The following is a 55623-nucleotide window of genomic DNA, read 5'->3' as shown; positions in this document are numbered from 1 at the left end:
CATCGTCGTTGGGGAACGACCGTCCCCGAACGGAACCTGTGTCGCCGGTCTCGTCCCGGGTTGTCCATCCATCCCATCACGGATTACGTTGGATAGGGAGTGCCGGCCAGCAAACGCGCTCCCGCTCTGCGCAAAAACCGCCGCATGAACGGGCAGGCTCCAGCTATCCGCAAAACCTGGAGGGACCGTGCCACGGGACAGCAAGAAGGCGACCGGGTTCCTGCCCCGGCTCAAGGACCTACCTGGGGACGCACTGGCCGGGCTCGTCAACGCCGTGGTCAGCGTCCCCTCCGGCATGGCCACCGCTGTCATGGCCGGGGTCAACCCCGTCTACGGTCTCTACGCCACCACCGTCGCCCCGACCGTGGGCGGGTTTTTTGCGAGTTCCCAGCTCATGCAGATAGCCACCACGGGCGCCTCTGCCCTCGCCGCGGGCCAGGCGGTGGCCGCTTTTCCCGAGGAACAGCGCGGTCCGGCGCTGTTCCTCCTCGTCGGCATGGCCGGATTGTTCCTCGTGGTCTTCGGCCTGCTCGGTGCCGGCAAACTGGTTCGCTACGTCTCCTACCCGGTCATGACCGCCTTCCTCTCCGGCGTGGCCGCGGTACTGGTAATGGACCAGGCCGCGCAGTTCGCCGGCTACACGTCCGAAGCCAACACCAGTCTGGGCAAGTTTGTTGACCTGCTCCTGCACATCGGGGAGTTCAGCTGGAGCGCCGTGCTGATAGGAGGCATCGCCCTGGTCATCATGATCTTGCTGGGGCGCACACCCTGGGCGAACGCCGCCTCCTTGTTTGCGCTCGTCATCCCCGGTCTCATCGCCTTCTGGTGGCAACCCGAAGGTGTCGAGATCGTCCAGGACGTCAGCGACATACCCTCCGGCCTTCCGCCGTTCGCGGTCCCGGACCTCACCCTGTTCACCCCAAGCCTGGCGATCTCGGCGTTCGCCGTGGCCGTGGTCATCGCCCTTCAGGGCGCGGGCGTGAGCCAGGGCGTCCGGAACCCTGACGGCTCGCGCGCCAACAGTTCCCGGGACATGCTGGCCCAGGGACTGGGCAACACGGCCGCCAGCTTTTTCAACGGCATGCCCTCCGGTGCGTCGGTGAGCCAGAGTGCGTTGAACACCCAGATCGGGGCCCGCAGCCGTTTCGCCATGGTGTTCCATGGACTGGCCATGCTGGCCATCATCCTGGTCGCCTCAAACCTGGTGGGCCAGGTCCCGATGACCGTGCTCGCCGCAATCATGATGGTCGCGGGCTTTCAGGCCATAAAGTTCAGCGACCTGCGCTCCATCTGGCGAGTCGCCGGGACCGCAAGATGGGCCATGGTCATCACCTTCCTCGCCACCCTCCTGACCTCAATTCCGGTGGCTGTGGGACTGGGCGTGGTGCTGACCCTGGTGCTGTTCATTTACCGGGCCGGGCAGCTGACCGAGGTGTATGAACTGGTCCGCGAGGACGACGGGAAGATCCACGTCAAGGACGCCCCGTCTCAATTGCGCTCGGGTCAGGTCACGGTTTTGGACGTCTACGGCCCTCTCTACTTCGCCGCTGCCCGCACGCTTCGGGAACGGCTTCCCGCACCGGACTCCGCCGAGGACGCCGCCGTCGTACTGCGTATCCGCGGCAACAGCCAAGTCGGCGCCACCTTCATCGACGAGATCGACAGCTACGCCCATGAACTCAGCCAGCACGGCGGGCGGCTCTACCTCTGCGGCATGACCCCTGACCTCGCCGAAAAAATTCAGCGCGCCGAGCGGCTGGCCCTCAACGACGAAGTCGTTCTGGTCCCGGGCGGCGAGATCCTCGGCTCCTCCCTCCAGGACGCAGTACGGCAGGCCCGGTCCTGGCTCGACAATCGCGGTGAGGATGAGGACCCGTCGGCCTAGCCCGGACTGCCCGGCCGGGGCTTTCGTGCTAGCTGTCTTCGCCGGTGCGGGAACCGAGCTGCTCGTCCAGGCGCAGCAGGCCGGGCCCGTCGTCGTTGACCAGCTTGACCCGGCCGATAATCTCGCCGACCGTGGCTTCTTCTTCCAACTGCTCGTCGATGAACCAGTTGAGCAGCGGGATGGAGTCGATGTCGCCCTCCTGCTGCGCGAGCCGGTACAGGTCGCGGATCGACTCGGAGACCTTCCTCTCGTGTGCCAACGAGGCTTCGAACGCCTGCAGTACGGTCGCGGCGAAAATTGTCGGAGCCGTGATCGCCTGGATCTTGGGGTGGGCGCCGCGGTCCATCATGTGCTCGATGAACTTGTTCGCGTGGACCACCTCTTCCTCGGCCTGGGCGCGGAACCAGCCGGCAATCCCGGGCAGGTCGATGGCATCCATTTCGATGGCCAGCTGGCGGTAGACCACGGAGGCCTGGAGTTCCAGCGTGACCTGGTCGTTAAACGCTTCTGCGAGTTTTCCTGTGAGTCCCATGGCTCCAGATTATGCGCAGGCTTGTATCCCCGCCAGCAAGGTAAGGCAAGCCAAGATTAGGGCAGCCTGTGCTACCCGTCCCCTGGCCTGTCGGTGGCGTGGAGCGGCACGGCAGGCTTCGCCAGCCCTTCAATCACCACGGCGCGGGGCAGCTTGGCCAGCTCCTCCGGCTTGAGCAGCAGTTTGCTGGACCGGTTGCCGCCGCCCATCACCACGCGTTCCTGGTCCATCACGGCGGCGTCGATGTAGATGGGGTGGCCGGAGGTTCCGATGGCGGTCACTCCCCCGATCTCCATGCCGGTCACGGCTTGGGTGGTCTCCGCGTCGGCGAAGGACGCGCGCTTCACGCCCAGGAGTTCACGGACCGTCTTGTTCACGTCCAGCCGGGCGGTCCCCAGCACCACGCACACCGCGTACCTGGCCGGTTCCACCTTCTTCGACGCCACCAGAATGGTGTTGGCCGACTGCTCCAGGGCGAAGCCGTAGTGTGCGCAAAAGGCCGCCGTGTCCGCCAGGTCCGGGTCGCAGTCGAGGACCTCATAAACGAGGCCGTGCCCGGCGAGCGCTGCCTCGACGGCGGGCAGCAGTTTGGCTAAGCTCACTGCGCCCCGGTTGCCTCAACAGTCTTCGTGACGGCGGCCAGGATGGCTTCGCCGAGCTCGGCCGGTTTGGTGAACTGCGGCCAGTGCCCCGTGGGCAGGTGCACGTACTCGACATCCCGGGTCCTGGCCAGTTCGATCACCTGGGGTGCGCCGGCGTCGATCCAGCCCTGCAGCTGTTCAGGCGTGAACTCGCACGTGATCACCGTGACCGGAACGTTGAAACGCCGCTCGTCGGACAGGTGCTGCGGATCGGAGGCCACGCCCCTCGGTTGCGGGATAGCCCGGGCACGGAAGGCGGCGCGGAGCCCCTCGTCGAGGTCCACCAGGTCTTCTTCCTCGAAGAGGCTCCAGTCCGGCAGCGGTACCTCGTCGCCTTCGGCGGGTAGTTCGTCATTGATCACGCCGCCTTCGCCCAGCGGGCCGCTGTCCACGTAGACGGCACGGGCGATCCTGTCCGGGCGCTGGTCTACTACGCCGTGGATGATGGCTCCGCCGCCGGAATGGCCCACCAAGACCACCGGCCCGTCCAAACCGTCCACCGCTTTGACGGTCGCGTCGATGTGGTCGCGCAGGCCGATCCCCGCCCGCGGGGCATCCGGCGCTTCCAGCCCGGGCAGCGTTAACGGGTGTACCCGGTGCCCGGCGGCGGCCAACGGTGGGGTAACCTCCGCCCACGACGACGCGTCCAGCCAGAATCCGGGTACCAGGATGATGTCCATGTCACGTGACTCTAGTGCCCGACCGTGACCCGGAACACCCTTGCGGCGAAATTCAGGACAACCACGGTCCTTTAGGTGGTTCCGGAGGAGAGCAGCGGCCGGGTCCACCGGCCGAAGCGCCATAGGCTGGCTTCGACGATCTTATTGGCCCCGACCCGGAGGACCGTATGGGAATCATGAACGACCTGCTGGGGCCGGCAGCCGTCGAGCAACTGCAAAGGTCCTTGGCCGCAGCCGGTGGCCAAACTGCGTGGCCGGCGCTCCAGGAAGCAGGTGTTGGGCTCGGGCCGCTGGCCCTGCGCGCCCGCGCCGACTCGCTGGCGAAAGCGCTCCTCGCCGACCTGGCTGCCGGCTACGAGCGGGTCGCAGCCCTGATCCGCGCGGCGCTGGCCGACGGCGCCTTCACCGGCTGGATGCTCTGGCCGGTCGGCGAGGCGGCCGTAACCCGCGCCTTGGAAGACGGGAGCCAGCGGGCCTTCGACGATGCTTTGGCCCTGCTCGCGGAACTGACGCCGCGGATGAGCAGCGAGTTCGCCATCCGCCGGCTGTTGATCCAGGACCTGGACCGGGCGCTGGGAATCATCCGGGCCTGGACGGCCCACCCGGATGAACAGGTGCGGCGGCTGGCCAGCGAAGGCACGCGGCCGTACCTGCCGTGGGCCGTCCGGGTACCCGGCATCATCGCCCGGCCGGCGGCGACCCTGCCGATCCTCGACGAGCTGTTCCAGGACGACAGCGATGCCGTCCGCCGCTCGGTGGCCAACCACCTGAACGACGTCTCGCGCCACGCCCCCGACGAAGTGGTGGCCACCGCCGCACGGTGGACCGCTGCGCCGGGTGTCCACACGGCCTGGGTGGTACGGCACGGGCTGCGCACGCTGGTGAAGAAGGCCCACCCCGGCGCCCTCGCAGCGCTTGGTTTCACAGCCGACGCCGTCACGGTGGCCGTCCCGCAACTTGACCGGAACATTGTCCACCTGCCCGGGGAGCTCGGCTTCGCCGTCGAGATCCGGAACGAAACGGATACCCCGGCCCGCGTGGCAGTGGACTATGTGGTCCACTACGTCAAGGCCAACGGTTCGCTGGCCCCAAAGGTCTTCAAGCTGGCGGTCGCTGACCTCGCGCCGGGCGAGGCCCGGCAGTTCCGCAAAGCGCACGCCTTCCGCCACATGACCACGCGCGTGCATTACCCGGGCCGACACCTCGTCCAAGTGCAAGCCAACGGAACTTTGTCGCCCGAGGCGGGCTTCGACGTCGTGCTCTGACACGTGCACCTGGAAACGTTGGGAGTTCGCTCTCGGCGTGGTGCGCCCGCATCTAGCCTGGATGGCAGGCACCATCCGGTAATCTTGCCCCAACCTTTGTCCGGGGGGGCCCGATGACGGCGCACCCGGAGGCTCCGACCCGTCCCACAAGGAAAAAGTGGAATGAAGTTCGACTTGCCCTTGCCGCAGACCACGTGCAGCGCGGCGCGCATCCGTCCCGGCGGACTCATCCAGCAGACAGGACTCCTATGAACCCGTTGGCCGAGCAGGAACGCAAGCTGCAGGTTTCGCACCACGACGCCGGCGACATCGGCGCGTTGGCCGCCGACATCGTCACTGACCTCGTGGAGGAGTTGCCCCACGCCGTCATCGGGCTGGCCACCGGGTCATCGCCGCTGCCGCTGTATGAGTCCTTGGCGCGGCGCCGCCTGGATCTGTCCGGCGTCCGCTGGTTCGCGCTGGACGAATACGTGGGACTCCCGTCCGGGCACCCTGAGAGCTACGCCCAGGTGATTGACCGGGAAGTGATCCGGCCGCTGGGCCTGGACCGGGCCTCGGTCCTGCTGCCGGACGCCGACCGGGCGGACGTGGACCGGGCCGCAGCGGACTATGAAGCGGCCATCGCAGCGGCGGGCGGAATCGACCTGCAGATCCTGGGCATCGGCCACAACGGCCACCTTGCCTTTAACGAGCCCGGCTCGGCCCTGGATTCCCGTACCCGGGTCGAGGAGCTGACGATGAGGACGCGCCGGGCCAATGCGCGGTTCTTCCCGTCGCTCGACGACGTCCCCACACGCTGCATCACGCAGGGCCTGGGCACCATCCTGGATGCCAGGCGCCTGCTGTTGTTGGTGCAGGGCCGGGACAAGGCCGACATCCTCCACCGTGCGCTGACCGGGCCCGTCCACCCCGACTGCCCGGCCTCGGTGCTCCAGCTGCATCCGGACGTCACCGTGCTCACGGATGTCGAGGCGGGCTCGCGGTTTCCCGCCGGATAGACCTCGTCTCCGCCATGACACACCAAAGCGCGGGCAGCCCTGACGGCTCCCCCGTCCCGTTCCGCGAAGCGGGGCGTGCTCCGCTGCCGGGCGGCCGGATGATCCTCAGGGGCAGAATCCACACCGGCGAGGGTGAACTGCGGGACGGAGCCGTGGCGGTGTCCGGCACCGAAATCAGCTACGCGGGCCCGGCGGAGACCCTGCCGCCCGGCGAAGCGGACACCGTCGTCGACGTCCCTGCCGGCCAGAGGGTGATCCCCGGGTTGGTTGATCTGCACTGTCACGGCGCCTTCGGCGTCGACTTCCCCACCGCCCACGAAGCGGACGCACGCCGCGCGGCGGCGCGCATCCATGCTTCGGGCACCACCACCCTGCTGGCGAGCCTGGTGACCGCGCCGCCCCAGGATCTGCTCGGCGGACTCGACGTCCTTGCGCGTATAGCCGCCGACGGCGAGGTAGCCGGCATCCACGCGGAGGGGCCGTTCCTGTCACCTGCCCGATGCGGCGCGCAGGACCCGCGATGGCTGCTGGAACCGGACCTCGGCCTGGCACGCGAGATGCTCGCGGGCGGTCGCGGCTTCCTGCGCACCATGACGTACGCGCCCGAGCTGGCCGGCGCCGACGAACTGGTGGAACTGCTCGCCGGCCACGGCGTTGTCCCCTCGCTGGGCCACACGGCGGCGGAGACCGCGGTCGCGGCCGCCTCCCTGCGCCACGCGCGGGGTGCCCTCGCCCGGCGGTTCGGTGAGGGGTCACCGGTGCCCACGGTGACGCATTTGTTCAACGGAATGGAACCGCTGCACCACCGCTCCCCCGGCGCCGTGAGCGCCTGCCTCCGGGCCGCCCGCGCCGGCGAGGCCGTCGTGGAGCTCATCGCGGACAACACCCACCTGCACGCCGACCTCGTCGTGACCATGTTCGAGCTGCTGGGTGCCGACAACATCGCCTTGGTCACCGACTCGATGGCAGCAGCCGGCCTGAGCGACGGCGTGTACCCTCTGGGCCGGGCGGAGGTGCGCGTGCAATCGGGAGTGGCCCGCCTGGGATCCGGAGCCATCGCCGGTGGCACCGCCAGCATGATGGACCTGCTGCGGAACGCCCTCGAGGCGGGAGTCCCGTTCGACCAGGCCCTCCGGTCGGCCACGGTGGTCCCGACCCGGATTATGGGCCTGGCCGACAGCGTGGGAACCCTGGCTCGCGGCAAGTTCGCCGACCTCGTGATCATCGATGAAGCCCTCGCAATCACCGGCGTCATGCGCCGGGGCCGGTGGCTGGCCCGGCACTGAGCGCGAGCCGGACCGCCGCCGGGATGGAATACCAGCCTGCCGGCCACGTTGTGACTGGTATGCAGCGTGCCTCCATCCCCGTCTCCATTCTGGACCGCGCCAACGCCCGTGAGGGCACCTTGGCGTCGGCCGCCCTGGGCGCCACCATCCGCCGGGCACGGCATGCCGAGCAGCTGGGCTACCACCGGTTCTGGGTGGCCGAGCACCACGGTGTGCCGGGGATCGCCGGTTCAGCTCCGACGGTGCTGATGGCCGCGGTGGCTGCGCAGACGGAATGGATCCGTGTCGGCTCCGGCGGAGTGATGCTGCCCAACCACCAACCGCTGGTGGTGGCCGAACAAGCCGCCACCCTGCAGGCGCTCTTTCCCGGCCGGATCGATCTCGGGGTCGGACGCTCGGTCGGATTTACGCCGGCAGTACGGTCGGCGCTGCGGCAGGACAAGGACGCCGCGGACCGCTTCGGCGAGGACCTGGCGGAACTGATGGCCTACCTCGACGGTAGCGCCGCCGTCACTGCCCGCCCGTACGACGGCGGGGCGACGCCGCTTTTCGTGCTGGCTACCGGCAAGGGGGTGGACATCGCCGCCAAGGCGGGCCTCGCCGTCGTGGTTGGCGGTCCTGCCTTTACCGGGAGCAATCCGGAACCGGCCCGGGGAGTTCTGGGGCGCTACCGGAAGAATTTTCGGCCCTCGGCCTGGTGCCCCGAGCCGTACGTGATCGTCTCCGCGACCGTGGCCGTTGCTGAAACCGCCGAAAGGGCGCGGGAGGTGCTGCTGCCCGAGGCCTGGGCAATGGCGCAGTCCCGCACCCGCGGGGAGTTCCCGCCGCTCGCGCCCGCCGACTCCATCCGGTCAGCTCCAATGTCCTCCAGGCAGGAGCGCCTGGTGGCCGAGTCCCTTGCCGCTGCGGTGCACGGAACGGCGGACCAGGTGGGCCAGCGGCTCGGGCGCTTGCTGGAGGTGACCGGTGCCGACGAACTCTTGGTCACCACCAACACCTTCGACACGGACGCCCTCGCCGACACCGACCGGCGGCTTGCCTCGCTCCTCGGCCTGGGATGACCGCGTGGGTGAGCCACCTGGCGGCGGCCGGGGTGTGGGTCAGGCCTTAGCCAGGGATTCGACTTCGATGCGGACGACGTCGAGGAATTTCTGGAAGCCCGGTCCTTCCACTGGAAAATGTCCGCATCCCTCGAGCTCAACCAGTCGATGGTTTCCGGCAAGCCGGCTAAGGTACCGGCTGCTGATCCCCGTGGGGGTCCACCGATCCTCACCCGGATGGACCAGCAGGACCGGCGGTCCGCCATACGACTCGGGCGGCACGGCGGGGCCGGCCTCCAGGAACGACCGGAACCAACCCAACGGCATCGAACCTCCCCCGCCGCGCGAATCGCGCAGGACCTGGGCGGATAGTTCCGGGTCGTTGGAAATCTTCCGCATCGGGGCGACCCACCGCAGCGGAAGGGGTATCCGCTGAACCGGCCCGCTGACGAACCTAAGAGAGGACGCCGCAAGACGGGCCATCCACGGGGCACGCACGATGGCCGCTCGAACGTCAGGGTCGGTGGCGGCGAGCAGGCACGTCACGATGACCCGGTCACCCCTGCCGCTCAAAGCGGCCGCATCCAGCGCCAGCATGCCGCCCATACTGGCGCCCAGGAGCAGTAGCGGCCGCTGGTCAGCGATGCGCGCCGCGAGGTCCGCCAGAAGCCGCTGCCAATCCTGGTACCAAATGCGCGCGCTTCCGCGGGGACGCGTACGCCCATAGCCCGGAAGGTCAACGAGCGTTACGAGGGCTCCAAGGCGCGACAGATGTGCGGCAAAGGGCCACATGGCCGCAGCGTTCCCTCCCCCGCCGTGCACCAGAAGCATCCGCACCGGAGCTTCGAGGGAGCCGACGTGTTCAACGTGTACGTCCCACCCGCGCCAGGTCCAGGTTTCTGCGAGGCGCCCGACCGACGGGTCGATAGGACGCACGTAGGGCTCGTACCTGCGGTCCGCCGATGTGAACCTCACGCCCTGATCCTTCCCGACGCCGCTCATTTACGGCTGCGCGCTAAACCCGGGCCCGGGCGGAGGGCTTCAGCGGGTGTAGGGGTCAGGGACAGGTAGTCGATTCCGGGCAGCGCCTCGCGTAGTCCGGCAACCAGGCGTCGCCGGAGATAGTTGTAACCGTCGACGGTCATGGCCGGGTCCACCAGAAGCGTGGCGGAGACATTGAGCCGATGGCCATTCCAGCGAAGCCGCACCTCCGACAGTCCCTTGACTTCGCTCTCAGCCAGCAGGATCTGTTCGGCACGATCGACGAGTTCAGGTTCCACGCCGTCCAGCAGGCGGCGGCCGATGTCCCGGGCGGTGCCCCAGAGCAGGACAATGATCGCAGCGGTGATGACCAGGCCAACGATGGGGTCGGCCAGCGGGAAACCAAGCCAGACCCCAATCACGCCCAAAACCACGGCCAGGGAGGTGAACCCGTCCGTGCGGGCGTGGATGCCGTCGGCAACCAGGGCCGCCGAGCCGATGCTCCGCCCGACCCTGATCCGGTAGATCGCCACCAACTCGTTGCCCGCAAAACCGACGAGTCCTGCCGCGAGGACCCAGCCCAGGTTCTGCAGGGGCTGCGGGTTCAGCAGCCGGTCGATGGACTGCCAGCCGGCGCCCAGGGCCGAAAGCGCGATCATGGCCACGATGAACAGACCGGCAAGGTCCTCGGCCCGCCCGAAGCCAAACGTATAGCGGCGGGTGGGCTGCCGCGTCCCCAGGATGAAGGCGATCCATAGCGGGATGGCGGTCAGCGCATCGGAAAAATTATGAATCGTATCGGCCAGCAGGGCGACCGAGCCGCTGATGACCACGACCACCAGCTGCAGCACTGCTGTGGCGCCGAGCGCTGCCAGGCTCAGCTTTACCGCGCGGATGCCCTTTGCACTGGATTCCAGTGCATCGTCGATGGAGTCGGCGGTGTCGTGGCTGTGCGGGACAAAAAGCCCGTGGAGGAACCCTTTCAGCCCCGTCGGATGATCGTGGTCGTGGCTGTGCCCGTGGTCGTCCCCGGCCTCCCCGGTTGCAGAGTGTCCGGCCTGCGGATGCACGGTCATGATGCCTGCGCCCGGGGGTTGCTGTGGTGTGCCGGAAGACCGCCCAGGGAATGCTCGGCTTGAAAGACGGCGTCGGCAACCAGCTGCCGGGCATGTTCGTTCTCCAGCCGGTAGTACACCTTGGTGCCCTCCTGCCGCGTCGCCACGATGCGTCCCAGCCGCAGTTTCGCCAGATGCTGCGAGACCGCGGCCGGCGACTTTCCCACCGTCTCAGCCAGTTCGTTCACCGGCAGCTCGGTATCCCGCAGAGCCAGGATGATGCGCACGCGTGTGGCGTCTGCCAGCATCGCAAAGACCTCAACAGCCAGCTCAACATAATGGCTGTCCACCTCGAGGCTGCAACCCTTCTTATCTGCATTCATACGCAGATAATTGCACACGCCGGCCGGGGCGGCAATGGTTTCCAGGCGGGAGAGCGGTTAGAGGCTGGCAAGCAGGTCCTGCATTTCCTGGATCTCGCCTTTCTGGTCCTCGATGATGGTCTGTGCCAGTTCCGTGGCCCGCGGGTTGGAACCCTGTTCGACTTCCTGCCCGGCCATCTTCACGGCACCCTCATGGTGGGCGATCATCTGGGTCAGAAACAACCTGGCTGCCTCGAGACCCTGCGCGGACTCCAGCCGCGCCAGATCCTCCTCGGACATCATTCCCTCCATGGCACCCATGCCGGCCTCCCCGGGTTCCGCACCGTGCATGTCGTGGCCTTCCATGCCGCCGGCCCCGGCGGTTTCCGAGGGCATCCCGGCCTGTTCTCCCCAGGCTTCAAGCATGGCCATCATTCGGTCGATTTCCGGGCCCTGTGCTTCCTTGATACGGATCGCCAGCTCGCTGATCCGCGCGTCCAGGCCCTCCTTGGAGAGCATGATGTCGCTCATCTCCACGGCCTGCCGATGATGCGGGATCATCATCTGCGCGAACATCGTGTCGGCGTCGTTGTGCTCGGTGCCGGTTTCCGCGCCGGTCTGAGGCGCTGCCCCAGTGGTCGCGGCGGTAGGCACAGGGGCGGTCTGGCTGCCGGGGTCTCCGGTTGCACAGCCGGCGAGCGCGAGGACGGCGGCGAGGGCGGCAGCGGACAGGATCGGGTTTTGCTTCATGATTTAGTTCCTTCGAAATAGCTTTTTGCTCGTGCAGCTGTGGCCTCGCGCGTGCTACTGGATGCGTTCCGGGTCCAGGTCAATCCGCCGCAACAGCTGGGCGTTGAGGGCGACCACGATGGTTGAAACGGACATCAGGATCGCCGCGACAGCCGGGGAGATCGCGACGCCGGCGAAGGCCAGCACACCGGCGGCCAGCGGCACGGCGATGACGTTGTAGCCGGTGGCCCAGATCAGGTTCTGGATCATCTTGCGGTAGCTGGCCCGGGACAGGTCAATCATCGACAGCACCGACCGGGGATCGTTTCCCGCCAAGACGACGCCGGCAGATTCCATCGCGACGTCGGTGCCGGCTCCGATGGCGATGCCGACTTCGGAGCGGGCCAGGGCAGGTGAGTCGTTGACGCCGTCTCCGACCATTGCCACTTTCAGGCCGCGTTGCTGCAGTTCGGTGACCTTCTTGTCCTTGTCCTGCGGCAGGACCTCGGCGAATACCTCGTCGATGCCCAGGTCGCGGCCCACGGTGTTGGCGACCTGGCGGGCGTCGCCGGTGATCATGGCGACCTTAAGCCCACGCTCCTGCAATGCCCTGACCGCCGCCCGAGACTCGGGACGGACCTTGTCTTCCAGGGCCAGCGCCCCGATAATCTTTCCGTCGCGCACCACGTGCAGCACGCCGGCGCCCCGATCCATCCAGGCCGAGGTTTCGTGGGCCAGGTCCCCGGCCTCCGTAAGTTTCGACTCGCGGAGCATGTTTGGTCCGCCCACGGAGACGTCGGCGCCGTTCACCATGGCGCGCACGCCCCGGCCGGTGCTGGACGTGAAATCGCGGCCGGTCAGACCCAGTCGGGCCGCCTCAGGGTGCCCGGCGGCGGCGCGCACGATGGCGCGGGCCACGGGGTGTTCACTGTCGGATTCGGCGGCGGCCGCCCAAGCCAGCAACTCACCTTCAGTCACGCCCTCCACAGGGGCGACGGCGGTAACCGCGTGTTCACCTTCGGTCAGCGTGCCGGTCTTGTCGAACAGGACGACGTCGATGGTGCGCATCCGCTCCAGCGCGATGCGGTTCTTGATCAGCACGCCGGAGCGCGCGGCCCGTTCGGTGGAGATTGCGATGACCAGCGGGATGGCCAGGCCCAGCGCATGCGGGCAGGCGATGACCAGGACGGTCACGGTGCGGACGACGGCCTCACCGGGACTTCCGAGCAGCAGCCATGCCCCGAAGGTGATGATGCCGGCCAGCAGCGCAAAGTAGAACAGCAGGGCCGCAGCCCGGTCCGCCAGGGCCTGTGCCCGGGACGACGATGCCTGGGCCTCGGCCACGAGGCGCTGGATGCCGGCCAGCGCCGTGTCGGAGCCGACGGCAGTGATCTGCACTCGCACCGAGTTGTCCGTGGCGACCGTACCGGCGACCACCGTATCGCCGGTCGCCCGGCCGACGGCTTTGGATTCGCCGGTGATCATCGATTCATCGAACTCGGCCGCGCCGTCGATGATCTGCCCGTCCGCCGGCACGCGGGCACCGGAGCGCACCAGCACGATATCGCCGGTGGCCAGCGAACCGACCGGCACGGTTCGGACACTTCCATCGCTGTTGACCACGTCCGCTTCATCCGGCAGCAGGGCAGCCAGTGCATCGAGCGCGCCCTGCGCGGAACCCAGCGCCCGCATCTCCATCCAGTGGCCCAACAGCATGATCACGATCAGCAGCGCCAGTTCCCACCAGAAGTCCAGATGGAACCCGCCGATGCCAAGGGTCGTGATCCAGGAGGCGGCGAAGGCGACGGTGATGGCCATCCCGATCAGCAGCATCATGCCCGGCTGCCGGGACCGCAGTTCCTTCACCGCGCCCTTCAGGAAGGGGGTGCCGCCATAGAAGAAAATGATGGTGCCAAGTACCGGCGGGATCCACGCCGCCCCGGGGAACTCCGGGACGGCATACCCCAGGAGCATGGCAAACATCGGGCTGAAGAACACCACCGGGACCGAAAGGACCAGGGAGAGCCAGAACTTGTTCTTGAACATCGCCGTGCTGTGCCCGGCATGCTGGCCGTGCGTATGGACGGCGTGTTCCTCGTCCACCGCCGAATGTGCGTGCCCGTCCGGCATGGCCTGCCCGTGCGTTTCGTGGTCGGCCATCATCGGGCCCGGGCCCTGATGGCGGTGCTCCGGGCCAAGGCCTTGGGTGTGCTGGCCGGAATTGTCGAGGTGCTGCGAATGCTCGCTTTTCATGGCTCTTCTTTCGCGGGCGCCCCTACCTTTGGAGGCGGGGCGGCCCTTCGCGGGAAACCCTGATCTTCAGGAGGCAATAAGTTCATAGCCGGCGTCGGCGATGGCCGACCGGACGGCGGAGTCGCTGACCGGCGATACGGCCAGAAGGGTGACGGTGGAAATGCCGCCGGGAACGAGGGCGACCTGCACGTCGCTCACGCCGTCGAGAGCGCCCAGCGCGTCCGTGACGCTGGAGGCGCAGTGTCCGCAGGTCATTCCTGCAACCCGGTACTCTGCCTGAACGGCCGGCAACATCGACGAAGCCTTCGGCTCGCGGCGCTCGGTTCGTTCTCCGGAGGCGCCGGTCGGGGCGCAGCACGTGCACCCTTGTGCGGACTTGGCGGTCAGGGACAGTTCCCGGTCAAGGGACTCGGCCATAATATTCTCCTCACATCATTGGTGCTGGCTGCGGGAAGTGGGAACGCCAGACCATGTGGAATGACGCTCCGCCGCCGAAGCCGGTGAGGACCTTCACTGCGTTGAAGCCCTGGCGGGCCCGCGACGCTTGTTTCCGGTGATTCCGAAGTTATACCCCCGGGGGGTATAAGTCAAGGGGGATGGCAGGAGCTAGGGTTTGCTTTTGCGGCTGTGGCCACAATTCCAGCGTAAGGGCTACGGTTCATAAGAAGCGGCTGGCGGCCGTCATCCCGCAACCGGACGACAGGAGCAGATCATGACCCACATCAGCTCGATGCTGGATACCTACCCCAAGGACCTCGGCGGCGTGGACCGCCAGAAGCTGGCGGAGTGCATTGCCGCCTGCTTCGAATGCGCGCAGACGTGCACCGCGTGCGCCGACGCGTGCCTCTCAGAGGACATGGTTGCCGACCTCACCAAGTGCATCCGCACCAATCTGGACTGCGCCGACATCTGCGCAGCCACCGGCCGTGTCCTCTCGCGCCACACCGGCTACGACGCCAACGTCACCAGGGCGGCCCTGGAGGCCTGCCGGATTTCCTGCAAGGCCTGCGCCGACGAATGCGGGCAGCACACGGAGATGCACGAGCACTGCAAGGTTTGCGCCGAGGCTTGCCGCCGGTGTGAACGCGCCTGCGACGAACTGTTAGCGTCGCTGGGACGCGACGCCTCCGATTAAGCAGGCACCGCCTCCCGCATTTCCTTCACCGCCGGCGACCGCACCCTTCCCGCCACGGGCCCAAGGCCCCGGGACCTGCCCTGCTACGAGCCGATCTTCAGGCCGTTCCAGCCGCCGACACCTACAGTGATTCGCTTCTGGATCTTTTTCGAGTTGACCGGGTAGAAGTGCAGGTTGCCCTTCTTGTCGCGGGCGAGGATGCCGGACCGGCCAGCGGTCACATGGTCCTCGGCAGTGGACAGGTGCGTCATCGCGTTCCAACCGGACTTGGCGATCACCTTCCGGGTCTCGCTGATGAGCTGGCCTTTGCCGTTGGAGCGGTAGAGCTTCAGCTGCCCGGCCGCGGTGCGGGCGACCAGGTCCATCTTCTTGTCCGCGTCGAAGTCCAGGGCCATCACGTCCATGCTCTTCCAGTTGCCGGAGCTAAGCAGCTTCCGCTGCTCGGGCTTTGTGCCGGCCGGGTTCGCGTAGGAGTACAGCTTGCCGTCACGGTTCTTGGCGATGATGCCCGGGTGTTTGTCGGCGGTCCTCCACTTGGTGACGATGATGGTGTTGTGCTGCCATCCGCTCGCGCCCAAGGTGGAGCGTTTGAAGCCGCCGTTCTTCTGCCCGTAGTCGACGGTGAGCCGGCCGTCCTGCCAGTTGGCGATCAGGTCCTGGATGCCGTCGGCGTTCCAGTCGGCAATCTCCACGGCTCGCGACGCTCCCCATCCGGCGGAAACGTAGGAGCGCTTGTTCAGGTCCCTCCCCTTGGCGGACGGGTATATGTAGAGCTTGCCCGCGGAGTCCACGGCTGCGACGTCGCCGGACTTGGCCTTGGCCGGCGCGACGGCGGCCGGCATGGCCTTCAGGTCGTTGGCGAGTAGCTTCGGCATGTCATAGGTGTAGTGCGTGACACCCGGGAGGATGGTCATCTTCGTGTGGGTGAATCCAAGGCTCTTGTATTTTTTCTCCGCGCTCTTGGCGGTGCCCAGGGCTGACCAGGTCTTCAGGCTGGTGCCGCCGCGTCCGTCGCGGCTGCCGCAGATCCAGTGCAGCTTCATCTTTCTCACTGCAGCGGGAGCAGCGGTCTCCATGCCCGTGTATCCGCCGCCGCCGACGATGGTGGCCCCGCCGCCCTTTATCCACTCCTGGCGGTCTGCGAGGAGCTCATAGGTGATGAACTCGGCTCCGCCGGAGTAGCCGTGAAACCAGATGCGGCGGGCGTCCAGCGTGTATTTGGCAATCAAGGTACCGGCCAGCGCCCGAAAGTAGTCACCGTTGCGGTCGGCATCCTCCCACCAGGTGATGCCGCCCTTCTTGTCCGGGGTGATGACGGGAACCATGATCATGTTCTTCTTGGCTGCCTCGGCCGCCATCTTCTTCATGATGGACCCGTTGGGATGGTGGACGTAGGACTGTGCCGGATAGGAGTAGTCGCCGTGGAAGACAAATAGGACGCCGACCGGCTTCTTCGTGTCGATGCCGTTGGCGTAGACGTGGTATTTGCTGCTGACACCGTTGGGAGCGGTGTAGGTCTGGTAGGTCGCGCTGCGCGGTGCCGCGGCCTGGGCCGGTGTGCTGACACCCAGAGCTGATGCGAGCATAGTCGTTCCGAGGATTGCTGCCAGGAGCGCGCGGATGAGGGCCTTCATCGAACTGGATCCGTTCATAGTGCTGCCGCACTGCGCGAATGCGGGCACGGGTGCTAAGGGATGCAATCGGACGTGAGGGCGCATCCGTAAGCAATCGCGGGAAAAACGCGCCAGTCCCGGCCCGCTAAACCGCCTTGGCCGGACGTCCCGGAGGAGATGCTCCTCTGAGGGCTCATCCTGGTCCTTGGGCGCGGCGCGGCGAGCAGGCAGAGGCTCGGTGCCTTCCAAGAAACAGCCATCACCGGCCCTACGGCGGCGGCTCGCGCGCCGATGGGCGCAGCGGCGCCACCGTAGCTCCTACCCCGCTGCAGCTTGGGCATTCGACCGGGCAATAATGTAATCCGGACAGGAGCCACAGAAGCCCGCCCCGGCAACGGAAGGAAACAGGCCCGACCCATGGCCGCGAAGAAGAAGTTCCCCGCCGCGCCGATCCACGGCCCCTACGGGCAGATGGAGAAGTGGCTGAAGGCCGCCGGCGCGGCTGCGCTGCTCGGGGAGGCAGCATACTCGCCGGTGCTCAGCGAGCAGTCGTTCGAGCCCGGGGAGGCCGAGCTGCGCGAGCTGTGGCCCGAGGGGGTTTGGATCAGCTGGCTCGGCGGACCCGCCGTCGCTCCGCTGCCGGTTTGGCCGCGCCGGGCCGACGGCAAGGCGCTGGCCCATGTGGCCGCCATCCATCTCGGCGACGTGGACGCGACCGTGGATGCCGAAGGCAAGGCGGCCTGGCCCGCCGGGCAGCTGCGCGAGGGACTGCCGGCCGAAGGCATCCTGGAAATCTTCCACGACCTGGAATCCTCCGGCTACCAGCCAGAGGATCAGGCCGCGGGCTCCTGGCTGGTGCGGTGGGTCCGTGACCCCGACCGAGCAGGACTGGTCGACGCGCCCCACGACCTGGACCTGCCCTCCCGGGTATGCCAGGTTGTGATTCCGCTTCCGGGTTTCACCTTGCCCGCCGCCGCGGACGCCGTGTCCACCGGCGGGGACCGGTTCGACACGCTTGAAGCCCTCGAGCTCACCCTGCAGCGCGGCTGGCGGGAACAACGCACGGGCTCAGCAAAGGGCAGCCCGGTCCCCTTCAGCCACGTTTACGGCCACAGCCACCACGGCCTCATCAACGCCGTGGAGGGGATCCTGCCGGGGGTTCTGCCCTTGGACCCCGGCGACGAATACCGTCTGGTCCTGGATCTGGAGTCATGGAGCGCGCTGGAGGGATGGTTCGGGGACGCCGGGAACCTCGAAGTATGGATGCGCGGGTCGGACCTGGCCAAGCGGGCCTTCGACCGCGCCTGGTGCCTCATCCGCATCGATTAGCCGGGCGTACCGGCCGGAGGCCAGTTCGCCTTCACGGAGCGCACCACCCCGGACCTTAACCTGCCGGCCGCACCGTCCCTCTTCTTAGAAGAGGCGTTCGACCGCGACTTCGGCAAAGCCCTTCCGTTGAACTCAGCAGGCTGCCTGCACGGAGCGTCGGACGCAAGAATCCTTGCGAACAGTGGAGCTTAGGGGAATCGAACCCCTGACCTTTTCATTGCGAACGAAACGCTCTACCAACTGAGCTAAAGCCCCGAATGCGCGAGTTCACGCGCAATCACACGTGTGTAAGGGTAGCGCATCGACCCTTGTGTGCACCAAATGATCTCCGGGCTTTTCGAAGGCCTATTCCTGAAGTAATTCCAACAGCCGTTCGTGATCCCACATGCAGCCCGGCTTCGCGGAGTTCACCAGCCTCCTCGGATGGTGGCGTCCGGGCGACCTCCGACTACTTCTCCTGCAAGACCGACAGCACGTTCCCGGACGGATCTTTGAACCATGCGATGTAGGGGCCTTCGTCGCGAAAGATGCCATTTTCGTCCTGGGCAAAACCCTCATAGCGCTCGAAGCGCACTCCCTGCGAGGCCAGTCCGGTCACGGCTGTATCGATGTCATCGACTTGAAAGTTGAGGATTGTGAAGCTCGCCGGAACGGCGTCGGGCTGTTCGTAGACAAGGGTGTCGCGGCCGCCGGCGAGATGCAGCCACATCAGCCCGTACTCCTCGGACGTTCTCAGTCCAAGAGTTTCGCCGTAGAAGCGTTGCGCCGCCCGCAGATCACGAACAGCGATGCCGCTGTATGCCTTGCTGTTGGTGAGCTTCATCGCAACCCCTCCAGGGTGGACCCAAGCGTCAATGTGCAGGGCCTGCCTTCAACATGTCCTGCCGCCAGCTCTTGCCCGGTGGTGATCTTCTCTCACAGCGAAAGATCCTGCTCAACAGTGTTGCAGGCCCGGGGAGCCTGGGGAAGACGTCAGCCCACTCGAGCCCCGACAGTCGATGCCTACCTGGGGTTGAAACGTTACGGATGACTGCGAGCCCTGCGTCGATGGGCCGAGGTATGGGGGAAAATGAATACTCTTCGTTTTAATAAGCTCAAGTAAGAATTTGTTGGGGGATCAATGGTCACACCTTTGGGCGCAGCCCTTTCAAGCGCATGGCTAGGCATGACGAGCACAATCGTCGGGAAAACTGCCATCGCTGCCATCGCCGCTGCCGGGATAGCAGCTGGAAGCCTCGCCGTCGTTGGAACCGTGAATCAGAATCAGGGCTCGGTCGTACGGATTATCGACGGCGATACGCTTGTCATCAACTACAACTTCCGGGATGAAACGGTACGACTGCTAAACGTCGATACTCCGGAGACCAAGGATCCCAACCAGCCGGTTGAATGTTTGGGACACGAGGCAACACAGAACCTTGAAGAGCTCGCTCCGCCCGGCACGAAGGTCCGCCTCGACTTCGACGTCGAGCGCCACGACCGGTATGGCCGCACATTGGCCGCAGTATTCGTCGGCGACTCACTCTTGAATGCAGATATTGCCAAACTTGGCTTAGGGCACGCCGTCTACTACGAGCCCAACCGGAAGTATCTGCGCCAGGTGCAAGAGGCTCAATCCGAAGCAGCGGGATCAGGGCAGGGCATGTATGACCCGTCCATCGGCTGCACCGTTCCCGGACAAGTCCAAGAGGCAATCGACCAAGTAGCGGCAACAGCCGCAGGAAATCCGGGCGATACTTCGTCCGCGACAGGGGAGGTTGTAACTGCCTTGGCCGCAACCATAGCGGCCGCAAAGTCGATTGACTCCATGCTTCACGCTGCCTCTCACACGGCAGATACCGTGCTGTGGGCGGCTCTATCGAGTGCTGATCGGAAGCAACTCAGCAGCCAGTTGTCGGACGCCATAAAGTCCGGCGAGGCGAAACATCAACAACTGTCAGTCAAACGCGACAAGCTCAAAGCTGCCGAGGACAAGGCAGCCGCTGAGAAGAAAGCGGCCGAGGAAAAGCGGAAGGCGGACGCGAAGGCCAAGGCGGAGCGGATCGCCGCTGAAAAGAAGGCGGCCAAGGAACGCGCTAAAGCGGAGCGGGTAGCGGCCGAGCAAGCGGCAGCACAGGCCGCTGCCGCAGCTGAGGCGGCCCGACAGTCCGAAATCATTAGACAGGCGCACATTGCTGAAGCAGAACGGCAGTGGCGTCAACAACAGCAACAGGCTCCTGCTCCCGCACCTCCGGCTTCCAACCCCTACCCTGGCTACACCGGCCCCCGATGCTATGCACCCGGTGGCCAATCGTGGACGCCCTGCCCCTAGGCCTTCTTAGAAAAACAGCAAGACCCCTGGCGGTCCGGCATCCGGACTGGCAGGGGTCTTCAGCTGTGTGAACAACAAGGTCCGGGCTTTGCGGGCCCGCAGACACTGCTCCGGCTTCGTGAGCCTGAACGGTGCACCTTAAGGGGCTGGCAGCTTGTGGCTTCACCCGATCTGATAAGTATCAGAGCACTATGCCTACAATCCGTGCAAGCGCCCCCCTTACAATTGATCAGACTGTTCAAGCAGTAGGGCGGCACTCGACAGGAAGTGGTCATTTTGCAGCAACTTGATGCGACGGACCGGCGGATCCTGCTGGCGCTGGATGAGGACCCGCGGATCCCGGTGATGATGTTGGCCCAGAGGCTGGGTCTGGCCCGCGGCACGGTCCACTCGCGGCTTGAGCGCTTGGCTGCCTCTGGTTGCCTGCGCACACACTCCGCACGGGTGCTGCCGGAAGCCTTGAACCGCGGGGTGATGGCCATGGTGAGTGCTGAACTGGACCAGAGCAAGCTCAACGACGCGGTGGAAGCGCTCAGGAAGATTCCGGAAGTGCTGGAATGCCACGCCCCGGCGGGCGATACAGACTTGCTGATCCGGGTGGTGGCCAGCAGCCCGGACGATCTGTATCGGGTGAGCGAGGAGATCCGCTTCTGTCCTGGCATCACCCGCACCTCCACGCAGATGTTCCTGCGCGAGGTCATCCCCTACCGCACCACGGGCCTGTTAAAACAGGACTGATCCGCCGGAGCCTACACCGGAAGCGCCGCACTGGTCTCAAAAGCACTCGTGAGGATGGCCGGTTTCGGGGCCAGCCGCTAGAAGAAGAATTGCGCCAGCACGCCGACCACCCAGACGGCGCCGGCGGCGAACGCGCAGCCGAGCTCAACCAGCATCCCCAGGCCCACGGCCTTGAGCGCCGCCCAGCTGGCCCCGACCGCCTGGCCGAAGTCCCGCCGTCGTGCGTATTCGCTGAGCAGAAGCCCGGCGGCAAATCCGATGAACAGCCCGACGACGGGAATCACGAACATTCCGACCACACCGACCAGCACGCCCGCCAGGATTGACCAGTTGGGCACCTGCCGCTGTTTCAGTCGGCGCCCGGTTAGTACCAGGCTGGCCAGCATTCCGGCGGCCACGAACACCATGCCGATCGCGAAGACCACCCAGCCCAGGGTGTTCTGCAGGACGATGGCCCAGACCAGCAGGCTGATGCCGATGGTGATGGTGCCGGGCAGGACGGGGACGACGATGCCGGCAATGCCGACAGCGATGAGCAGACCGCAGAAAACGGTCGCGAGTATCTGGGCTTCCACCCACTCAGCCTACTGGGATGCCTCCCGGCCGGGTGGGAGGGGTGTGTCACCAGAACGTGGCGCGCACCTCGTTTCCCCTTCGGTCCCCGTTCATTCGCACGGGCAACAGTTGAGGAGTCGGCCACCATAACGGCCGGCTGTCACTCAACCGGAGGTTCAATTCGTGCACGCGTCCCCAACTCCGAAATCAGCCTGGTTGTCACGGCCTTTGCGCCTGACCGGCGGCGCTCTGGCCCTGCTGGCTGCCGGCGCAATGCTCGGCCCAGCCGCCACCGCCGCTCCCACCCCAGACGGCACCGATTGGGCCGCCTCGGCCTACCGCGGAGGCATCGACGTCGTTGATGCCCCGGATGCCGACCAGCAGACCCTCGACGGTTCCGTCTTTGATGACAAGAACAAGAACTCAAAGCAGGACGCCAACGAGCCGGGCCTGCGCGGTGTCACCGTCTCCAACGGCCGCGACGTCGTCACCACGGACAGCCACGGCCGCTATGAGCTGCCGGCGTTCGACAACATGACCGTCTTCGTCACCCAGCCCCGCGGCTACCAGGTGCCGGTCGACGAAGACAACGTCGCCCAGTTCTTCTACCACCACCTGCCGGAGGGATCCCCCGACCTGAAGTTCGGCGGCATCGCCCCGACCGGAGCGCTGCCTGACAAGGTGAACTTCCCGCTGGCCAAGAGCAAACTCACCCAGTCGCCTGAGCAACACTGCGCAATCGGCGCGGACGTCCAGACCTACAACCAAAAAGAGGTGGAGTTCGCGCACAACGGCGCCTTCGCCGACCTGGCCGCCCGCTCCGACTATGCCGGCTGCGGCGCGCTCTTCATCGGCGACATTGTCGGCGATGACCTGTCCCTCTTCGGGCAGACCCGGGAACTGACCGCCAAGCTCAACGGTCCGGCCCGCTTTCTGCCCGGCAACCACGACCTCGACTTCGACGCCCTCGACGGCGAGCACGAGTTCGACACTTACCGCAGCCAGTTCGGCCCGGAATACTACTCGTACGACGCCGGCAAGGCCCACATCGTCGCCCTGAGCAACATCGAATATCCGACGGCGATCCCCGCGAAGAAGAGCAATTACACGTACGCACTAGGCGAGCGCCAGCTCGAGTGGCTCCGCGCGGACATCGCGAAGGTGCCCAAGGACCGGGTGATCGTGTTGGCCGGCCACAGCCCGCTGCTCGAGTTCTACTACAGCGACTCTCACACCACGAAGCAACTGCAGGCGATTTACGGGATACTCGAGGGCCGCGAAGTCGTTTCCTTGGGCGGGCACACCCACATGTCGGAGAACCTGCGGGAAGGCGACCTCATGGCCGGCTGGCGCGACGAGGTCGGCGACGCGGGCCTGCCGTTCACCCACCTGACTGTCCCGGCAGTGTCCGGCCAGTGGTACAACGGCCGGGTGCTCGAGGAGGGCTTCCCCACCGCCATCCAGCGTGACGGGACCCCTCCCGGCATCCTGACCCTGGACATCAAGAACACGGAGGTCCGCGAGCGTTTCACGGCCACCGGCGACGATGGCTCCGACCAGATGGCGCTGGGCATCAACTCCCCCGCCTACCGTGCCTGGTTCGACGAATACAAGAACCAGCGAGGCAAAGCCCCGTCCCCGGAGAACCCGAACGCGGTGGCACAGGGCGAACTCGGTGAGACCTGGCTGACCACCAACTTCTGGATGGGCTCCACCGGCTCCACCGTGAAGGTATCCATTGATGGCGGCGAGACCGCCGAGGCCGCGCGTACCCAGTCGATGACCGCCGACGACGGCCCGCTGATTGGTGCCGAGTACACCGATCCGACCGCCGCCATCGAACAGTTGGTGCACGGCGGCGGCCTACACGACCGCAGCTCCCACCTGTGGCGACTCAAGCTGCCGGCCGGCCTGGCCGTCGGCGAGCACACGGCCACGGTCACCGCTACCGACGTGCACGGCCGCGAGTTCACCGAGACCATCACCTTTGAGGTCGTCGAGTAACTCTGCCTGATATCCGACGGCGGGTGGTTGCGTTACGCAGCCACCCGCCGCCGCTGGTTTCACCTCAGGGGAAGAAGTTGTTGCCGTTCTTGATTAAATCCGTGTCTGGTGCTGTCCGATGTCCAGTTTCAGGGGAACCGCATTCAAAGGTTGTAGTTCTGACCGTTGGGGTACACCGGTTCGTGACCGTGTGGGCCTTGCGGCCTCTGCTCAAGAATCTTCTCGACCGTTCTGGGGACGTTCTTTCTCAGCCGTTGCGTGCCACCGGTAAAGGACCACGGAAGGTTGGGCGAAAATCCGGTGAACAGCCCTCGGATCCGGGCTTTTGCTACCCGGCGATAGGGTTGAATACGGTGAGTGACATCCGACCGCTCCTTTACTCCATCCCAGTCCGCGACGACGGCTCTGCCCCGGCGTCAATTACTTCGATCAGCCGGAATTCTTGCCGCTGCTGCCTCGGTTCCGGGTTTCCTGACCGCCCCGCTGCCCGCGCACGGCGCGACGGGCTTCTTCCGGCACGGCCTTGCCTCGGGAGATCCCTACCCGGATTCGGTGCTGTTGTGGACGCGCCTGACTCCGGAGGAAGACGCGACGCCCGGTTCGGGACGTGGTGGCGATGCCCGTATCCGCTGGGAAGTAGCAGCCGATTCAAATTTCAAGCAGGTGGTGTCGCGCGGTTGGACGGAGACGGGCGCCTGGCGGGACCACACGGTCAAGGTGGTGGCCGCCGGGCTGCTACCGGGCACGGCGTACTGGTATCGGTTCAGGTTCGGTAAGGACTATTCGCCGGTGGGCCGGACACGCACTGCTCCGGCATCCGGCGCGGCCGTGGACCGGCTCCGGATGGGCGTGGTGTCGTGCGCCAATTACCAGGCCGGCTACTTCGCTGCTTACCGACACCTGGCCGACCGCGGCGATCTGGACCTGGTGCTCCATCTGGGCGACTACCTCTATGAGTACGCACCGGGCGAGTATCAGGCGCGTGACGTCCTCGTGCGTCCGCACGACCCCGCCGTGGAGATGACCACGTTGGAGCATTACCGCCGGCGCCATGCCCAGTACAAAACCGACCCGGAACTGCAGGCGTTGCATGCTGCGGCACCGTTCGTGGTGACTTGGGACGACCATGAATCCGCCAACGATGCCTGGTCCGACGGCGCAGAAAACCACACCGAGGGGGCTGAAGGAATCTGGTCCAAGCGCTCGGGCCACGCCAGGCAGGCCTACGCAGAATGGATGCCGGTCCGCTACGAACCCGGTGGACAGTTGTACCGCAGGCTGGAGTTCGGCTCACTGGCGAGCCTGTCGATGCTGGACCTGCGCTCTTACCGGAGCAAGCAGGCCGACAGCCAGTTGGACTCAGCGGTCGACGATCCGAACCGCACCATCACGGGCGATGAGCAGATGGACTGGCTGTTGGCCGGGCTCGGCAACGATTCCCCGCAGTGGAAGTTGGTGGGGAACCCGGTCATGATTACTCCGGTCCGCTTCCCGTCGACCCTGAACACGCAGGAACTGCATGCGCTGAGCGAATTGCTGGGGGACCGCAATATCGACGGGGTTCCCTACAACGTGGACCAGTGGGACGGCTATGTCGCCGACCGAAACAAAGTCCTCACGCACCTGCGCGACAACGCCGTGACAGACACCGTCTTCCTGACCGGTGATATTCATTCGGGTTGGGCCTGTGACCTGCCGGCCGACCCGCTGACCTACCCGCTCAACGGCCGCTCCGTGGGCACGGAACTTGTGTGCACGTCCGTCACCAGCGACAACCTGGACGATATCCTCCGCGTTCCGGAACGCACCGCCTCGCTGACGGTCGAGTCGGCCGTGAAGCTGCTGAACCCGCACGTCAAGTACCTGGATTTCGACTCGCACGGCTTCTCAGTGCTCGAGGTGACTCCGGCCGAGGTCCGAATGGACTGGTATCGGCTGGCGGAACGGACCGACGCCGCGTCGCCCGCGTACCTAACGGCGTCTTGGGCAGTCGCTGCCGGTACGCAAAGAGTCCGCCGCGCAGCGAAAGGTATTCTTGGATGAGCCCGACTGAGACGAGCGGCGGCACAGCCCGCCGAAGTTTCCTGAAGTTTGCCACTGCCTCAGGCGCCGCCGTCGTACTTTCAGCTGTCCCGGGTGCCGGATGGGCCGCGCCCGGCAGGAACGGGAAGGGCAAGGCCGCTCGGGAAGTGTCGACGCCCAAGGTCTACGTGCTGGTGGTCGACGGCTGCAGGCCGGACGAGGTCACAACGGCTCTCACACCGAACCTGGCGGCACTACGCGATGCCGGTACCAACTTTCCAGCGGCCCGCTCCCTGCCAATCATGGAGACCCTCCCCAACCACGTCATGATGATGACAGGCCTGCGCCCCGACCGCACCGGAGTCCCGGCCAACTCCGTCTACGACCCGGCGGAGGGCGCGGTTCGCACACTCAACCGGCCCACGGATCTGCGGGCGGTGACCGTGCTGGAGCGGCTAAATGCAGCCGGCTTCACCACCGGAACGGTGCTCAGCAAGGAATACCTGTACGGGATCTTCGGGGAGCGGGCCACCTACCGATGGGAGCCTGCGCCGATTGTCCCCGTCTCGGGCCACGCGCCGGACGCCTACACAGTGGACGCCCTGATCGGCATGGTGGACTCAGCCGACCCCGACCTGGTCTTCACCAACCTCGGCGACGTCGACCGGATGGGCCACTCGGACCTGACAGGTACTACCCTGCAAGCAGCGCGGCATGCTGCGCTGGCGTCGACGGACCTGCAGGTGGGTCGCTTCATCGAACATTTGAAGGCCCGGGGGACTTGGCAATCCAGCGTGGTGATCGTGTTGGCCGACCACTCAATGGACTGGTCGTTGCCGACCAAAGTGATTAGCATCGACAATTCCCTGTGGCTGTATCCGGAACTCCGCCGAAACCTGCAGATTGCCCAGAACGGCGGGGCGGACCTGCTGTACTGGACGGGGGATGCGGCAAGCCGGGACGAGGCGGTAGCGCGGCTCGCCATGGTGGTAGCCGCCCATCCCGGGGTGCTCTCAGTGCATCGGCCGGCAGAACTGCGGCTGGGCCCGGAAGCGGGCGATCTGGTGGTCTATTGCCGAGCCGGATGGCGCTTCTCCGACCCCTATATCTTGTCCAACCCGATTCCCGGCAACCACGGGCATCCCGCGACGGAACCGATCCCCTTCTTCATTGGCGGCGGCAGCGATCTGGTGCTGCCCGGAGTGTCGTCGGAACCGGCGCGGACCGTCGATGTCGCGCCAACAGTTGCAGCCCTCTTCGGTTTGGACGAACCGAAGGGCGGCTACGACGGAAGGCAGCGGACCGCATCCTTGTCGCTGGCCCGCTGAGCCCCGGTCCCGGCTCGCTGAATCGGCCACCCGCCGTCGCTGGTTGCCGCTGATCGGGGAGGGCGCTTAGGCTATCGCGGCCTTGACGAGCGCCTCGACCTTCTCCTCCACCGCGGGAGTCCACTCCACTATTGCGAACGAGACAGGCCACATCGGCCCGTCGTCGAGCGTGGCCGTGTCGTTGAATCCGAAGGTGGCGTAGCGGGCCTGGAACTTGGCTGCGCCCTGAAAGAAGCAGACGACCTTGCCGTCCGTGTTGGCGTACGCCGGCATTCCGTACCAGGTCTTGGGCAGAAGCTCCGGCGCGTTCGCGGTGACGAGTGCGTGAATGCGTTCGGCGAGGACGCGGTCGGCGTCGGGCATCTCGGCGATCGCGTTGAGCACGGCGCGCTCGTTGTCGGCCTTCTTCTGACCGCTGCGGCCCTGTGCCTTCAGCTCCTGGGCCCGCTCCTTCATGGCGGCACGCTCGGCCTCCGAGAAGCCGCCCGCATCAGACTTCTTAGTGGTCATCTCGATCTCCCTTGTGCGAATCACGACCGACAGTAGCAGCCACGCGGGGTGCGGGCTTCTCGAATCCTGCTCGGTTCGTGAAAAAACGTAGCCGTCGGCGGGCAATCTGATATACGGTGCAGCGATACCTCGCGGCTACAGGGCGGGGGCTATTTACCGGAAGGCGCGGGGACATCATGGACGACGCACAGGGCCGGCAGGACCTGACCCGGCAAATCGACCAGCGCCGTGATGACATCAGGGCTTTTCTTCGCCGCGCCCGTCCCAAACGCAACCGCCTGACCAATGTCAGCATCGTCGGGAGCTCGGTCGTCGCCGCGTTGACGGCGGGCCCTGGCTTCGGCCAGAACAATTTCAACTCGGCCGTGGCGGGCACTTTTTCGCTATCCAGCACGTCGGTCGTCTGGCAGGTCATCTGCATCCTGGCGTCGATCCTCTCCCTTGCCGCAGCGATTGCGTCCGGCCTTGCCAACTCACGCAACAGTGCGGAGCAGATCTCAACGGCCGAGTCCGCCAGCGCGCAACTCGACGGGCTGCTGACTGCCCTGAAGTACGGCCAGCTGCCGGTGGGCGATGCTGCGCGGCTCTATCAGGAGTACAGCTCGAAAGCAGCCTTCATCGACTAGCCGTTGCGGCGTCCCGCCCGCCGGCCCTGCTCTACGCGGGCTTGGAACCGAGCTGTTGCTACCGCACGCCCTTGATCTTGACTACGAAGACCGCGCCGAGCAGGCCGATCACGGCGGACAGCACGAACAGTGCCGTGTAACCGCCGAGGTAGAGCACGGTGGGGGCGGCGATCAACGGGGCGATGACCTGCGGCGACGAGGCCGCGATATTGATGACGCCCATGTCCTTGCCCCGGTCGGCGGCGCTCGGCAGCACTTCCGTGAGCAGGGCGAAGTCGACGGCCAGGAACATGCCGAAGCCCGCGCCGAGGACCATTGCCGCCCCGACCACGGCCGGCCACGCGGGCGTGATCGCCACGATGACCGAGGCCGTTGCGATGGTGACCGAGGACGCGATAACAAACGGCTTGCGGCGCCCCACCCGGTCGCTGAGCGGTCCGCCCACTACCGCCATCACCACCACCATGGCCGCATAGACGCCGGTCAGCAGCAGCACGCCGGCGGCGGGGTCCGGATGCCCCACGGCGTCCTGGAGGAAGAAGAACAGGTAGAGGGTGAAGATGTTGTTGCCCAGATTGACCAGGAACCGGGTCAGCCACGCCCAGCCGAAGTCGGGGTGCTTGGCGGGGGAGATCCAGAAGCCCTTGAGGAAGCTGGGCCAGGCGAAGGGCGGGCGGTCGGCCTTCCGCAACGGGGTGTCACGGCCCGCAATCACGAAAGGGATGATGCTGGCCAGCAGGAACACGGCACAGTAGATGTAACCGAGGACGAAGCCGCCGGCCAGATTGGCCAGCACCGCACCCATCACAATGCCCAGTGTCTGCCCGATGGCCGCCAGACCGCCGATTTGGCCCCGCTGCCGCCGCGGCACGCGGTCCGGGATGCTGGCCGTCACGGCTGCGTAGGCGCCATTGCACCCTGCCTGCACCAGGCACCAGGCGATCACCATCACCGCGATGTTGGGGGCGCCGGAAAGCAGCAGCAGCGCGGCGAACCCCAGGATGCCGCCGGCCAGGGCCCACGGCACACGTCGTCCGAACCGTGAGGTGGTGCGGTCGCTCAGCGCCCCGAAGACCGGATTGGCGACCAGGGACACGGCGGCGCCGAAACCCGTGGCCATCGCCAGTACGGCTTCCTTGTTCACCGCATCGAACGCCTGCGACTGCTGGGCCAGCAGCACCTGCAAGGGGCCGAAGAACGCCGCGTTGATGCCAAGGTTGGTCAGCACGACGGCTGTGACCCAGCCGGCCCGGACCTTGGTGGTGGGTTCCCGGAACGCCGCGGGAACGTCGAGCGCCGGCACGGGCTCGCGCGGTTCCTGGACGGACATGGCGACAACCCTCCTCACCGACGGCGCGGCATGGCCGCGGTCCCCTGTTGTTGCAACAGCGTACAGCCGCCGCCGCGCAGGCCGGTAAGACCATGCACCCGCTGCCGGCGGTATCGCCGAACGGCAGTGTTGCCGCGGTGACCGGCTGGCCCGTCGCGGTGACCGGCTGGCCTAACGCAGGCGTGCGGGACGTTATCTGTGGAACGTCAGCCCGGCGGCCGGGGCCGGCTTGGCGCGTGCTGTGCCGAGTTTATCTGGGAGTCGTCAGCCGGCGGCCTGCCGGCCAAGGACTGTGCGGGGACGTCAGCCTGCGGAAGCAGCGAGACGCTGTCTGGCCAGCTTTTTCAGCCCGCGCGAGACCTGAACCGGCTCCGGCCAGCGCGGCGTCAGGTTGTCCCCCAACGTGACGCCTTTAAGCTTGCGCCCGAACATCGGGACCACCCATTCCTGCAGCCAGTCGCGCTCGCGCCGGAGCGCCTCGCGCCAGCCCGCCCGCACCGGAGCCTCCGGTCGCTTCAGCCTGAGTGTGTGATCCACACCGAGGGCCTCAAGGACCCTGGCCGCCATGTACTTGTGCCCCAGCGCGGACATATGCAGCCGGTCCGTGTCCCACATCCGCCGGTCCTGGTAGAGGTCGAAGGCCCAGTGGTCCACCAGCACGGCGTCGTAACGCCGGGACAGGTCACGGACGGCCTCGTTGAACACCCAGTTGCGCCGCCGCATCGGCTCAAGGACCGGTGGGAGCATGACCTCAAAGCCGGTGAAAAGGATCAACTGCGCACCCGTTTGGGCCAACCGGCTGACGGCGGATTCGTACTCGGCCAAGAGCTCCGGCATGCTGCGCTTGAGCTCCAGGATGTCGTTTCCGCCGGCATAGAAGGAGACCAGTGTGGGCTGCATCGCCACGGCCGGTTCCAACTGGTCGGCGATGATCTGGTGCAGCCGCTTGCTGCGTACTGCCAGGTTTGCGTAGCGGAAGTCCGGGTCCTGCTTGCCCAACTGCTTAGCCACCCGGTCGGCCCAGCCGCGCACGCCATTGGGGAAGTTGGCGTTGTAGTCCCCCACGCCCTCGGTAAAGCTGTCGCCCAGCGCAACGAATAGTCCTCCCACCTGCGGAAGACTAGCTGCGCCGGGCGACGTACCGGCAAACAGGCGGTGAAGTCCAGCGCTGTGTCGGCCGGGTTGTCCGCTGCAGGGCTACAGACCCGGGGCCACGCGGCAGTTGCCCTGCTGCCGTCAGGTGGCGTCGGGAACCAGCTCCGGCGGGTCGAAGATCCACGGCTCAAGCGGCAGGGCATCCGGCCGGAAGTCGGAGAGCAACTTGTGCAGCGGTACATCCGGCAAATCCAGCGATGCCAGCAACAGGCCGCGCACCGCGGCCGCGTCCAGCCCGGCCAGTTCAAGTGCCCCCAAGGTCACCGCGCCGTCGCGCTTGGCCAAGCGCCGCCGTCGTTCATTGAGGACCAACGGCACGTGAACGTATTCGACCGGCGGCAGCCCCAGCAGCGCGGCGAGGTAGGCCTGCCGCGGCGCCGAGGACAGCAGGTCATCGCCGCGCACCACTTGGTCCACGCCCTGGGCGGCGTCGTCCACCACCACCGCCAGGTTGTAGGCGGGGACGCCGTCATTGCGCCGCAGCACGAAGTCGTCAACGATGCCGGTGTAGTCGCCGTGCAGCCGGTCGGTGACCGCGTGGCTGGTGGTCGAAGCGCGCAGCCGCAGCGCGGCGGGGCGGAACTGGCGGCGCTCCTCGCGTTCGGCGTCGGTCAGGTTGCGGCAGGTTCCCGGGTAGGCGCCCTCCGGAGCATGCGGGGCGCTGGGCGCCTCGGCAATCTCCCGCCGCGTGCAGAAGCATTCGTAGACCAAGCCGGCCTCCGCCAGCTGCCCGAGGGCCTGCCGGTAGACCGCGGAACGGTCGGTCTGGCGCACCACCTCGCCGTCCCAGTCCAAACCGATGGCCGCCAGATCCGTCAGCTGCCGGGCCTCGAACCCGGCTCGCGCCCGGTCCAGGTCCTCGACCCGAATGAGGAAGCGGCGGCCGGTGCTGCGGGCGAAGAGCCAGGCGAGCAGCGCGGTGCGCAGGTTGCCAACGTGCAGTTCACCCGAGGGGCTGGGCGCGAACCGACCGGCGGGACTCTGGGCTGCTGGCACGTCCCCACGGTAGCAGGCCGGTCCCCGGCCCGCGGGGGTGTTGCCGCGGCCTATTAGGCTGGTGCTATGAGCACACCCGACTCCCCCATGGAAACCCCGATTGCCGTCACCGGTGCCACCGGCGAGCTGGGCGGCATGGTCGCCAGGATGCTGGCGGAGCAGAACCTTCCACAGCGGCTGATTGTCCGCGACCCGTCGCGTGCACCGCAGCTGCCCGGAACGACGACGGCGCCTGCAGACTACGGCGACAAGGCCGCCGTCGTTGCCGCGCTGCAAGGCATCGAGACAGTGTTCATGGTGTCCGCCGCCGAAGCCGAGGACCGGCTGGAGCATCATTTCACCTTCATCGACGCCGCCATCGACGCCGGCGTGCAGCACATTGTCTACACCTCCTTCATCGGTGCGACCGAGGACGCTACGTTCACGCTGGCCAGGGACCACTACGCCACGGAGGAAAAACTGCGCGGAACCGGCCTGAAGCACACGCTGCTGCGCAACAACTTGTACGCAGACGTCCTGCCGTTGTTCGCCGACGAATCGGGCGTGATCCGCGGTCCGGCGGTCGACGGAAAGGCGGGATTCGTGGCCCGCGAGGACGTAGCCCGGGCGGCCGCGACTATCCTGGCCGAACCCATGCCCCATGCGGGCTTTACCTACGAGCTGACCGGCCCGGAGTCGGTGACCCTGGCCGAGGCTGCGGCGGCCATCACGGAGGCAACCGGCCGTCCGACGTCGTTCCTTAACGAAACGGTGGAGGAGGCCTACGCGAGCCGGGCGCATTACGGCGCCCCCGACTGGCAGCTGGATGCCTGGGTCAGCACCTACACGGCGATTGCCGCCGGGGAGCTGGACCTGGTGACCCACGACGTGGACCTGCTGACCGGGCGGCCCGCGCTGAGCCTGCGGGAGCTGTTCGGCGGCCGGGACTGATCCGAGGCCGGGCAGTTCGGCGTCCGGTTCGGAGCCGGGCAGTGCCGACGGTGCCGGCCGGACGGAGCCCCGCGCCCGGACAGTGAAACCCTAGGCGTTCCAGAGTCCGTAGGAGTCCGCGAGCGAAGAGATTTTCTCGGCGCGGGCGAGGCGCGGCAGGTAGGAGCCGTCGCCCACCACCGCGCCGGCCGCGTGCGCATCGAGCAGTTCGTGCGCCCACTTGATTTCCGACTCGCTGGGTGAGAGTCCCTTGTTGATGGTGTCGGCGGCGTCGGTGAGCAGGCAGAGCTTGCCCGTCATGCCCATGGACGCTGTCACCTTGCAGGCTTCCAGCAGTTCGTCGCCGAGCGCGCCGACGGTCGGCCCGTCGATGGGGCCCGGCAGCTGGCCCACGCGGGAGGCGACCACCAGCCGGGAACGGGCGTACGCCAGGGCCATCGGTGAATCGCTGGCCCCGGTGTCGCGGCGGAAGTCGCCCACGCCGAACGCGAGGCGGAAGGTGCCCGGCGCGCGGGCGATGTCGGTGGCGTTCTCGATGCCGACGGCGGATTCGATCAGGGCGAGCACCGGGGTACCGGCCTGCAGCCGCATGGCGGTGTGCGTGACCTGCTCGGGCTTTTCGGTCATGGCCAGCATGACGCCGCGCAGGCCCGGCGCCTTGGACAGGGCGGCCAGGTCGTCGGCCCAGTAGTCGGTTTCCATGCCGTTCACCCGGACCCATGCGGTCATGCCGGTGGACAGGGCCTCCACCACCCGTTCCCGCGCCGCGGCCTTGCCCTCCGCCGGCACGGCATCTTCCATGTCGAAAATGACGGAGTCTGCTTCAGAGGCGAGTGCCGGCCCGAAATTCGCTTTGTCAGCCGCCGAGGCCAGAAGCCAAGAGCGGGACAATTTTGCGGGAAGGGCGGCGGCACGGCGGTTTCTTAGAGCGGACATACCCCTAGCCTAATGTTTCCGCCGCCGGGGCCACCAATGGAGGGGCGAATGCCGATGGAGGCATGCGCCACGTGCGTCCGCGGCGGAGGTAAACCGGCGTCAGAGAGATGCCGGGTGGCGTCCGCGCCGCCGCCGGCGGGCCACAACGATCGCGGCGACCACCGCTGCCGCCAGCAGCACTACGACGGCGATGCCCAGCGGGGACCCGGCGGCCGCGGCCAGCCAGGCGTTGAGGGCGGCCAGGCCCACGGTGGCGTACAGCACCGCCCACAACACCGAGCCGACCACGACGGCCGGCAGGTACCTGCGCAGCGGCATCCGGCCCAGTCCGGCCGTCGCGTTTACCGCAGTCTGGACGCCCACCGTCAGGAAGCAGAGCGCGACGGCGGGGGCTCCCCAGCGGGCGATGATGGCCTCCGCGCGGCGCATGGCAGGCGAATCCAACTGGCGGGCCAGGCGGGTGTGCCGCCCGCCGGCGGCCACTCCCCTGCCGGCCCAGTACGTGGCGTTGGCGCGCAGCATCACGATCACGAACAGCGCGCTGACCGCGTATCCGAAGGGGAGGCTGGCGATGTGCTCCATGTCAGAGCGCGGGCTCCGGCCGATGCGCGGCGTTCGGAGTGCCCTTCAGTTCGGCGCAGAACGGTCTGCCCACGATGGTCTCCTCTGGAGTCGGCGGATGTTCGGCTTCCGCAGACGGAGCACGCTGTCCGTCGCGAACAGCAGTTTACGCTTACCTAACGCCGGGCCGTCAGGGAATGTCAACGGCCGCCGCCGGGGACCTCGGGGATGTCCGTGGCCGTCCCCCGGCATGTCCGCTGCAACAACGACGGCGCAGCACGCCTTCCCCGGTGCGGGCCGGGAAGTGTTTTACGCTGTCCCCATGGCCCAGCTGACACCCCGCACCACCGATGCCCTTCCGGCCGCCCAGGCGCAGCGATTGCAGCGGGCGCTCGACGAGAGCGCCGATGTCACCGTCTTCGTGAACGGCACCGCGGTGAAGCTGCCAGCGCAAGCCGCGGGCGCCGTCGTCGATATGCTCCGCCGCTTCGCGCACGGCGATGCCGTGATGGTCAGCTCAGCAGTCGAACTGCTGAACACATCGCAGGCGGCCGAGGTGGCCGGCGTGTCGCTGACCTACATGCGGCGCCTGACCGATGCCGGAACCATCCCGGTCCAGTACCGCGGGACGCACCGGCGGATCTTGCTCTCCGATGTGTTGGCCTGGCTGGAGACCCGGACCGCCGCGCCAGACGCGGGTTCGGCGGACGCCACTTCGGCCGCGGGTTAGCCGGCCTCCTCCCGCCTGACCGGCGGATCCGCGGCGGGGCGCCACCCCCTTCCCTACCTGCCGCCGGGCAGCACCGCCGCCCGGGGTGCACAGCCGGCGCGATCACCTTTAGGCTGGGTGCCACGGGCCCGGACCGGGCCTGAAGGACAACCAGAGGAGACTGTGACCGTGGCCGACCTGCTTGCTCCGCTTGTGACCCTCCGCAACGGGGCCAAGATGCCGATGCTGGGACTGGGAACCTGGCCCCTGGACCACGCGGAAACCGCCCGGGCGGTCGAAACTGCGCTCAACCTCGGCTACCGGCTGTTCGACACCGCGGAGAATTACCGGAACGAGGAAGGCGTCGGCGAAGGGTTGCGCCGCAGCGGGCTTGACCGCTCGGAAATCTTCATCACCACCAAGTTCAATAAGCAGTGGCACAGCGTCGACGGCGTGCGGCAGGCTTTCGAGGCCAGCGCCCGGCGGCTTGGCGTCGACTACGTGGACCTGCTGCTGATCCACTGGCCCAACCCCGGGCAGGACCGCTACGTGGAGGCCTTCGAAGGGCTGACCCGCTTGCTGGAGGACGGGAGCGTGCGGGCCATCGGCACGTCCAACTTCAAACCCGCGCACCTGCAGCGGCTGTTCGACGCCGGACTGGTACCCGAGGTCAACCAGATCCAACTGGACCCGCGGCACACCCGCGGGGACCTGGTGGAGATACACCGCCAACGCGGCATCGTCACGGAGTCCTGGAGTCCGCTCGGGAAAGGCGGCGACCTGCTGCGCGAGCCGGCGGTTCAGTCTCTGGCCGGCAAGTACGGCAAGAGCCCGGCCCAGATCGTGCTCCGCTGGCACACCCAGCTGGGGCATGTGCCCATCCCCAAGTCCGCCCGCCCGGACCGGCTGGCCGAAAACTTCGCCATCTTCGACTTCATGCTGGAGGCCGGCGAACTGGCCCGGCTCTCCGCCCTGGACCGCGGCACCGGAGACATCACCGACGCCGACGTTTTCGGCCACTAAGCGGTTGCCGCGGGAGCTGCTCCGGCTCCCTCCCGCTCGAAGCGCGCCAAGGTATCGGCCCGGCTTCCCTCCTGCCGGAAACCGCCAACCCCGCCATGGCCGGCTTCTCACCGTCCCGGCGCGAACCTCCTCCGTCCTTTGGCCGGTCACCGGTCGCACAAATATGCAAAGGAATGAATACTGAGAGATTTGTGTTGCGCCTAGTGACACCGGATCTAACTCAACGGTGTTCACCGCAGCCGGCATGACGCTCAAATTAGCGCTACTGGCCGGCTGGAAGCAGTACAAAGGAGACAACAATGACTGTGCAGGACAAGGTCGCTCTCGTAACCGGCGCCGGCCAAGGCATTGGGCGGGCTATCGCTCTTCGCTTGGCTGAAGATGGCTTCAACGTCGCCATCGCCGATATCGAACCGCAGCGCGCCAAGGGCGAGGCTGTCGCGGCGGAGATCGAAGCCCTCGGGCGCAAGTCCGTTTTTGTGGCAGCAGACGTCGCCAAGAGGGACGAGGTTGTCGCGGCTGTCGACACGGCCGCCGACCAGCTCGGCGGATTCGACGTCATCGTCAACAACGCAGGCATTGCCCAGATCAAGCCGGTTCTTGAAATCAGCGAGCAGGAACTCGACCAGATTTTCAATGTGAACGTCAACAGCGTGGTCTGGGGCATTCAGGCCGCAGCCGCCAAGTTTGAAGAGCTCGGCCACGGAGGCAAGATCATCTCGGCTGCCTCCATCGCAGCCATCCAAGGCTTCCCGATTCTCAGCGCCTACTCTGCCTCCAAGTTCGCCGTGCGCGGCTTCACGCAGGCCGCAGCCCAGGAGCTGGCACCCAAGGGGATCACGGTCAACGCGTATGCGCCCGGCATTGTGGGAACCGGAATGTGGGAGCTCATCGACAAGGAGCTCAGCAAGATCAACGGAAAGCCGATCGGCCAGAACCTCAAGGAGAACGTGGAGGGCATCGCCCTCGGCCGGATTGAGACGCCGGAAGACGTGGCAAAGATCGTGTCCTTCTTCGCCGGCCCCGACTCCGATTACGTCACCGGCCAGGTGCTGCTGGTGGACGGCGGCATGCTCTATAACTGACCAGGGCATGCGGGCTGTCCGCACCACAGCGTGATGGGTGAAAACAGCCCCTGATGGGCAGGACACGCAAAGAAAGGATCAGGCCGGAGCGTTGGGGGTCGCTCCGGCCTGATCCTGTTGGGGGGAGGAATGCTTTGGAGGCCGACGGGACGCCGGCGGAATTTTTCCTATTGCCACGCCTGGTCTGCCCAGGCGGCGTCGCGCGAGTAGTTGCTGCCGGTGAGGTTCCAGAGGTCATCATCCTGGGCGTGCGCACCCAGCACACCGACCTGATCCAGGGATGATGATGTTCCTTCGTTCTGGACATCCGGAGTCTTGATGGATTCGGGTCCAATCGACGAGAAACCGAACGGGCTCATTTTGTCCTCTTCTCCAACAGTGAGGATTCGACTTCGGGCGACCATGCCCTGGCATAGACACCGAGTGCCGCTTCTTCCCACGTGGTGAACCCCAACCGGTTCATCAGCAGGTGGGCTTGGGAAAACGTCAGTTGCTGCGCACTGCGGCTAACCCGCGCACGGTCCGCCCGGTACAGGTACGAGTCAAGGGTCCTGATCCAGCGGCGGCGCCAGTTCTGGACACTGCTTTCGTCCGCCGTCGCGGCCATCAAACGGTGCATCGGTGCGGTGCGGGCTACCAGTCCGGCGGTGAGGCTGTGGCGCGCCTTCGGGGCCGAACGGCCCAGCTCGGCCGTGGATACCCGCAGATGGTTGTCCCAGCAGTACTCCCAGGACAGCCTGCCGCGGTCCGGCCACTGCTGCGCCTTCGGCCCGTACATCATGGCCCACGCTGCATCGCAGAGGAGCAGGGAGGCCAGCGCCGAACGTCCTTGGGACTTGCTGAAACGCTGCGTGGCCCACATGGCCAGCTCGGAGGATAGTTCGAAGACCTCCTCCGCGAGTTCCAGCCCATCGGGTCCCCCAAAACGGTCCAAGTCCGCTTCGGGCACGGGGACGGCGGAATCAGCCGGGGAGAGGTGGATGGCATCCTCGCTGCCGGAAGGCAGTACGAAATTTTCCTGCGTGGTAATGCCGGGAAGGATGTCGAGGACCCGGTCCCGGGCCGCCAGCTCGAACCTTTGGAGGCTGTCGAGGATTGGACGGCGGCCCAGGAACCGGACCTTCACGTGAGGCCCCATCTGGTCGGCACTGTGGCTGAAGTACCAGCGGCCCACGCCTTCGCGGCGAGCGTGGGCGACCAGCGGCGTAACCAGTTCTCCTATGACTGCGTCGACTACGTCCTGCCTACCCGTGTAAATAGACAGAACCCACCAGTACGATTTGACGTTCACCGAACTTGTTGGGCGGATGGCTGTCAGCTGGCTCATGCGCTACTCCTGGTTCGATGTTCTGGTGGTTGGGGAGGGATAGCCGGCGTCATCCTGGTTACGGAATCAGCACAGTGCCGATGAGATGGGGCGGCTTTTCACCAGTCCCAGATATAGGCGGAAGCGGTGGCGTTTGCGGAATGGGGAACCGGTCCTAGATCGGCCGCTACTGCCGGAGTGGCCGCAGAGACCGCCCCCAAAGCAACCAGCAGACCTGCCGTGATGCTTGCGATCTTCTTGAACATGTCATTCCCTTCACATGGCTTAGGTTCGTTCAGTGACAAATCCAGCCGGGTTGCTCGCCCCCGACATGTTCAAGAGTTCCGTGCTACTGCTACGCCTGTCCAGCCAATCCAGTTGCAACATCCGGACATGCCATGATCGTGCCTCACGGCTTGCGCTGTCACGTTCCGGACAGGTGGTCGAAACCGCCCGCTGCCCCGGGAACCCGGGGAAAGGAACGGCTCCACAGGATCACCGGACAAACGCCGTGAGCCGGTGGCATAATGTGGCCATGACAGGAAGTGGCCGTTAATAAAAGGCGCAAGATGGCCCGAAGAAGTGCTTTAGACTGACCAAAGAGCGGCCGCACCGCATCGGAAATGGCAGGCCCTGCGTGATACATAACGGATCAACCGGAGGAGCGCCCTATGCTGAGCGGGACGGCATTCGAGGTCTATGAATTCGCCGTGGCCCACCCCGGCTGGACCAAAGAAACCATGTCCACGGCACTTGGCTACACCATCCGCGACCTCAACATCGCCATCGGCGAGCTGGTCAGCCGGCAACTGCTCCAGCAGCCGGCACCGGACGTCGAATGCTATGTCGCCATCTCCCCCGACGTAGCGCTGTCGCAACTGGTGGACTCCGACGAGCGGCTGCTGATCGACCTGCGCACCAAGATCAGCGGACACCGTGCGGACATGGCGGCCCTCGTGCCGACGTATTTGGCAGCCCGCAAACGTGTGTCGCTTGACTCCTCCGTGGAGGTCCTCGAAGACCCGGGGGTGATCCGCAAGCTGCTGGTGGACTATGGCCGGGACGTTTCCGAGCAGGTGCTGATCAGCCAGCCGGGCTCCGGCGCCTCCGCCGACGTGCACGAAGAGGGCATCCAAAAGGACATCGAGCTGCTCAATCGGGGGGTCGTCCGCAAGAACATCAGCCACGCCAGCACTCTGGATCACGTGCCCACGCGCAAGGCGGTCGCCGCGATTGCTCCGGCCGGCGGTGAGTACCGGACCTTGCCCTACGTGCCGCTGAAGATCATGATCTTCGACCGCAACCTCGCCCTGATCGGACGCCAACTGCATCCGGAAGACCGCGGCGCGCTGGTGGTGCGCGACTTCAACCTCATCCAGGTCTTCATCAACCTGTTCCATGTGGCCTGGGAGCTGGCCGACCCCTACGTTCTGGACGGGCAGGACAACGACGCCTCGGATCTCAACGGCATCCAACACTCCATCCTCAACGCCATGGCCGCCGGTTACTCCGATGAGGTGATTGCCCGGAGGCTGGACATCAGCGTCCGCACCTGCAGGCGCCACATTGCGTGGATGCTGGAGCAGCTCGGCGCGGACAGCCGTTTTCAGGCCGCACTCAAGGCCCGGGACGCGGGCTGGCTCTAGCCCCAGGCAGCACCAATAGAAAACTTCTGTTTCCTATCCGGTAACGCCTCGGGCTATCCTGTGTGAGTGACTTCACAGGATGCAGACCTTTCCGAGACCCTGCCCACCGAAACGGAAGTGGCGCTGGAGCGCGCCACTGCGGCGCACCGGCACGAGCACCTGTTCTCGCAGCGCGCCGCAAACATCAAACAATCAGCCGTCCGTGACGTCTTCGACATCTCGATGCGTCCCGGGCTGGTATCCCTGGCCGGCGGCAACCCCTACCTGCAGTCCCTGCCCCTGGAGAAGATTGCCGGCATGGCGCAGCGGCTGATCGCCGAGCATGGGATGACCGCGCTGCAGTACGGCGGCGGCCAGGGCACCCAGGACCTGCGGCGCCAGATCTGCGATGTCATGGCACGGGAAGGGATCACCGGCGTGGATCCCGCGAACGTGGTCGTCACGGCGGGGTCCCAGTCCGCCCAGGATGTGGCGGCCAAGGTCTTCTGCAACCCCGGCGATGTGGTGCTGTGCGAGGATCCCACCTACGTGGGCGCGCTGAACACCTTCGAGGCCTACGAGGTCCAGGTGGAGCCGGTGTCGATGGACGAACACGGTCTGGTCCCCTCGGAACTCCAGCGCCGCATCGAAGAGCTGCAGGGCGAGGGCCGCAGCATCAAGTTCCTCTACACCATTCCCAGCTTCAACAATCCCTCCGGCATCACGCTGGCCGCCGAGCGCCGGCAGCACATCGTGGACATCTGCCGCGAGGCCGGCGTGCTGGTCCTCGAGGACAACCCCTACGGGCTGCTGCGCTTCGACGGCCAGCCCTTGCGGCCGCTGCGTGCCGATAATCCCGACGACGTGGTCTACCTGGGATCGTTCTCAAAGATCCTTGCGCCGGGCCTGCGGATCGGCTGGGCCCTGCTGCCCGACCACCTGCAGCGGAGCTTCTACCTGGCCAACGAGGCTGTCACCCTGTGCCCGCCCACGCTTAACCAGATGCTGATTTCCGCTTACCTGGACGAGCACGACTGGGTGGGGCAGATCGATACCTACCGCCAGTTGTACGCCACCCGGTGTGCCGCCATGTTGTCGGCCTTGGACGAATTCATGCCGGACGGGGTCACCTGGACCGAACCCGAGGGCGGCTTCTTCGTCTGGGTCACCCTCCCGGAAGGCGTTGACACCTACCCGCTGCTCTACGACGCGATCGAGGCCGGAGTGGTCTTCATCCCGGGAGCGGCGTTCAGCCCCTCCGAGGAGCCGTCACGTCAGCTGCGGCTGGCTTTCAGCGCCGTGCCCGAAGAGGCCATTCGCGAGGGCGTGCGGCGGCTGGCGCCCGTCCTTGCAAAGGCTATGGCCGGCGCCGGTTCTTGAAATAGCGGTAGTACGCGTAGCGGCCGGCGAAATACAAGCCGATCACAATGATGATCCGCAGGATGGGGTGCAGGCCGGGCATCAGCCAGATCATGACGTAGCTGAGCAGGAAAACGGCCGCCATGGCCCACAGGGTGCCCTTCCAGTCGATCCTGGGCACCCCGGAGTCGTTGCGCTGACCCGAGGGCCTGTTGTTACTCATGCGCCCAGTCTTTCACAGCCGGTACGCGGCCGACGGTCCGTCAGGGAACGAGGTCGTTGATCTTGCGCAGCGGGTCAGACGCCGTCCTCGGCAGGAAATCCACGGTCTCCGTGACCGAATAGTTGGGCCTGTCATGCCAGAGCGCCTCGTACGATTCGCCGGCTTCCTCATCGGCGTCGTCGGCGATGCCGGAGGTGTGGGTCAGCAAGTGCCTCAGGGTGACCCCGGCGGGGATCTGCGTGTCGGCCAAATCCACGTAGTCGTGGATCCTGGCGTCCAAAGTTAACGTCCCGGCATCGACCTGCTGCAGTACGGCGACTGCGGTAAAAAGCTTTGTCACGGAGGCGACGTCGAACCGGGTGGCCGTGGTGACCGGCACGTTCCATCGCCGCGTGGCCACCCCGTAGGCTTCGTCGAGCAGGACCCGCCCGCCCTGCCGGACATGGATGGCGCCGGAGAAGTTCCCGGCGGCCGCAGACTCCAATATCCCGGCGGCAGCGGCGGCGTCGAAGGATGCAGTCATTCACCGACTGTAGCGCGCGGTCAGGCGCCTACCAGGATGCCGTCCAGGTCGGCGTAAACCGCGGCGCCCGGCCGAAACAGCACGCCACCGATGTCGACGGCAACGCCCGTTTCCCCGCTGCCGTCCTTGGCACTCTTGCGCGGGTTGCTGCCGAGCGCCTTGACGCCGAGCGGCAGCTGCGCGAGGGCGGCCCGGTCCCGGACGGCACCGTTAATGATCACCCCGGACCAGCCGTTGGCCACGGCAGCCGCGGCGATCATGTCCCCCATCAGCGCCGTCTCCAGCGAACCGCCGCCGTCGACCACCAGCACGGCACCGTGGCCCGGGGAGTTGAGGACGGATTTCACCAGCCCGTTGTCCTGGTAGCACCTCACGGTGCGGACCGGTCCGCTGAACGCCGTACGGCCGCCGAAGTTGCCGAACTGGAGCGACAGCGACGCCAGTTCGTCGCCGTGCCGGTCGTACAGGTCCGCCGTCGAAATCACTGTAGGTTCTGCGCCGTGCGTCGCTGCGTTGCCCGCTGTCTCGATCACCTGATGGTGCTCCTCCTCGCCACACCGCGATCATAGCCAACCGCGGCCCGGCGGGCATTCGCGCGCGGCGCACCGACCCTTCAGCATGCGGCGGCGCACGATGAACCCAGCATGCGGCGCCGCCGCACCGTTAATCCAGCAGCAGCGCCGGTTCTTCCATGATCGCCGCGACGTCTGCCATGAACCTGGCGGAAAGGTCGCCGTCCACCACGCGGTGGTCGAACGATCCGCCCAGCGTGGTGATCCAGCGCGGAATGACTTCGCCGGAGACCACCCACGGCTTCTGCCGAATGGTGCCGAACGCGACGATTGCGACTTCGCCCGGGTTGATGATCGGGGTGCCGATATCGATGCCCAGCGCGCCGATGTTGGTGATGGAGAGGGTGCCGTTCTGCATGTCGGCCGGCTTGGTTTTGCCGGCTCGGGCAGTGGTGGCCAGGTCGTTGAGGGCGACCGCGAGCTCTTTGAGCGAGAGGTCCTGGGCGTCCTTGATGTTCGGGACCAGCAGGCCGCGCGGGGTGGCGGCGGCAATGCCCAGGTTCATGAAGTGCTTGACGTGGATCTCGTCGCCGGACTCCGTCTCCACCCAGCTGGCGTTGACGTTCGGGTTGCGCGCGGCAGCCCAGATGACGGCCTTGGCCAGGATGAGCAGCGGCGACACCCTGACGCCTTCAAAGTCGCGGGACTTCTTCAGCCGCTGGACGAACTCCATGGTCCGCGAAGCATCCACATCCACGAAGATGCTCACGTGCGGGGCGCTGAAGGCAGACTCGACCATGGCCTTGGCGGTCGCCTTGCGCACGCCCCTGACCGGGACCCGCTCGATCCGGTTGTCCAGCCCCTTGCGCGGCGTCCAGAACGTCGGCGCAGCTGCCTGCTCGGCCTCGCGCTGAGCCTGGTAGCTGAGCAGATCCTGCTTGGTGACCTCACCGCCCTTGCCGGTGGGGGTGATGTCCGCCAGGTTGATGCCCAGGTCCTTGGCGGCCTTCCGCACCGGCGGCTTGGCGAGCACCCGGGTCAGCAGCCGGGTGACGGCTGCCTGGACGGCTTCACCGCGGGCCTGCCCGGCACCGGCCGCCGGAGCCGCCCCGGGAACCGCAGAGCCTTCGCCCGCGGGGACCGGCGGCACGTGCTGGGCCTGGCCGTGCGGCTCGGGCAGGTGGATCTCCGCGGCGGGCGCGGCCCCGCCGGCGGACGCAACCCCGGAGCGGCGCACCGCCGTCGTCGTTGTGGGAGAGGAAGCCGAGGCGCTGCCGCGCCGCGGGCGCCGCCGGACCGGATCCGCCTTGGGGCCGGAACCGACCAGCGGCCCGCCCTCGGCGGTGGCCTCGGGCACCGGCTGCTCCGGAACGGGAGCCGCGGCGCGGGGTCGGGTGGTCTGCTCCGGTGCGGCAGGCTGCTCCGGGGCGGCGGGACGCGGGGCAGTGCCTTCGGCGGCGACGGCGAAGATCGGGGTGCCGACCTCTACGGTCTGCCCCTCCGGCACCAGCAGCTCCGAAACCACGCCCGCGTAGGGGCTGGGCAGCTCGACCAGCGACTTGGCCGTCTCGATCTCCACGATGACGTCGTTGACCGCCACGGTGTCCCCCGGCTTGACCTTCCAGGACACGATTTCGGCTTCGACCAGTCCCTCGCCGACATCCGGGAGGTTGAAAATCTGCGTGTTCGACATGGAAACTCCGATATCAGTAGGCGAGCGAACGGTCGAGTGCCTCGAGCAGGCGGTCGATGTCCGGCAGGTACTGTTCCTCCACCTTCGCCACCGGGTAGGGCATGTGGAAGCCGCCGACGCGAAGCACCGGCGCCTCCAGGCTCAGGAAGGCGCGTTCGCCGACGCGCGCGGCGATTTCCCCGCCGATGCCGCCAAAGGTCGGGGCTTCATGCGTGACGATCAGCCGTCCGGTCTTCTCCGCCGACGCCGTGATGGTGTCGAAGTCGATCGGCGAGATGGAGCGCAGGTCGATGACCTCCACGCTGTTGCCGTCCTCTTCCGCCGCCTTCGCCGCGGCCAGGGCGACCGGTACCAGCGGGCCGTAGGCGACGATCGTCGCATCGGTGCCTTCGCGGACCACCTGGGCGCTGAAGGCGTCGCGGCCGGCGGATTCGGTGTCCACCTCGCCCTTGAGCCAGTAGCGGCGCTTGGGTTCGAAGATGATGACCGGATCCGGGCTGGCGACGGCCTGCTGGGTCATCCAGTAGGCGTCGTGCGGGTTCGAGGGGGTGATGATGCGCAGGCCGGGCGTGTGCGCGAAGAGGGCCTCCGGGGACTCCGAATGGTGCTCGATGGATCCGATGCCGCCGCCGTAGGGGATGCGGACGACGACGGGGGCCGACAGGAGTCCGGAGCTGCGGGTCCGGATCTTGGCCAACTGGGTGGTGATCTGGTTGAACGCCGGGAAGACGAACCCGTCGAACTGGATCTCGCAGATCGGCCGGTAGCCGCGGAAGCACAGCCCGATGGCGGTGCCGAGGATGCCGGATTCGGCCAGCGGGGTGTCGACCACGCGGTCGGCGCCGAACTCGGCCAGCAGTCCTTCGGTGACCCGGTACACCCCGCCGAGCTTGCCGATGTCCTCGCCCATGATCAGCGTCTTCGGATCATTGGCCAGGGCCTCGCGCAGCCCGCTGGTGATGGCCTTCGCGATCGTCATGGTGGTCATCAGCGGGCCTCCCCGGCGGCGTTGTCTTCGGTGGCGGAATCGGCGAAACCGGCCTGGTACTGCCGGTGCCACTCCAACTCCTCGCGGACCAACGGGTGCGGATCGGCATAGACGTTGGCGAAGTGGTCCTCAAAGTCCGGGGCCTCCATGGCCAGGACGTCGGCGCGGGTGGTCGCCGCGAGCTTGTCGGCATCTGCCGACACCTCGTTGAAAAATTCGTCGCCGGCCGTGTTGCTGCTGCGCAGGTACCGTTCGAGCCGCAACATCGGATCGCGCTCCCGCCAGCCCTCTTCCTCGGCAGCCTCGCGGTATTTGGTCGGGTCGTCGGCGGTGGTGTGGGCGCTCATCCGGTACGTGAATGCCTCGATCAGTACGGGTCCCTTGCCCGAGCGGGCGTGCTCCATAGCCCACCGGGTGACGGCATGGACGGCGACGACGTCATTGCCGTCCACGCGGATACCCGGGAAGCCGTAGCCGGTGGCACGGTTGGAGAGCGGAACGCGGGACTGGACTTCCGTGGGAACGGAGATGGCCCAGTGGTTGTTCTGGCAGAAGAACACCACCGGTGACTGGTTGGAGGCGGCGAACACCATCGATTCGTGCACGTCGCCTTCGGAGCTGGCGCCGTCGCCGAAGTACGCGAGGGCCACGGCGTCGTCGCCGTCGCGCTGGATGCCCATGGCGTAGCCCACCGCGTGCAGTACCTGGGCGGCCAGCACCAGCGTGTAGAGATGGAAGTTGGCCTCCTGCGGGTTCCAGCCGCCCTGGCTGACACCCCGGAACAGCTTGAGCACGTGGGACAGGTCCAGCCCGCGGGTCAGGGCGACGCCGTGCTCCCGGTAGGTCGGAAACACGTAGTCCTGCGGTTGCATGGCGCGCCCTGAGCCGATCTGCGCCGCCTCCTGGCCGAGCAGGGGAGGCCAGAGCAGCAACTGCCCCTGCCGCTGCAACGCGGTGGCTTCCTGGTCGAACCGGCGGATCAGCGCCATGTCGCGGTACATCCCGCGGAGCGCTTCGCCGTCGAGGTGGGACGCGTAGGGGCTGAACTTGGCGTCCTCGCGGATGGTCCCGTCCGGGGCCATCAGCTGCACCAGCGGGGGCGCGTCCGCAGGGTCGCTGGCCACCAGCGACTGCTCCAGTTCTTCGATGTCGAATTCCGAGGCGGGCAGGTGCTCAGCGCCCATACGAACTCCTCGCCGATCCGCTGCCCTGCGGCAGAGATCTTCGCTGTTCATATATGCCGGGCCGGGAATACATTCCTGACCCGGCATATATCTGTCGTTTGTCTCGTCCTAGCCTAATGGCAGGTGCGGCGCGGGCCGGTGATATTACCGTTAGGAAACGCCCGGACCGTTTGTATAGTTCTCACAGAGCGCCAGGAAGCGGCTGTTGGCTTCGACTTCGCCGATGCTGACCCGCACGCCCTCGCCTGCGAAGGCCCGCACGGACAGTGCCTGCCGACCGGCCAGCTCTGCGAACTCCTGCGCCCGATCACCCAGCGGCAGCCAGACGAAGTTTCCCTGCGTCTCCGGGATCTTCCAGCCGAGCATGTTCAGTCCGGCGACCACGCGGTCCCGTTCGTCGACGAGGCTTTGTACCCTTTCTACAACTTCGTCGTAGTGGCGCAGCGAAGTGATGGCCGCATGCTCGGCCAGGCTCGACACCGCGAACGGGGTGGCCGCTACGCGCAGATGCCGGGTGATCTCCGGCTGCGAAATGGAATAGCCCACCCGCAGGCCGGCCAGTCCGTGCGCCTTGGAGAAGGTCCGGAGCACCACCACGTTGGGGTACTTCTTGTACATGGCCACGCCGTCAACCACCTCGGGATCGCGGACGAATTCCGTGTAGGCCTCGTCGATCACCACGATGATGTCGTCCCGCACGCTGCGGACGAAGCCTTCCAGGTCCGCCGCGGTCAGCGCCGGTCCGGTGGGGTTGTTCGGCGTGCACAGCAGGATGACCTTGGTCCGGTCGGTCACGGCCTCCAGCATGGCTTCCAGATCATGCGACCCGTCGGACCGGTTTGGGATCTGCACGCTGCGGGCACCGGAGAGTCCGACCATGATCGGGTAGGCCTCGAAGGACCGCCACGCGTAAATCACTTCGTCCTCGGTGCCGTCCTCGTGCTGTCCGGCAAACGTCTGCAGGATCTGCACCAGGGCGCCCAGGCTTCCGGCGCCGGTGACCACGTCGTCGGCGGGGACATCCAGGAACCGGCCGAGTTCGGTCCGCAGCGCCGTGCACAACGGATCGGGGTAGCGCATGATGTCCGCCGTCTGCGCGTTCACGGCTTCCAGCACGGCGGGCAACGGAGGCAGCGGGTTTTCGTTGGAGGACAATTTGTAGGACTGCAGTCCTTGGATTGCAGCCGGCGGTTTGCCGGCAGCATATTTGGGCAGCCTGTCGAGCACCGGCCGGGGGTGGATCCGGACCGACGCACCTGCTGCCGGAACCGCAGCTTCCTTGATGGGGTTCTCAGGAGGAGTCATGCCTTAAAGGATACGTGCGCCGGTGGCGGGGTTTTCCGCGCCACGGCGGGCCGGATGTGGCAGCATACACGCATGGGAAAGTTCATTGTGCGGGTCGCCGTTAACGCGCTGGCGCTCTGGGTGGCAAGCTGGATCCTGCCCGGCCTGGCCATCGAGGCCTCCGCTGCGGCCGACGTCGCAGGCAACGAGTCCTTTGGCACGGTGCTGGCGTACCTTTTCGTCGGCCTGATCTTCGGTTTGGTCAACGCCATTGTCCGGCCAATCATTTCCCTCCTCTCGCTGCCCGTCACCATCCTGACGCTGGGCCTGTTCACCGTCGTGATCAACGCGCTGATGCTCGTGCTGACGGCCTGGCTGTCAAGCTTCACGCCGGTCGAGTTCATCGTCGATTCCTTCTTCTGGACGGCGATCCTCGGCTCGCTGATCATCAGCTTGGTCTCGCTGGTGGTGGGCACGCTGACCCGCACCCGCTGATTCCCGGCAGCACTTACCCGTGCCCGCCCCGACCCGCCGCCGGAGGTGCCTTCCGGTGGCCCGGGGCGCCCGGGCGGGACGGCTTTGAGCCGTTCGGCTGCGAGCGGCGCAGGGTGAACAGATGCTGCCTGGCGGTGCCGCCGGCGAGCGCTGCGCCAAGGAATGCTGTTGCGTCGCGCACCGACGGATCCGAACTCGCGTCGATGTTTCCGGCCGCCAGCACATAGTTCCCGAGATCATGCCCGGGTCCCAGCCCGGCGCCCTCTCCTTCAGGGGTGGCCACAGGGTCGGTCAGGGTCACGGTGACCTGTTCGCGACGGTCCGGATTCGGCCTGGCGTCGGCGCCCGGCACCCAGTCCTGGGCGTGCTCCAGGTGAACGCTCCGGACGCCCGGGCCGGCGTTGATGCCGGCCACCGGCGAGCCGGCAGTGAGGACGAAGCCCACGTTGTGGTCGGCCAGGAAGGCCGGATCTGCGGCAAGGTTCATGGCGTGGATGCCGCCTTGGCTATACCCGACCAGCACCACCAAATCCTCCGCGCCGGCGCCGGCTCTCTCGAGGGCCTGCGACACGGCGGTCGAGACGAACGGGCTCCCGCCGGCGACCGCTTCGGCGATACCGGTCTCATCGAACGGGTTGGCTGTTGCCTCGGCCGAGCCTGCGGCCTGGGTGCCCGGCAAGGCGACCACCCACCGCTTCCGGCCGCCGGGGGCGGACACTTCGAGCACCTCTACCGTGCCCTCGCCGGCGCGGTCCGCGATAGCTGTCCGGTGGAGCAGCCCTGCCAAGGATGCCGGTGCGGGATCGATGTCTACGGCCGCTGCGGCCGCGCGTTCAACCTCGATGTCGCTGGCCCGGAGCAGTCCGGCCTGCCGCGCCGTGGAGACCAGCAGCGGGGCCACGTGTTCCGTGGCGGGGTTGATCCACGGGCCGCCCTGCCGGCCATCCCGCAGCAGCATCCCCGCTGCCGGGCCTCCCAGCGCTCCTACCAGGGCTGCCGGGAACTGGCCGAGCAGCCGTTCGCCTCCTGCCCGGGTCGGACGGCCCTCGTTGGCGGCCAGGCCGAGGGGAACCGTCATCCACCAGGTGGCCGAGTCGATTGCCTGCAGCCCGGCGGAGACGGCCTGCTCGGTGGCCAGGTAGGTTCCGTGTGCCAACCGCACCTTTCCGGCCAAAGCCCCGGCGCTGTCCGCAAGGGCCGCCAACGATCCCGCAGCGGTTGAGACGGCCGCTTCGGCCGCCAGTCTCTCCGGCAGCAATGTCCAGCGCGGATCGGCCAGCAGCATTTGCACAGACAGGAGTTGGCGCCACAGGTCGCCGATAGAAGAGGCAGCCGACTCCAGTCGGATTGCCGCAGACGTCAACTCCTGCCACTCAAACGCGACGCCGCAGATGCCGCCGGCAACCCGATAGCCGGCGTACCGGCGGTGCCCGGTGCCGCCTTCCCACCACCGGGCTCCTTCGGGCAGCCAGTCGGCGTCAGCCACCGGGCATCACCAGCACAGTGCGTCCTGGTCCCGGCAGTCACGGCCGGGGGCCGCACAAAGCGGCGGCCGCCGTTTGTGCCGCGCCGGCAGCTGCTTCTGCCGCACTGACCGCGGCTGCCGCGAGCCTCAGCAGTTCTGCCGTCTCCGCCATCCCGGTGCTGTACTCGTACAGCCGCGCCCTGAAGGCCCTGCCGGCCGGCGAGACCCATGCAGCAGCTGCGCCGGCCAGATCCGCCCGTACGGCCAGCAGTTCCTGCTCACAGGAAAGCAGCCGGCCCGGGGCCAGCCCCCATTCCGGGTCCGGCGGACCGCCTAACCCGGCCTCCGCCGTCGCCGTTAGCCAAAACATCACCGTGGCCTCCTTTGCTCCTCGACTTCCGACGCTAGGTCCGGCGTCGCCACTGGTGCCCGACGCAGGACGGCCATGTGCACGAGGGAGGACGCAGCGCCGCTGTGCAGGCGAAGTCACGCAGGAAGCGGCGGCAGTGGACATGGAAGAATGGGGCCATGGCTGAAACTTCCCGTGTTCCCTTGGCAGAAGTCACCCCCGCTATCGCACTCGGTCCGTTGGACGGGCGGTACCACCAGGCGGTTGCGCCCCTGGTCGATTACCTCTCCGAAGCCGCGCTGAACCGCGACCGCGTGCATGTTGAGGTGGAGTGGCTGATCCACCTGGCCGGCCAGTCCGTCCTGCCGGGGGCGGGACCGCTGACCGAGGAGCAGCAGTCGGCGCTGCGCAAGATCGTCACCGACTTCGACGGTAATGCCGTGCGCGAACTGGCCGAGATCGAGGCCGTCACCGTCCACGATGTGAAGGCCGTGGAGTACTTCATTGGCCGCCGGCTTAGCCAGATGGGCATCGAGAACCTCACCGCCATGGTGCATTTCGGCTGCACGTCGGAGGACATCAACAACCTCTCCTACGCCGTGGGCGTCAAGGGAGCCGTGGAACAGGTGTGGCTGCCGGCCGCCCGCGCCCTGGTCGAGCAGTTCTCGGCCATGGCCCGGGAACATCGTGACGTGCCGATGCTCTCCCGCACCCACGGACAGCCTGCCACCCCCACCACGCTCGGCAAGGAGTTGGCGGTCATTGCCCATCGCCTCACCCGCCAGCTGGACCGGATCGCGCGTACCGAGTACCTGGGCAAGATCAACGGGGCCACCGGCACGTACGCTGCGCACTACGCTTCGGTTCCGTCGGCGGACTGGCAGGCCGTTTCGAAGACCTTCGTGGAGAGCCTGGGCCTGACCTGGAATCCGCTGACCACGCAGATCGAGTCGCACGACTGGCAGGCCGAGCTCTACTCCGACATGGCCCGGTTCAACCGGATCCTGCACAACGCCTGCACGGACATCTGGAGCTACATCTCCATCGGTTACTTCGCGCAGATTCCCGTCGAGGGAGCCACCGGCTCGTCCACCATGCCGCACAAGGTCAACCCGATCCGCTTCGAAAACGCCGAAGCCAACCTTGAGATCTCCAACGGCCTGCTGGACACGCTGGCGGCCACGCTGGTCACCTCCCGCTGGCAGCGCGACCTCACCGACTCGTCCTCGCAGCGGAACATCGGCGTCGCCTTCGGGCACTCGCTGCTGGCCATCTCCAACGTTGCCAAGGGCCTGGACCGGCTCAGCGTGCCCGCCGAGGTGCTGGCCGCGGACCTGGACCAGAACTGGGAAGTCCTCGGCGAGGCCATTCAGATGGTCATGCGCGCCGAAGCCATCGCCGGGGTTGAAGGCATGGAGAACCCCTACGAGCGGTTGAAGGAGCTCACCCGCGGCCACCGGGTTGACGCCGAGCGCATGAAGGAGTTTGTCTCCGGCCTCGGCCTGTCCCCGGATGCCGAGAACCGCCTGCTCGCGCTGACCCCGGCCAATTACAACGGCATCGCCGGCAAGCTGGTGGACCACCTGCACTGACCCTCCGCTGGTTCTGCCAACGACGGCGGCCGGTCGCCTTCCGCGGGGAAGGAGACCGGCCGCCGTCGGGGCTCAGGAGCACGGCCGATCCCCCGGGTCTAGTGATCCGTCTCACCAAATTCGTCGTTTGTTCACCGGGGGGTCTAGAGTCGTTACTACGCCGCGGGGTGGAGCAGTTCGGTAGCTCGCCGGGCTCATAACCCGGAGGTCGTAGGTTCAAATCCTACCCCCGCAACGAATAAAGGCCCTCTGACTAGGAATTATCCCGGTCAGGGGGGTCTTTCTTTTTGGTTGGATACTATACGCCTCCGGTCTAGACTCCGGTCAGGTTTGAGTGACCCAGCAAGGCGCTGTATCAAAATGCTCGGCGACCTTGTGTATGAGGAGATGCAGCAATAAGAATCAGGCTCGGTTCCTAATGACGACGATCAGGTCTAGGAACAGGGCTGAGGGTGCGTGGGTGGCCGCCATGACCTACCACTCCGGTAGTTTTGTCTTCCAAGGGTGCCCCTCGGGCAGTCCTACCCTCGGGTCGACGGCGAGTTCGCGGTACTGCCTCGGGAGCATCACAGGGATACTGTCCGTCGGCGTGCCGAGCATATCCCAGCGGTCCTCATAGGACAGGACTGTCTCAAACCGGACACGAGCCTGACCAAGCGGCGTATTGCGCGTCCCGGGACGCGCACTCGGGTCAGTAAGCCAGTTCATGTGCCCGATCCAGGCCGCGGCTGCCACATGATCCCTCGGGACGATGAAGGTCCGGGGCGCCGCGGTCGGGACGTCCTGATCGAGCATGACCAGTGCGTACCACTCGTGCTGGGAGAGCGATGGCTGCTGCGAGTTCACACCGAGTGGCCATCGCTCACCGGCGGCCTTTGATCTGATCGACTTGACCTGCATCTCGATGGTCTGCCGCTCGGGCCCTTCTGTCTGGACTGCGAGGACGTCGGTCCGCTCCAGCCCGTCGCGTGTGAGCGCTGCCGCCCAACCGTGCCGCGAGAGCACCGAGCAGACCCAATGCTCTCCCGCGCTCTTGGCTCAACAGTGCATACGTGCGGGTCGCCCGGCGATGGTCCGGACACCTGTCTTGGACCGAGTAGGTGAATCACCATAACTACAGGCGCCCGATATCGTTGCATACAGCAAGCCTCTGACCGAGCTGAATACCGCAACCCGGGCAAGTCGGAGAGGTCGGATTCCCTCGGCATTCCAGATACTTGGGGAGGCCCCAACCCATAGCTCGAAACCCAGAGAGGAGAAAGTTATGCCAGCAAGAGAGGTTTTGAACCAGGAGCAAATCCAAGCAAATCTGACCCAGTTGCCGGAATGGCGCTACGGTTTGGGTGCTTTGCGGACCGCAATTAGATGTGAATCATCCGCAGCTGCCTTGGACTTGCTTTCCACCATCGGCGAGCTGGCACAGGAATCCGATCACCACCCTGATGTGGACTGGCGGTACGACACATTGTTCATCACGCTCACTTCGCACGATGCCGGAGACAGGGTGACGGCGCGTGACGTGACGCTGGCCCGCTCGATATCGAGGCACGCCCAAGCCACTGGCGTCACGCCCCTCCCGGAACTCCTGCGCACAGTGGAGATAGCCATCGACACCGATGCCCCGGAAGCCATTTCGGAAGTCTGGCGAACTGCACTGGGCTACAAGATGCAGCAAGACGGAAGCCTCACCGATCCCTACGGCAGGGGTCCGGCCATCTGGTTTCAGGAGTCCCAGAGCCCCAGCGTGAATCGTTTTCACCTGGACGTCACTGTCCCCTTTAGCGAAAGCGCCCCGACTCTGGATGCTTTGGTAAGCGTTGGTGCAACACTCGATGATGAACATGCGCCCATGTGGGTGGTGGCCACTGATGCCCAAGGCAACCGGCTATGCATCAGTACTGAGGCCGGACGCGGCGACTAGAGGGGGTAAACCCACCCTGCTTCGGCCAGGGGCCGCAGCCTGACCCGGCCACCCCGGCAGCTGCCCGCGCCGCCGTCGATCGCCCGGCTGCTGAGAATCGGGGCAGGACCAGGCTGTCACCCGAAAACAAAGCCGTGCAGAGATTGCAACGAAGTGGCGTGAGGCAACTAGCTTCCATGACGTCGGATATCAGCGTTTGGACAGGGGCCTCGAAAGGGGCGCAGCGATTTGCCGCCTGAAGGGGTCCCCTGCCCGTGATGGAGGAAAACGGAGCGCCCTGACACCCAGGCATCACTGCCGTCCGCCTCCTTACGCACGGCTGACAGGAGCTGGCGCCGGACGTCGATGCCCTACCTAATGGATGTGAAAGACGACCTGGATCACCTGATTCACGTCCGGAACTTACGCGACAATCCTGGGCGGCCACACTTTGGAGAGGCCCGGAAGTCGGGCTTAACCCGGCGGTTCTACCACTATGTAGCCTGCCGAGCAAAAGGTAATCCCCGCCGCGCTCAGGCTCAGCCTGCTCACCAGGACGGCAGTACCGGCACCGGTCCGTCCGCCTGAATGTGTTCGGGGTTTCGGCGAGCCAGCCACTGGAGTAGTCCCTCGCGGTCCGATACAACGCGAAGGCCGCCGTCACCGATCACCCATTCGTCGCGCTCTTCGGTCACCAGCGTCATCCCCGGCGCACCCTCAGCGCGCAACGAACGCACCACAGCTTCGAGGGCATTCAACAGCGAGTCTGGGTCAGCCTCCTCGAGTGTCCACGCAGTATCCAAGTCGTGGTGATGCACTACCACCTCGGCGATTCGAAGCGCCACGATGGACGTGGCAGGGATTACCGTGCCGTTCACCTGCACTTCAAGGGCAGCTAGCTCCCCGCCCAGATGCTGGGCCTGCTCCGCGAAGTTTCGAACGGACTCTCGCAGCTCCCAGATGAGCTCATCCCTCGGCAGGGCGGCCAGAGCGGAGATAGCGGCGGAGCGGTCCTCGCTTGAGGCGTACATCTGGCGTTCCTCACCGGATATGGCCCAATCAATGAGCTTCACCAGGGCCCGGCCGTTGGATGCGACGTGCGCGACGACATCGGCCCGGGTCCACCCCTCGCACAGCGAGGAAACAGTCATCTCCTCGTCAGAAAAGGACGCGACCGTAGCCAGGAACATGTCGGTTTCCCTGCCCAGACGCGACAGGTCGGAGTGCAGGCGTGCGGGATTGATCATCCCGCCAGCCTAGCCGTGGGCTCGTATCCAAAGCCACCGACCTGTTGCGCTGTTCCATATCAAGATCGTATGGATTGATTCGGCCGGTGTGTGCACCCCCGCCCAGCCCAGCGCAAGCCGCCAATACATAAGAATTTGCAACCTAGAACACCTTTCTAAGACCGCTGGAGGTATAAATACCCCCCGGGCGGAAGTCCGGGCATTTACCTCATATGTCCTGGGTCACACCTCTGTCAGGCTGAAGATGCCCGGAGGGGGCTGTCGGTTGAACCTGCGCCGGCGCCTCCGCACTTGACCCAGAGAGGACTTGGGGACCAATGACGCAACCGCATGCCGTTATCGCCGAAAATCCACGAAAAGAGGCACGCACCGCAAATTGGGTAGCCTTCATCATCTGCACAGCCCTGTTGTTCGACGGGTACGACCTGGTCATTTACGGCACGGTACTGCCGGGGCTGCTCGCTGACTCCAGTCAGATCGGATCGTTTGATGCAGCCACAGCGGGTGTCCTCGGGTCCTGGGCCCTCATTGGAGTACTTGTAGGCTCACTGATCTGCGGTGCCATTGGCGACTTCTTTGGCCGGCGCCGGTTGATGCTGTTGGGCATCGCCTGGTTCTCACTTGGCATGTTCATCACAGCACTGACCACGAGCGTGCCTGCTTTCGGCGCCATGCGCTTTGTGACCGGGCTCGGCCTCGGCGTGGTCATCGCCACCGCCGGTGCCACCATGGCTGAGTTCGCACCTGCAGGAAGGCGGCAGTTTTACAACGCAATTGTGTATTCCGGAATCCCGGCAGGCGGAGTCTTCGCATCCATCATGGGCATACTGCTCCACAACAGCATCGGCTGGCGCGGACTGTTCATGATTGGCGCCCTACCGCTCGTTATCCTCCTACCCATTGCTTGGTTTAAGCTCCCTGAATCGCCGCGCTGGCTGCTGGCCCGGGGCCGCGAACAGGAAGCCCTCGCCGCCTCGCAGCGCACCGGCGTCCCCCTCCTCGAAGAGCGGGTGATCCTGGAAGTTGGTGCCGCACCCCAGAAGTCCGGCTTTGCGGCGGTCTTCTCCCGGCAGTTCATCGTGGCTTCCATCCTGCTGGGCCTGATGTCATTCTGCGGCCTCCTGCTGACCTACGGGCTCAACACGTGGCTGCCTAAAATCATGGAGGGCTACGGCTATGGGCGGACCTACGCCCTGTTCTTCCCGCTTGCGCTGAACCTCGGTGCAGTGGTGGGCGGACTGCTCGCTTCTCGCCTGGCGGACAAGAGCCACCCCC

The 55623-nt window shown here is 66.3% G+C and carries 55 protein-coding genes and 2 tRNA genes (1 of these 57 only partly in view); 24 read left to right on the top strand and 33 right to left on the bottom strand.

Annotated features, from left to right (window positions below; translation table 11 throughout):
* Positions 1 to 187: 187 nt before the first annotated feature.
* Entirely contained in the window at positions 188 to 1885 is a 1698-nt protein-coding gene (locus AC5RVS_RS04560) for a SulP family inorganic anion transporter (RefSeq protein WP_494107279.1), read from the top strand.
* Positions 1886 to 1913: 28 nt separating this feature from the next.
* On the opposite strand, the gene AC5RVS_RS04555 is transcribed toward AC5RVS_RS04560, so the two are convergent.
* The 3 genes from AC5RVS_RS04555 to AC5RVS_RS04545 form a co-directional block, all read right to left on the bottom strand.
* Positions 1914 to 2417: a ferritin gene (locus tag AC5RVS_RS04555; RefSeq protein WP_493989842.1), complete on the bottom strand. Its 504-nt coding sequence runs from the start codon at positions 2415 to 2417 to the stop codon at positions 1914 to 1916.
* A gap of 71 nt (positions 2418 to 2488) precedes the next feature.
* On the bottom strand, positions 2489 to 3019 hold the full coding sequence (locus AC5RVS_RS04550) for a YbaK/EbsC family protein (protein ID WP_493989843.1): 531 nt from the start codon (positions 3017 to 3019) through the stop codon (positions 2489 to 2491).
* Entirely contained in the window at positions 3016 to 3738 is a 723-nt protein-coding gene (locus AC5RVS_RS04545; protein ID WP_494107278.1) for an alpha/beta fold hydrolase, read from the bottom strand. Before AC5RVS_RS04545 ends, AC5RVS_RS04550 begins: the two co-directional genes overlap by 4 nt.
* Positions 3739 to 3905: 167 nt before the next feature.
* Here AC5RVS_RS04545 and AC5RVS_RS04540 point away from each other — a divergent pair, with 167 nt between their 5' ends.
* The 4 genes from AC5RVS_RS04540 to AC5RVS_RS04525 all read left to right on the top strand — a co-directional run bounded on the left by AC5RVS_RS04540 (position 3906) and on the right by AC5RVS_RS04525 (position 8348).
* A complete protein-coding gene (locus AC5RVS_RS04540; RefSeq protein ID WP_494107277.1) occupies positions 3906 to 5003 on the top strand; it encodes a DNA alkylation repair protein in 1098 nt (365 codons plus the stop codon).
* Between the two features lie 248 nt (positions 5004 to 5251).
* Positions 5252 to 6001: a glucosamine-6-phosphate deaminase gene (locus tag AC5RVS_RS04535; RefSeq protein ID WP_494107276.1), complete on the top strand. Its 750-nt coding sequence runs from the start codon at positions 5252 to 5254 to the stop codon at positions 5999 to 6001.
* A gap of 14 nt (positions 6002 to 6015) precedes the next feature.
* Positions 6016 to 7287 carry an N-acetylglucosamine-6-phosphate deacetylase gene (locus tag AC5RVS_RS04530; protein ID WP_494107275.1) on the top strand — a complete coding sequence of 424 codons (1272 nt, stop codon included), beginning with the start codon at positions 6016 to 6018 and terminating at the stop codon, positions 7285 to 7287.
* A gap of 59 nt (positions 7288 to 7346) precedes the next feature.
* On the top strand, positions 7347 to 8348 hold the full coding sequence (locus tag AC5RVS_RS04525) for an MsnO8 family LLM class oxidoreductase (RefSeq protein WP_494107319.1): 1002 nt from the start codon (positions 7347 to 7349) through the stop codon (positions 8346 to 8348).
* Positions 8349 to 8387: 39 nt separating this feature from the next.
* On the opposite strand, the gene AC5RVS_RS04520 is transcribed toward AC5RVS_RS04525, so the two are convergent.
* The 6 genes from AC5RVS_RS04520 to AC5RVS_RS04495 form a co-directional block, all read right to left on the bottom strand.
* A complete protein-coding gene (locus AC5RVS_RS04520; protein WP_494107274.1) occupies positions 8388 to 9302 on the bottom strand; it encodes an alpha/beta hydrolase in 915 nt (304 codons plus the stop codon).
* A gap of 23 nt (positions 9303 to 9325) precedes the next feature.
* The gene (locus AC5RVS_RS04515; protein ID WP_494107273.1) at positions 9326 to 10384 is read right to left on the bottom strand and encodes a cation diffusion facilitator family transporter; all 1059 of its coding nucleotides are present in this window, start codon (positions 10382 to 10384) and stop codon (positions 9326 to 9328) included.
* Positions 10381 to 10746, bottom strand: a complete 366-nt coding sequence (locus AC5RVS_RS04510; RefSeq protein WP_494107272.1) for an ArsR/SmtB family transcription factor — start codon at positions 10744 to 10746, stop codon at positions 10381 to 10383. The genes AC5RVS_RS04515 and AC5RVS_RS04510 overlap by 4 nt, the downstream gene beginning before the upstream one ends.
* A gap of 57 nt (positions 10747 to 10803) precedes the next feature.
* Entirely contained in the window at positions 10804 to 11475 is a 672-nt protein-coding gene (locus AC5RVS_RS04505) for a DUF305 domain-containing protein (RefSeq protein ID WP_494107271.1), read from the bottom strand.
* A 54-nt stretch (positions 11476 to 11529) separates the two neighbouring features.
* Complete coding sequence (locus AC5RVS_RS04500) at positions 11530 to 13707, bottom strand: heavy metal translocating P-type ATPase (RefSeq protein WP_494107270.1); 2178 nt, start codon at positions 13705 to 13707, stop codon at positions 11530 to 11532.
* Positions 13708 to 13773: 66 nt separating this feature from the next.
* On the bottom strand, positions 13774 to 14124 hold the full coding sequence (locus AC5RVS_RS04495; RefSeq protein WP_494107269.1) for a heavy-metal-associated domain-containing protein: 351 nt from the start codon (positions 14122 to 14124) through the stop codon (positions 13774 to 13776).
* 295 nt (positions 14125 to 14419) lie between these two features.
* Here AC5RVS_RS04495 and AC5RVS_RS04490 point away from each other — a divergent pair, with 295 nt between their 5' ends.
* On the top strand, positions 14420 to 14842 hold the full coding sequence (locus AC5RVS_RS04490; protein ID WP_494107268.1) for a four-helix bundle copper-binding protein: 423 nt from the start codon (positions 14420 to 14422) through the stop codon (positions 14840 to 14842).
* An 83-nt stretch (positions 14843 to 14925) separates the two neighbouring features.
* Here AC5RVS_RS04490 and AC5RVS_RS04485 read toward each other — a convergent pair whose 3' ends face one another.
* Positions 14926 to 16428, bottom strand: coding sequence for a hypothetical protein (locus AC5RVS_RS04485; RefSeq protein ID WP_494107267.1), 1503 nt, complete (start codon positions 16426 to 16428; stop codon positions 14926 to 14928).
* Between the two features lie 444 nt (positions 16429 to 16872).
* Here AC5RVS_RS04485 and AC5RVS_RS04480 point away from each other — a divergent pair, with 444 nt between their 5' ends.
* Positions 16873 to 17784, top strand: a complete 912-nt coding sequence (locus AC5RVS_RS04480; protein WP_494107266.1) for a DUF1963 domain-containing protein — start codon at positions 16873 to 16875, stop codon at positions 17782 to 17784.
* A gap of 182 nt (positions 17785 to 17966) precedes the next feature.
* Here the strand turns inward: AC5RVS_RS04480 and AC5RVS_RS04475 are convergent.
* Together AC5RVS_RS04475 and AC5RVS_RS04470 are read right to left on the bottom strand one after the other, a co-directional pair.
* A tRNA-Ala gene (locus tag AC5RVS_RS04475) sits at positions 17967 to 18039 on the bottom strand.
* Between the two features lie 193 nt (positions 18040 to 18232).
* Positions 18233 to 18607: a VOC family protein gene (locus AC5RVS_RS04470; RefSeq protein WP_493989858.1), complete on the bottom strand. Its 375-nt coding sequence runs from the start codon at positions 18605 to 18607 to the stop codon at positions 18233 to 18235.
* Between the two features lie 342 nt (positions 18608 to 18949).
* Between AC5RVS_RS04470 and AC5RVS_RS04465 the strand changes: the two genes are divergently transcribed.
* Entirely contained in the window at positions 18950 to 20095 is a 1146-nt protein-coding gene (locus AC5RVS_RS04465; protein WP_494107265.1) for a thermonuclease family protein, read from the top strand.
* Between the two features lie 276 nt (positions 20096 to 20371).
* Positions 20372 to 20833, top strand: a complete 462-nt coding sequence (locus AC5RVS_RS04460; protein WP_493989860.1) for an Lrp/AsnC family transcriptional regulator — start codon at positions 20372 to 20374, stop codon at positions 20831 to 20833.
* A gap of 77 nt (positions 20834 to 20910) precedes the next feature.
* On the opposite strand, the gene AC5RVS_RS04455 is transcribed toward AC5RVS_RS04460, so the two are convergent.
* The gene (locus tag AC5RVS_RS04455; protein ID WP_493989861.1) at positions 20911 to 21408 is read right to left on the bottom strand and encodes a DUF456 domain-containing protein; all 498 of its coding nucleotides are present in this window, start codon (positions 21406 to 21408) and stop codon (positions 20911 to 20913) included.
* Positions 21409 to 21661: 253 nt separating this feature from the next.
* Here AC5RVS_RS04455 and AC5RVS_RS04450 point away from each other — a divergent pair, with 253 nt between their 5' ends.
* From AC5RVS_RS04450 to AC5RVS_RS04440, 3 genes are all read left to right on the top strand, one after another.
* On the top strand, positions 21662 to 23392 hold the full coding sequence (locus AC5RVS_RS04450) for a calcineurin-like phosphoesterase C-terminal domain-containing protein (RefSeq protein ID WP_493989964.1): 1731 nt from the start codon (positions 21662 to 21664) through the stop codon (positions 23390 to 23392).
* A 357-nt stretch (positions 23393 to 23749) separates the two neighbouring features.
* Positions 23750 to 25435 carry an alkaline phosphatase D family protein gene (locus AC5RVS_RS04445; protein ID WP_494107264.1) on the top strand — a complete coding sequence of 562 codons (1686 nt, stop codon included), beginning with the start codon at positions 23750 to 23752 and terminating at the stop codon, positions 25433 to 25435.
* Positions 25432 to 26742, top strand: a complete 1311-nt coding sequence (locus AC5RVS_RS04440) for an alkaline phosphatase family protein (protein WP_494107263.1) — start codon at positions 25432 to 25434, stop codon at positions 26740 to 26742. Before AC5RVS_RS04445 ends, AC5RVS_RS04440 begins: the two co-directional genes overlap by 4 nt.
* Before the next feature lie 66 nt (positions 26743 to 26808).
* Here AC5RVS_RS04440 and AC5RVS_RS04435 read toward each other — a convergent pair whose 3' ends face one another.
* Positions 26809 to 27252: an iron chaperone gene (locus tag AC5RVS_RS04435; protein ID WP_493989864.1), complete on the bottom strand. Its 444-nt coding sequence runs from the start codon at positions 27250 to 27252 to the stop codon at positions 26809 to 26811.
* Between the two features lie 176 nt (positions 27253 to 27428).
* Between AC5RVS_RS04435 and AC5RVS_RS04430 the strand changes: the two genes are divergently transcribed.
* On the top strand, positions 27429 to 27878 hold the full coding sequence (locus tag AC5RVS_RS04430) for a hypothetical protein (RefSeq protein ID WP_493989865.1): 450 nt from the start codon (positions 27429 to 27431) through the stop codon (positions 27876 to 27878).
* Positions 27879 to 27936: 58 nt separating this feature from the next.
* On the opposite strand, the gene AC5RVS_RS04425 is transcribed toward AC5RVS_RS04430, so the two are convergent.
* The 3 genes from AC5RVS_RS04425 to gluQRS all read right to left on the bottom strand — a co-directional run bounded on the left by AC5RVS_RS04425 (position 27937) and on the right by gluQRS (position 31359).
* Positions 27937 to 29208 carry an MFS transporter gene (locus tag AC5RVS_RS04425; RefSeq protein WP_494107262.1) on the bottom strand — a complete coding sequence of 424 codons (1272 nt, stop codon included), beginning with the start codon at positions 29206 to 29208 and terminating at the stop codon, positions 27937 to 27939.
* A gap of 303 nt (positions 29209 to 29511) precedes the next feature.
* A complete protein-coding gene (locus AC5RVS_RS04420; RefSeq protein WP_493989867.1) occupies positions 29512 to 30318 on the bottom strand; it encodes an SGNH/GDSL hydrolase family protein in 807 nt (268 codons plus the stop codon).
* A 126-nt stretch (positions 30319 to 30444) separates the two neighbouring features.
* Complete coding sequence (gluQRS, locus tag AC5RVS_RS04415; protein WP_494107261.1) at positions 30445 to 31359, bottom strand: tRNA glutamyl-Q(34) synthetase GluQRS; 915 nt, start codon at positions 31357 to 31359, stop codon at positions 30445 to 30447.
* 66 nt (positions 31360 to 31425) lie between these two features.
* On the opposite strand from gluQRS, the gene AC5RVS_RS04410 reads away from it, so the two are divergent.
* The gene (locus AC5RVS_RS04410; RefSeq protein ID WP_494107260.1) at positions 31426 to 32289 is read left to right on the top strand and encodes an SDR family oxidoreductase; all 864 of its coding nucleotides are present in this window, start codon (positions 31426 to 31428) and stop codon (positions 32287 to 32289) included.
* 90 nt (positions 32290 to 32379) lie between these two features.
* Here AC5RVS_RS04410 and AC5RVS_RS04405 read toward each other — a convergent pair whose 3' ends face one another.
* The gene (locus AC5RVS_RS04405; RefSeq protein WP_493989870.1) at positions 32380 to 33225 is read right to left on the bottom strand and encodes an HpcH/HpaI aldolase/citrate lyase family protein; all 846 of its coding nucleotides are present in this window, start codon (positions 33223 to 33225) and stop codon (positions 32380 to 32382) included.
* A gap of 99 nt (positions 33226 to 33324) precedes the next feature.
* Positions 33325 to 33807 (bottom strand): DedA family protein, encoded by a 483-nt coding sequence (locus tag AC5RVS_RS04400; protein ID WP_494107259.1) that lies wholly within the window; start codon positions 33805 to 33807, stop codon positions 33325 to 33327.
* Between the two features lie 301 nt (positions 33808 to 34108).
* Here AC5RVS_RS04400 and AC5RVS_RS04395 point away from each other — a divergent pair, with 301 nt between their 5' ends.
* From AC5RVS_RS04395 to AC5RVS_RS04385, 3 genes are all read left to right on the top strand, one after another.
* Positions 34109 to 34516 (top strand): helix-turn-helix domain-containing protein, encoded by a 408-nt coding sequence (locus AC5RVS_RS04395; RefSeq protein WP_494107258.1) that lies wholly within the window; start codon positions 34109 to 34111, stop codon positions 34514 to 34516.
* A 168-nt stretch (positions 34517 to 34684) separates the two neighbouring features.
* Complete coding sequence (locus AC5RVS_RS04390; protein ID WP_494107257.1) at positions 34685 to 35518, top strand: aldo/keto reductase; 834 nt, start codon at positions 34685 to 34687, stop codon at positions 35516 to 35518.
* Between the two features lie 299 nt (positions 35519 to 35817).
* The gene (locus tag AC5RVS_RS04385; RefSeq protein WP_494107256.1) at positions 35818 to 36603 is read left to right on the top strand and encodes an acetoin reductase; all 786 of its coding nucleotides are present in this window, start codon (positions 35818 to 35820) and stop codon (positions 36601 to 36603) included.
* Between the two features lie 167 nt (positions 36604 to 36770).
* On the opposite strand, the gene AC5RVS_RS04380 is transcribed toward AC5RVS_RS04385, so the two are convergent.
* The 3 genes from AC5RVS_RS04380 to AC5RVS_RS04370 form a co-directional block, all read right to left on the bottom strand.
* The gene (locus tag AC5RVS_RS04380; RefSeq protein ID WP_493989875.1) at positions 36771 to 36962 is read right to left on the bottom strand and encodes a hypothetical protein; all 192 of its coding nucleotides are present in this window, start codon (positions 36960 to 36962) and stop codon (positions 36771 to 36773) included.
* A complete protein-coding gene (locus AC5RVS_RS04375; protein WP_494107255.1) occupies positions 36959 to 37930 on the bottom strand; it encodes a lantibiotic dehydratase C-terminal domain-containing protein in 972 nt (323 codons plus the stop codon). The genes AC5RVS_RS04380 and AC5RVS_RS04375 overlap by 4 nt, the downstream gene beginning before the upstream one ends.
* Positions 37931 to 38028: 98 nt before the next feature.
* On the bottom strand, positions 38029 to 38175 hold the full coding sequence (locus AC5RVS_RS04370) for a hypothetical protein (RefSeq protein ID WP_494107254.1): 147 nt from the start codon (positions 38173 to 38175) through the stop codon (positions 38029 to 38031).
* 405 nt (positions 38176 to 38580) lie between these two features.
* Here AC5RVS_RS04370 and AC5RVS_RS04365 point away from each other — a divergent pair, with 405 nt between their 5' ends.
* Both AC5RVS_RS04365 and AC5RVS_RS04360 read left to right on the top strand, forming a co-directional pair.
* Positions 38581 to 39555, top strand: coding sequence for a LuxR C-terminal-related transcriptional regulator (locus AC5RVS_RS04365; protein ID WP_494107253.1), 975 nt, complete (start codon positions 38581 to 38583; stop codon positions 39553 to 39555).
* A 66-nt stretch (positions 39556 to 39621) separates the two neighbouring features.
* A complete protein-coding gene (locus AC5RVS_RS04360; protein WP_494107252.1) occupies positions 39622 to 40914 on the top strand; it encodes an aminotransferase-like domain-containing protein in 1293 nt (430 codons plus the stop codon).
* Here AC5RVS_RS04360 and AC5RVS_RS04355 read toward each other — a convergent pair.
* From AC5RVS_RS04355 to AC5RVS_RS04325, 7 genes are all read right to left on the bottom strand, one after another.
* Positions 40892 to 41116: a hypothetical protein gene (locus AC5RVS_RS04355; RefSeq protein WP_493979966.1), complete on the bottom strand. Its 225-nt coding sequence runs from the start codon at positions 41114 to 41116 to the stop codon at positions 40892 to 40894. The two genes, AC5RVS_RS04360 and AC5RVS_RS04355, sit on opposite strands and share 23 nt — an antisense overlap.
* 40 nt (positions 41117 to 41156) lie before the next feature.
* A complete protein-coding gene (locus tag AC5RVS_RS04350) occupies positions 41157 to 41639 on the bottom strand; it encodes a serine hydrolase domain-containing protein (RefSeq protein WP_494107251.1) in 483 nt (160 codons plus the stop codon).
* A gap of 20 nt (positions 41640 to 41659) precedes the next feature.
* Positions 41660 to 42172 (bottom strand): ribonuclease E activity regulator RraA, encoded by a 513-nt coding sequence (rraA, locus tag AC5RVS_RS04345; RefSeq protein WP_494107250.1) that lies wholly within the window; start codon positions 42170 to 42172, stop codon positions 41660 to 41662.
* Positions 42173 to 42302: 130 nt separating this feature from the next.
* Positions 42303 to 43844 carry a dihydrolipoamide acetyltransferase family protein gene (locus AC5RVS_RS04340; protein ID WP_494107249.1) on the bottom strand — a complete coding sequence of 514 codons (1542 nt, stop codon included), beginning with the start codon at positions 43842 to 43844 and terminating at the stop codon, positions 42303 to 42305.
* Between the two features lie 13 nt (positions 43845 to 43857).
* On the bottom strand, positions 43858 to 44832 hold the full coding sequence (locus tag AC5RVS_RS04335) for an alpha-ketoacid dehydrogenase subunit beta (RefSeq protein ID WP_493989883.1): 975 nt from the start codon (positions 44830 to 44832) through the stop codon (positions 43858 to 43860).
* On the bottom strand, positions 44832 to 46016 hold the full coding sequence (gene pdhA, locus AC5RVS_RS04330) for a pyruvate dehydrogenase (acetyl-transferring) E1 component subunit alpha (RefSeq protein WP_494107248.1): 1185 nt from the start codon (positions 46014 to 46016) through the stop codon (positions 44832 to 44834). The genes AC5RVS_RS04335 and pdhA overlap by 1 nt, the downstream gene beginning before the upstream one ends.
* Positions 46017 to 46166: 150 nt before the next feature.
* A complete protein-coding gene (locus tag AC5RVS_RS04325) occupies positions 46167 to 47321 on the bottom strand; it encodes a histidinol-phosphate transaminase (RefSeq protein WP_494107247.1) in 1155 nt (384 codons plus the stop codon).
* Positions 47322 to 47393: 72 nt separating this feature from the next.
* Between AC5RVS_RS04325 and AC5RVS_RS04320 the strand changes: the two genes are divergently transcribed.
* Positions 47394 to 47795: a phage holin family protein gene (locus AC5RVS_RS04320; protein ID WP_494107246.1), complete on the top strand. Its 402-nt coding sequence runs from the start codon at positions 47394 to 47396 to the stop codon at positions 47793 to 47795.
* 13 nt (positions 47796 to 47808) lie between these two features.
* On the opposite strand, the gene AC5RVS_RS04315 is transcribed toward AC5RVS_RS04320, so the two are convergent.
* Positions 47809 to 49281: an alpha/beta hydrolase family protein gene (locus AC5RVS_RS04315; RefSeq protein ID WP_494107245.1), complete on the bottom strand. Its 1473-nt coding sequence runs from the start codon at positions 49279 to 49281 to the stop codon at positions 47809 to 47811.
* A gap of 37 nt (positions 49282 to 49318) precedes the next feature.
* Complete coding sequence (locus AC5RVS_RS04310) at positions 49319 to 49633, bottom strand: hypothetical protein (RefSeq protein WP_494107244.1); 315 nt, start codon at positions 49631 to 49633, stop codon at positions 49319 to 49321.
* Positions 49634 to 49788: 155 nt separating this feature from the next.
* Between AC5RVS_RS04310 and purB the strand changes: the two genes are divergently transcribed.
* Positions 49789 to 51201 (top strand): adenylosuccinate lyase, encoded by a 1413-nt coding sequence (gene purB, locus AC5RVS_RS04305; protein ID WP_494107243.1) that lies wholly within the window; start codon positions 49789 to 49791, stop codon positions 51199 to 51201.
* A gap of 161 nt (positions 51202 to 51362) precedes the next feature.
* Positions 51363 to 51436: transfer RNA gene (locus AC5RVS_RS04300), tRNA-Met, on the top strand.
* Positions 51437 to 51675: 239 nt separating this feature from the next.
* On the opposite strand, the gene AC5RVS_RS04295 is transcribed toward AC5RVS_RS04300, so the two are convergent.
* The gene (locus AC5RVS_RS04295) at positions 51676 to 52206 is read right to left on the bottom strand and encodes a hypothetical protein (RefSeq protein WP_494107242.1); all 531 of its coding nucleotides are present in this window, start codon (positions 52204 to 52206) and stop codon (positions 51676 to 51678) included.
* 259 nt (positions 52207 to 52465) lie between these two features.
* Between AC5RVS_RS04295 and AC5RVS_RS04290 the strand changes: the two genes are divergently transcribed.
* Positions 52466 to 53122 carry a 4a-hydroxytetrahydrobiopterin dehydratase gene (locus AC5RVS_RS04290; RefSeq protein ID WP_494107241.1) on the top strand — a complete coding sequence of 219 codons (657 nt, stop codon included), beginning with the start codon at positions 52466 to 52468 and terminating at the stop codon, positions 53120 to 53122.
* A 527-nt stretch (positions 53123 to 53649) separates the two neighbouring features.
* Here AC5RVS_RS04290 and AC5RVS_RS04285 read toward each other — a convergent pair.
* Positions 53650 to 54348 carry a maleylpyruvate isomerase family mycothiol-dependent enzyme gene (locus tag AC5RVS_RS04285; protein ID WP_494107240.1) on the bottom strand — a complete coding sequence of 233 codons (699 nt, stop codon included), beginning with the start codon at positions 54346 to 54348 and terminating at the stop codon, positions 53650 to 53652.
* Between the two features lie 317 nt (positions 54349 to 54665).
* On the opposite strand from AC5RVS_RS04285, the gene AC5RVS_RS04280 reads away from it, so the two are divergent.
* On the top strand, positions 54666 to 55623 hold the 5' portion of the coding sequence (locus AC5RVS_RS04280; protein WP_494107239.1) for an MFS transporter. Its footprint extends 428 nt past the window's final position; only the first 958 of its 1386 coding nucleotides appear in the window; its start codon is at positions 54666 to 54668; its stop codon lies beyond the right edge, outside the window.

It is taken from the genome of Arthrobacter sp. Y3221048 (assembly GCF_059092685.1).
This window is presented reverse-complemented; position numbering and strand designations above follow the sequence as displayed.

Bases quoted from the DNA above. Each gene is read 5' to 3' on its own strand.
- AC5RVS_RS04325 (WP_494107247.1), bottom strand. From the start codon at position 47,321: ATGACTCCTCCTGAGAACCCCATCAAGGAAGCTGCGGTTCCGGCAGCA.
- AC5RVS_RS04395 (WP_494107258.1), top strand. From the start codon at position 34,109: ATGGCCCAGCTGACACCCCGCACCACCGATGCCCTTCCGGCCGCCCAG.
- AC5RVS_RS04430 (WP_493989865.1), top strand. From the start codon at position 27,429: ATGGACGACGCACAGGGCCGGCAGGACCTGACCCGGCAAATCGACCAG.
- AC5RVS_RS04450 (WP_493989964.1), top strand. From the start codon at position 21,662: ATGCTCGGCCCAGCCGCCACCGCCGCTCCCACCCCAGACGGCACCGAT.
- AC5RVS_RS04480 (WP_494107266.1), top strand. From the start codon at position 16,873: ATGGCCGCGAAGAAGAAGTTCCCCGCCGCGCCGATCCACGGCCCCTAC.
- AC5RVS_RS04380 (WP_493989875.1), bottom strand. From the start codon at position 36,962: ATGAGCCCGTTCGGTTTCTCGTCGATTGGACCCGAATCCATCAAGACT.
- AC5RVS_RS04535 (WP_494107276.1), top strand. From the start codon at position 5,252: ATGAACCCGTTGGCCGAGCAGGAACGCAAGCTGCAGGTTTCGCACCAC.
- AC5RVS_RS04335 (WP_493989883.1), bottom strand. From the start codon at position 44,832: ATGACCACCATGACGATCGCGAAGGCCATCACCAGCGGGCTGCGCGAG.
- AC5RVS_RS04355 (WP_493979966.1), bottom strand. From the start codon at position 41,116: ATGAGTAACAACAGGCCCTCGGGTCAGCGCAACGACTCCGGGGTGCCC.
- AC5RVS_RS04350 (WP_494107251.1), bottom strand. From the start codon at position 41,639: ATGACTGCATCCTTCGACGCCGCCGCTGCCGCCGGGATATTGGAGTCT.
- AC5RVS_RS04320 (WP_494107246.1), top strand. From the start codon at position 47,394: ATGGGAAAGTTCATTGTGCGGGTCGCCGTTAACGCGCTGGCGCTCTGG.
- AC5RVS_RS04540 (WP_494107277.1), top strand. From the start codon at position 3,906: ATGGGAATCATGAACGACCTGCTGGGGCCGGCAGCCGTCGAGCAACTG.
- AC5RVS_RS04485 (WP_494107267.1), bottom strand. From the start codon at position 16,428: ATGCTCGCATCAGCTCTGGGTGTCAGCACACCGGCCCAGGCCGCGGCA.
- AC5RVS_RS04440 (WP_494107263.1), top strand. From the start codon at position 25,432: ATGAGCCCGACTGAGACGAGCGGCGGCACAGCCCGCCGAAGTTTCCTG.
- AC5RVS_RS04490 (WP_494107268.1), top strand. From the start codon at position 14,420: ATGACCCACATCAGCTCGATGCTGGATACCTACCCCAAGGACCTCGGC.
- pdhA (WP_494107248.1), bottom strand. From the start codon at position 46,016: ATGGGCGCTGAGCACCTGCCCGCCTCGGAATTCGACATCGAAGAACTG.
- AC5RVS_RS04385 (WP_494107256.1), top strand. From the start codon at position 35,818: ATGACTGTGCAGGACAAGGTCGCTCTCGTAACCGGCGCCGGCCAAGGC.
- purB (WP_494107243.1), top strand. From the start codon at position 49,789: ATGGCTGAAACTTCCCGTGTTCCCTTGGCAGAAGTCACCCCCGCTATC.
- AC5RVS_RS04515 (WP_494107273.1), bottom strand. From the start codon at position 10,384: ATGACCGTGCATCCGCAGGCCGGACACTCTGCAACCGGGGAGGCCGGG.
- AC5RVS_RS04545 (WP_494107278.1), bottom strand. From the start codon at position 3,738: ATGGACATCATCCTGGTACCCGGATTCTGGCTGGACGCGTCGTCGTGG.
- AC5RVS_RS04495 (WP_494107269.1), bottom strand. From the start codon at position 14,124: ATGGCCGAGTCCCTTGACCGGGAACTGTCCCTGACCGCCAAGTCCGCA.
- AC5RVS_RS04470 (WP_493989858.1), bottom strand. From the start codon at position 18,607: ATGAAGCTCACCAACAGCAAGGCATACAGCGGCATCGCTGTTCGTGAT.
- AC5RVS_RS04425 (WP_494107262.1), bottom strand. From the start codon at position 29,208: ATGTCCGTCCAGGAACCGCGCGAGCCCGTGCCGGCGCTCGACGTTCCC.
- AC5RVS_RS04510 (WP_494107272.1), bottom strand. From the start codon at position 10,746: ATGAATGCAGATAAGAAGGGTTGCAGCCTCGAGGTGGACAGCCATTAT.
- AC5RVS_RS04500 (WP_494107270.1), bottom strand. From the start codon at position 13,707: ATGAAAAGCGAGCATTCGCAGCACCTCGACAATTCCGGCCAGCACACC.
- AC5RVS_RS04410 (WP_494107260.1), top strand. From the start codon at position 31,426: ATGAGCACACCCGACTCCCCCATGGAAACCCCGATTGCCGTCACCGGT.
- AC5RVS_RS04530 (WP_494107275.1), top strand. From the start codon at position 6,016: ATGACACACCAAAGCGCGGGCAGCCCTGACGGCTCCCCCGTCCCGTTC.
- AC5RVS_RS04365 (WP_494107253.1), top strand. From the start codon at position 38,581: ATGCTGAGCGGGACGGCATTCGAGGTCTATGAATTCGCCGTGGCCCAC.
- AC5RVS_RS04290 (WP_494107241.1), top strand. From the start codon at position 52,466: ATGCCAGCAAGAGAGGTTTTGAACCAGGAGCAAATCCAAGCAAATCTG.
- AC5RVS_RS04555 (WP_493989842.1), bottom strand. From the start codon at position 2,417: ATGGGACTCACAGGAAAACTCGCAGAAGCGTTTAACGACCAGGTCACG.
- AC5RVS_RS04435 (WP_493989864.1), bottom strand. From the start codon at position 27,252: ATGACCACTAAGAAGTCTGATGCGGGCGGCTTCTCGGAGGCCGAGCGT.
- AC5RVS_RS04465 (WP_494107265.1), top strand. From the start codon at position 18,950: ATGACGAGCACAATCGTCGGGAAAACTGCCATCGCTGCCATCGCCGCT.
- AC5RVS_RS04505 (WP_494107271.1), bottom strand. From the start codon at position 11,475: ATGAAGCAAAACCCGATCCTGTCCGCTGCCGCCCTCGCCGCCGTCCTC.
- AC5RVS_RS04405 (WP_493989870.1), bottom strand. From the start codon at position 33,225: ATGTCCGCTCTAAGAAACCGCCGTGCCGCCGCCCTTCCCGCAAAATTG.
- AC5RVS_RS04340 (WP_494107249.1), bottom strand. From the start codon at position 43,844: ATGTCGAACACGCAGATTTTCAACCTCCCGGATGTCGGCGAGGGACTG.
- AC5RVS_RS04375 (WP_494107255.1), bottom strand. From the start codon at position 37,930: ATGAGCCAGCTGACAGCCATCCGCCCAACAAGTTCGGTGAACGTCAAA.
- AC5RVS_RS04525 (WP_494107319.1), top strand. From the start codon at position 7,347: ATGCAGCGTGCCTCCATCCCCGTCTCCATTCTGGACCGCGCCAACGCC.
- AC5RVS_RS04285 (WP_494107240.1), bottom strand. From the start codon at position 54,348: ATGATCAATCCCGCACGCCTGCACTCCGACCTGTCGCGTCTGGGCAGG.
- AC5RVS_RS04370 (WP_494107254.1), bottom strand. From the start codon at position 38,175: ATGTTCAAGAAGATCGCAAGCATCACGGCAGGTCTGCTGGTTGCTTTG.
- AC5RVS_RS04400 (WP_494107259.1), bottom strand. From the start codon at position 33,807: ATGGAGCACATCGCCAGCCTCCCCTTCGGATACGCGGTCAGCGCGCTG.